Here is a 57671-nt window from a genome sequence, read left to right as displayed (position 1 = left end):
ACCACGGGAGGACGAGGTTTGAGGTCTTCTTCCTTGTCGTTGTACACGACGGCGAATTCCTCTTCAGGAGACACGATGCGCACCTTGCGGCCCATATCGTCGGCGATGAGCTCGATAAGCTCGTCGCTCATGGTCTGGGTGACGGTAAGGGCCTGGCCGAGCAGGAACAGGCGCTTGATCACGTCGCCCGAGGGTACGCCGAGCAAGTCGGCGAATTCGCCCACAGTGGAACCCTGCATGACCTCGACGACATTTTCATCGAGCATCAGGCTGGGATCGATGCCACGCTCCATTGCCTCCTGGGCAATGCGCTCGCGCTGAGCGGCCTCGCGCTTTTCCTTACGCTTCTTACGACGGCCTTCGCCCTCGTTATTCGATGCGGCAGCAACGGCGGCACGCGCCTCGGCGAGCACCTTGTCGCGCTGCATCTTCTCGGCCTGAACGGCCATTTGGGCGTAACGATCTTCGCCATTGTTGGAAAGCTCAGGAACGTCAGGCTCAAAATGGTGGCCTCCACGCTTACCAGCGCCTTTGGCATTTTTCTTATTGCCAGCAGCGGCGTTGCCGTTGCGAGACGGACGAGCTGCCTTCTCGGCGGTGAGGCGGTTCTTCTCGGCCTCAATCTGCGAAAGAAGCGAGTCGAAGGAAGATTTGCGCGGTGCGGCGGTCGGTGCGGGCTTCGGGCGACGCTCGACAGCGGGTTTGGCGGCAGGCTTTTTCGCACCGCGGTTCGCCAAGGCCTCGGCAACAGCCTTTTTCTTGGCGACCTCGGCAGCGAGTTTCGCGGCACGCGCGTCTTGCGCGGCCTTCTTGCGACGATGCTCGGCAGCAGCTTTCTGCTCTTCAATCTGGCGGGCCAAGCTCGAAAGGCCCGAATTCACCGCAGGCGCAGGCGGACGCTTGGTCTGCTTGGCGGAAGCGGCTGCAGCGGAAGCCTCGCCCTTAGCTGCGGAATTATGCTCACGACGAGCGCGTTCCTCGGCACGAAGCTCGCGCTCGCGCTCGACAGCGGCACGACGTGCACGCTCCTCTTCGGCCTTCTTCTCGTCGGCGGCAGCCTTTTCGGCCTGGGCCTTAGCGGCTGCTTCGGCATCCATGCCCGCAGCTGCCTTGGCGCCAAGCTCGGGGGCGAGCGCCTCGCGGATTTTTTCTACGTTGGCCTCGGAAAGGACGCTTGCGTGGCTCTTCGCGGCGATCTTGAGATCTTGAATGCGAGAGAGCAGCACCTTGCTGTCCATGCCGAATTCCTTCGCCAACTCATGAACTCTCATGCTGGCCATATGGTTCTCCTAGTCTCCTCTCCTGCGATGCTATTCGCAGTCGGCATGGACGCCGCAGAAACGGCTTCCAGGACGTGCATGGTTGCGGCAAGGGGTACCGTCTTCAGCGACATATGCGCAGAATTCGCCTTCTTCAACGTCCTCTTCCTCGTCGAGCAAGAGATTCTCTTCATGTACGGGTGCAGAAGCGTTGAAACTTGCCGATTTAATGTCGATGTGCCAGCCAGTCAAGCGTGCAGCGAGGCGGGCGTTTTGGCCTTCCTTGCCAATGGCGAGCGACAACTGATCGTCGGGTACGATAACGGTGGCGTAGTTTTTATCCTCGTCGATGATGACGCGGTTCACGCGAGCGGGGCTCAAAGCCTGAGCGACGTACTTCGCGGGATCTTCATCCCACTGAATGACGTCAACGCGCTCGTTGCGAAGCTCTTCGACAACCATGCGCACGCGAGAGCCCTTGGGGCCAACGCACGCGCCAACCGGATCGAGGTTGGGCTCGCGGCTTGCGACGGCGACCTTAGAGCGGGCGCCGGGCTCGCGGGCGATGGATTTGATTTCGACCATACCGTCATAAATTTCGGGCACTTCGAGTTCGAAAAGACGACGAATGAGGTCGGGGTGAGTACGAGAAACGACGATAGCGGGACGGGCCGCTTCGCCACGAGTGCGCGGCTCAAGCGAGTTGGGGTCGCGCACATCGATGATGAGCACCTTAATGCGCTGGTTGTGGCGATAGTGTTCGCCCATCGGACGCTCGTTGCGCTCGTTGGGGTTGCGCTTCTGGTCGTAATGCGGAAGTTCGGCCTCAACGCCATCGCGAATCTTCACGATGGTGAAGTCGGGCGTCGCCTGAAGCACGGTGGCAGTCACGATGTCGCCCACGCGGTCGCTGAACTCTTCGTAAATGCTCTGACGGCCCGCTTCGCGAACCATGGCGGCGATAACGCCCTTTGCGTTCTGAGCGGCGATGCGGCTCACGCCTTCGGGAGTAACGTCGCGCTCTTCGAACTCGGCGTATTCGCCAGTCTCCTCGTCAGGCTCGCCAACCGGAACGAGCTCGTAGACATAGATCTTGCCCGTGGTGCGGTCGATGGTGACGCGAGCGTCCCACTCAAGGTCAAGAATGTTCTGGTAGCTCTTGGCAAGCGACGCCTCAAGACGCTCGATAAGATAGAACTCGTCGATCTTCTTCTCGTGCGCCAAGGCCTGCAGGGCCTCCATAAGCTGGGATGCCATTGTCTTCCTTCCTCTTCTCAATAAGGCGCATCTGCGCCCTCTCGGTGCAAATTCGTATGGTAGGCAACCTTTCCATTATATAAAGAAAGGTTTGATTAACGGAATTCGACGACGCCTTTCACATGCGCCTTCTTGATGTCGGCAAGCGGAATATCGCAACGCGCGCCATCGACATCGAGCAACACGCATTCGGTTTCGGCGTTAAAGCCCGCGAGCGTGCCCGTAAAACGGCTCCGGCCTTCGATAGGGCCATTCGTGACCACATAGGCTTCATCGCCGGCAAAACGCTCAAAGTGCTCGGGCGTGCGCAGCGGGCGGTCGATGCCGGGTGAGCTGACCTCTAAGGTATATGCACCCGGAAACGGATCGATCTCGTCCATGATCTCGTTCACCCACACTTGGGCGGCCGTGATTTCATCGAACGAAATGCCCTTTGCGGTATCGAGATACACGCGAATCGTGGGGGCTTTGCGGCTGCCGACGATTTCGACGGTCACAACCTCGACGCCTTCAGACGCCGCACGCGGTTCCAAAGCCGCAAGCAGGCTCTTCTCTTTGGCGGTGAGCATCGATGCCTCCTTTCGAACGGTTTCGCGCAAGAGCGAAACTCCCCTATACAAAAAAGAAAGCGGGACCAGGCCCCACTTTCTCACAATGACGAAAAAGTTGTAATGCACAAGGGCTACGCCCGAGTGCGTGGTCTTTTTATATCACAGTCACCTGCGGGTACGCAAGGCTCATTCACGGCAAAATCATGAACGTTCATTCTTCCCATTTAATTGAGCGGGCGCACGCGTATCACGACTTTCGCATCTGTCAAGCAACGAAACTTCCAACTTCGATAAGCTATTACTATCAATTACCCTAGTTCCGCTTATGATTAAAAAAACGTTAACCAACAGTTTCGCTATTCTGTGGGTATTTCTACCTCTCTTTTTCGGATATTTATCCCCTGTTTTAGACGGTATTTCCTTATGCCCACACATAAAAGCACCCACTTTGACACCTATGTATAGGTGAGACTTATGGATTCAAAACAGTTTTGGTATTTCTATTAATTAGATTTTTCCCCACGAGCGGTGCACAATATGAGCACAAGCTGAACGGAGGCGAGAGAGCAAAAGCACTGGAGCCGAAGTTCAAGGTAAGCGCTTAGGTAACCTTAAGGAGGGTTCACATGAGCAAATTGTCCAAGGAACAGTTCGACGCATATCTCGAGCAAATCAAAGAGCTCGCAGAGGGTCCGTTCGAGGAGATGCAGCCCGAGATCGAGGTGACGAACGTCTTCCCCGAGAAGTTCTACGAGCTGGCCAAGGAAAACGACCTGTATCGTTTCGCTCTCCCCGCTGAGTACGGTGGATGGGATCTTTCGGAGCTCGACATCCTGCGCGTTCAGGAGCAGTTCTCCCGTGGTCCTGGCGGCATGCGTATGCACCTGCACTATGCTGCTGACCTGAACTGGCGCATCCTCGACGACTACGGTTCGGACGAGCTCAAGGCCCAGTACATGGACAAGTTCCAGGACAAGACCATCTTCACCTGCTTTGCTCTGACCGAGCAGTCCGGCGGCACCGGTGCTGACATCCACACCACCGCTGAAAAGGACGAGAATGGCGACTACATCCTCAACGGCGAGAAGTGGCTCATCTCTCACACCGACTGCTGCGAATTCGCTTACGTCATCGCTGTGACCGATCCCACCAAGCAGGGCGACGAGCGTCTCTCCGCTTTCTTCGTCCCCGTTGACACCCCGGGCTACGAAGTTACCCCGATGCCCCACATGATGGGCGCTCGCGGTGCTGCTCACACCGGCCTCAAGTTCACCAACATGAAGCTTGACAAGAAGTACCTGCTCGGCAAAGAGGGCCAGGGCATGGAGATTGCTATCCACTCCCTGTCTGTTTCCCGTGCTCACATCGCTGCTTCTAACCTCGGTATGTGCCAGCGTATGCTCGAGATGTCTCTCGCCCGCGCTAACGACCGCATCACCTTCGGCAAGCCGATTGCTTCCCGTCAGATGATCAAGCGCGAGATCGCTGAGATGCAGATGTACACCCATGCTCTGCGTTGCATGGTTTACGACTTCGGCCGCGAGTACGACGCCGATCCTAACGGCAAGTACATCGAGGAGAAGGCCGCTATGTGCAAGCTGTTCTCCATCTACTCCACCCGTATCGTCTCCGACGGCATGCTGGAGATCTTCGGTGGCGACGGCTACTTCGAGGACAGCCCCTACGGCCCGACCGAGCGCCTCTACCGCGACGCTCGCGCCATGTGGCTCGAAGAGGGTGCTCCCAACGTTCAGCGCATCACCATTGCCCGCAACTGCCAGAAGTTCGGCGGCAAGGTCGAGTACCAGCTGTAATCACCCTTTTGAAGGCGTCGATCGCACAAGAACAAATTCACTCATGAAAGGAGGGTCGTCTGCCTTAGGTGGATGGCCCCCTTTTCTTTTTTGCGAAATCGCCACGAAATGCGTCCGGAGCTCCCGGACCATAGAACCGGGAAACCGGATATTGCATATTTCAACAAGGAGGAAAGCATGCAACCACTCAAGGGTCTTAAAGTCGTTGACCTCACCACCTTCCTTGCGACCCCGACCACGGGCCGCATCCTCGGCGAATGGGGTGCCGATGTCATCAAGGTTGAGGCATTCAAGGGCGATCCCTGCCGCGTCAACCAGGCTGTCGTTTTCGGCATGCCTTCCAGCGACGAAGAGAACCTCGCGTTCGACGTGGCCAACTTCCACAAGCGCTTCGTCGCTTTGAACCTCAAGACCGAAAAGGGCCTCGAGGTCATGATGAAGCTCCTCGCGGAAGCTGACGTCTTCATCACCAACACCCGCACCAAGTCTCTGGCCAAGATGGGCCTCGACTGGGAATCCCTGCACGAGAAGTTCCCGCGCCTGATCATGGGCCACGGCCTTGGCTATGGCAAGAAGGGCCCCGAAAAGGACGCTGCCGGCTTTGACGTTACCTGCTACATGGGCCGCGGCGGCGTTTTCGGCACCACGGTTAACAAGGGCGACTCCCCCATGATTCCGACCAACGGCTACGGCGACTACCAGTGCTCCGTGTTCTTGGTTGCTGGCATCCTTGCCGCACTCCAGGGCCGCGAGAAGACCGGCGAAGGCGACTACGTCACCTGCGCTCTGCAGCATGCTGGCATCTACACGCTCGCTACGGGCATGATTTCCGCCCAGTACGGCAACCCGTACCCGAAGAGCCGTCTCGAGGTCAACAACCCGCTGAACAACGTCTTCCGCTCCAAGGATCAGAAGTGGGTTGTTCTGTGCCTGCCCGAGTACGACCGCGACTGGCCGCGCGTCATGCACCTCATCGGTCGCGACGAGCTTGCCGATCACCCCGATTACAAGTGCTGCCAGACCGTCAATGACAAGGGCCTCGCTCCTGAGGTCGTCAAGATTCTTGACGACGGCTTTGCCCAGTTCACTCGTGAAGAGCTGCTGAAGATGTTCTCCGAGAACGACATGCCGTGCGAGCCTGCGCAGACCCCGAACGACATCTACGAGGACCAGAACGCGCTCATCAACGAGTACATCAAGGCTGTTCCCTATCCCGATGGCCCGCGCTGGTGCCCGACTGCCCCTGTTCAGTTCGAGCTCGGCGAGACCGACGACCTTATCCCGGGCGGCAAGCTTGGCTCTGCCACTGCCGACGTCATGAAGGAACTCGGCTACTCCGAGGACGAGATCAAGGCTGCCGAAGAAGAGGGCGCCGTTTCCGGCCCCGTCGATTTGGCAGTCCTGCAGGGCAAGTAAGCCCATCTCGCCAAGGGAGATTAAAGCGCATCGCTTTTTCGAGAAGGGGGCGAGATACGTCTCGCTCCCTTCTTCTTTTTCACATGGAGGGATCAATTCATGATCACCGACGTCAAAATCAACGAAGCCCTGAAAAAACTCTATTACGAGCGTGGCTATTGGGGAGACAAGACTATCGCAGACGTCTGGGATGAGCAGTGCGAGAAATATGGTGACCGCACCTATGTGCAAGACGATCTGGGCACGAAGCTTACGTATAAGCAGGTTGATACCGGCGCACGCAAGCTCGCATCGTGGCTGAAGGAAGTCGGCGTGCAAAATGGCGACGTCGTTTCCTTTCAAGTGCCCAAATGGGCAGATTTCTGCATTATTTACCTGGCCTGCCTTAAGGTGGGTGCCGTTATGCACCCGCTTGCAACGAATTTGAGCGCAAACGACATCGATTACGCCATCAATAAGGTGCAATCGGTCGTATATATATGCCCTACGTTCTTCCACAAAACTGATTACGAGAACCAATACCATGGAATCGAAAGCAAGCTTGGATCGCTTAAGGCTGTGCTGCTGCTTGATAAAGAATTCCCCGCACACGATGAAAATGCCGTCACGCTGAGCAAAGTGCTCAGCGGTTATTCGGAATTCGATGGGCCCTGCCCCGCCCATTCCGACGACGTGTGCTGCATTCTGTCGACCTCAGGCACAACGGGCAAACCGAAGCAGGCCATGTTCACGCATAACAATATCCTATTCTCGGAACGCTCCTACACCGCTGATTTGGACCTTACCCCCGATGACGTGATGTGGATGCCGTCGCCTCTCAACCATGCGACCGGTTTCTACCATGGACTCATCTCGCCTATGCTTACCGGCAGCCGCTGCGTTCTTCAGCTGCATTTCAAAGCAGCCGAGGCCATCGAGCTCATTAATCGCGAGCATGTCACGTGGTCGTGTGGCGCCACGCCGTTCGTGCATGACCTTATTGCCGCAATGGAAGAAAACGGCACGGCAATTCCGAGCCTGCGTTTCTATTTGTGCGGCGGCGCTCCTGTGCCCAGCACGCTCATCGAGCGCGCTGCCGAGCACGGCTTCCTTCTGTGCGAACTCTATGGCTCAACCGAAAGCTGTCCCCACCTGCGCGTTCCGCGCGATAAATGTCTCGAATGGGATGGCCGATTCTCGGGCATTGCCTACCCCGGCATCGAGGTAAAGGTCGTTGACGAATTCCGCAACGAAGTCGCTTGTGGCGTTCAAGGCGAAGAAGCAAGCCGTGGTCCCCACATGTTCTGCGGCCACCTCAACGATTCCGAACGCACCAATGAAGCGCTCGACGATGAAGGCTGGTTCTATTCTGGCGATTTATGCACGATTGACGAAGAAGGGCGCGTGCGTATCAACGGTCGAAAGAAAGAAATCATCATTCGCGGCGGTGAGAACATTTCCGCACGTGAAGTCGACGACAACGTGATGGACTGGGAAGATATCTGCGATCAGGCAACCGTCGGCATGCCCGACGATCGCCTGGGAGAGCGCATTTGCCTTTTCGCCGTGCCCGCCCCCGGCGTTACCGAGGAACTTTGCTTGCACGACCTTACGGAGTATCTTGCAAGTAAGGGCGTGGCTAAGCGTCTGTGGCCCGAACGCATCGAAACTATCGACGCCATTCCACGCACGCCTACGGGCAAAATCAAGCGCTTCGAACTTGCGCGCGAGGTCAAACGCCGTATGGGCATCGACCAATAACGCAAAGCCATGCTTTCCATGCATGGAAACGCACGATAAAATGCCTGCAGCTGACGTCCGCAGCTGCAGGCATTTTCAAAATTGGCCTTCTTGTTTTGCAGGATGAGCATGACCGACGCCCTTCAAAACAAGCAGACCGATCAGCGTATTAAGGGGGAACCATGATTGAACAAAAGTACACCATCACGCGCACAAGGGCCACATGGAAGCCGCGCGTAACCGATGCCGATATGTCTTTCTTCACCGACAAGGACGGCAATACACTCGTTGCCCTTTCGGGCGACGCTGACGCAGTATATACCGGCACGGGTCGCACGCTTGTGGGAGAACCCCCCTACGCGCATCTTAACGATGCCGTAGAATCCAACAACGACCCCATTGATTTCATCGAAGTCGAAGACCTGCCCGAAGGCATTGAACTCGATTATCAGATCAGCGGCGGCTTCAACAACAATGCCGTGTACTTCAAATGGAAGATTGCCGACAAAACGAAATACCAAATCACCTGGGTTGCTCTGAAAACGTTTACGGGCATGCAGCTGAAATACGTGATGCCGAAGAAATTCCCGCCTTTGCTGTTCGCCCTCGCCGATGAAGACGCATTTGCGTATTGCAATAAGATTCCCTGCGAAGAATGCGCGTTCCGCTGCAAGAGCGGGTTCGTGTTCTACGCGAATATCAAGGGCCTTGGAATCGTGCGCATGAGCATGAACCGCATCTCGATGCTCAACATGGACCAGATCAAATAGGACAAAAGAACAATCCCTATCGAAAAAAACAACCGACCACGTGGCCGGTTGTTTTCGTTTTACATAATGATGTCCGATGGAGGAGATGCGGGACCCGAATCTTGATTATCGGTATCAGGAAGCACGCCTTTAGGGCATACGAACCCTCCCGTGAAGTCGATGAAGCTCTCAAGAGCGCGGTTCTTGAATTCTTCCTTCTTGTACACCATATACACGGAATGGAACTCGCGCGGGACCTCGTTTTCGTCAATCGCGATAACGGCAAGGTTGTTGAACGGCTTCAAGCCAATAGTATTCGTGAGCAACGCGCAGTAATTCGGCGGCGCCGTGGAAATCATGCCGCCCATCGTGATTTCGTCATCGTAATCCTGATGAACCTGAAGGCCATAACGGCTCACAAGTTTATCGACCTCATCGCCAATAGGAGTGCCCGTGCGATAGGTATACACTTGCATGCCCTTCAAATCTTCAAGATGCAGCACGCGACGGAATGCAAGCGGGCTTTGCTTGCTTACCGCAACGACGAGCTGATGGGCAACTACGGGTTCGAAACAAAGGCTCGACTCGCCTTCCTTCTTGGCGGCGAAAATGACGTCATATTTGTCGTCTTTCAAGCCTTCAATAAGATCGAGCGAGAAACCTTGCGATACGCGGAACTTTACCGCTTCACCGAAATTGTCGTGGTAGGCACGAATAAGCGCCGGCAGATAATCGCCCGTGATGGTGTACAACGCACCTACGGCCAACTCGCCCGCGAGCTTGCCCGTGTACTCATGCATAATCGCGATGCCCTTATCAAGCTCGCGCAACGCATCGTGCACATAGGCCGAGAACTCTTTGCCATAGCGCGTAAGCTTCACGTTGCGCCCCTCGCGCTGAAACAGCGGAACGCCGAGTTCCTTCTCGAGAGAATGAATAGCGTCGGATAACGCAGGCTGCGTGATATAAAGCTCCTTAGCGGCCTTGGTATAGTGCTGCAATTCGGAAAGCTTGCGGAAATAATACAGCTGCGACAGGTTCACTGTTATCCCTTTCCTCCCAAGAACATCCCCTTTGCGCATAGCGCATCTTGTTCATTATATGAAACAAACAGGCATATCGACGGTTCAATTTCATGGCCGAACAACGACTCAGCACATTGACTTTCATCCTGCTTGATGAGGTCCTTAAAGAACGCTATAACGTATTATTCTATAACGTATTATTTGTTTTTCAAATAATACGTGTTCAAATACACAAAACGAATGAATTGGACTTCCTTTTACCCCGCTCGCATAATACAAGGCATAAGGAGCGATGAGCTCCGGAGGAACACGGATTGTCATGCGACTAGAGGAGGTTTCATGAATCCCAATGCCAAAATTACCGACGAGCAGTTCGAGGCATATCTGAAGCAGATTCGCGAACTGGTCGAAGGCCCCTTCGAAGAGATTCAGAAGGAAGTCGAAGTCACCAACACCTTCCCCGAAGAGTTCTACGAACTCGCGAAGAAGAACGATTTGTATCGTTTCTATCTCCCCTCTGAGTACGGCGGATGGGACCTCGACGAACTCGAGATTCTGCGTGTTCAGGAAGAGTTCTCCCGCGGTCCTGGCGGCATGCGCATGCACCTGCATCACGCTGCCGATATGAACTGGCGCATCCTCGACGACTACGGCACGCCCGAAGTCAAAGCCGAGCTCATGAACAAATTCCAGGACAAGACCGTCTACTGCAACTTCGCCATTACCGAGCAGACCGGCGGCACCGGCGCTGACCTTCACACCACCGCCATCAAAGACGCCGACGGCAACTATGTTCTGAACGGCGAGAAGTGGCTCATCTCCCACACCGACTGCTCCGATTACACCTACGTCATCGCCGTTACCAACCCCGATGACGACAAGGACACTCGCCTTTCAGGCTTCCTGGTTCCCAACAATGCTCCTGGCTTCGAAATTGTCCCCATGCCTCACATGATGGGCTGCCGTGGCGCTGGCCATGCGGGTCTGAAGTTCACCAACCTCGTGCTTGACCCGAAGTACCTGCTTGGCGAAGAGGGCCAGGGCATGGAAATCGCGATTCACTCGCTTTCCGTTTCCCGCGTGCACATCGCTATGTCGAACCTCGGCATGTCCCAGCGCATGCTTGAAATTTCCCTCAAGCGCGCCAACGACCGCGTGACCTTCGGCAAGCCGATTGCTTCCCGCCAGATGATCAAGGCCAAGATCGCCGATATGCAGAAGATGATCCATGTTCTGCGTTGTGCAATCTACGACTTCGCTCGCGACTTCAACAAAGACCCGCACAACGAGTACGTCACCGAGAAGGCTGCTATCTGCAAGCTGTTCTCTATCGACACCGTAAAGCTCGTCTCTGACGAAATGCTCGAGATCTTCGGCGGCGACGGCTACTTCGAGGATTGCCCCTATGGCCCCACCGAGCGTCTCTACCGCGACTGCCGCGCTATGTGGCTCGAGGAAGGCGCTCCCTGCGTACAGCGCATCACCATCGCACGCGAATGCCAGAACCATGGCGGCAAGATCGAATACACCTTCGACTAAACCTTCGTTTCACTCGACTTTGCAGCGCGTGAGCGTATAATTCCTTCGGAAGCCTAGCGCTTACCTTAAAAGCTTGTGCGAGCAGCCGTCCTTCGGGGCGGCTGTTTCGCGTTTTGGGGCATTTTCGCTTCGCTCGGAAAGCCCGAAGATGACCTGGGGTACAATATTCGCAGCTCAAAACCCTGAGAATGGAGCACGATGAACCTTTCGCAGCTGTATTACTTCCGCAAACTCGCTGAAGTGAAGCACTATACCCATGCCGCGGAAGAGCTGTTCATATCGCAACCGACGCTTTCCAACTCCATATCGCAGCTCGAACGCGAATTGGGCATTCCCCTCTTCGAGCGCGAAGGGCGCAAAATCAAGCTCACGAAATATGGAGAAGAGTTCTACCAATACGCCACCGAAGCGGTGAACGCGCTTGAAAAGGGCATCGCGCTGGCTCACGAGCACTCAGGGTCGCCAACAGGAAGCATCGACATTGGAGCGATTTATACCATCCAGAGCGACTACCTCCCATCGCTTATTAAAGGCTATCGCGACCAATACGGAAAAGATGCGCAGGTCAACGTTTTCCAGGGCCTCACGCAACCTCTGCTGGAAGACCTCGAGAGCAACCGCTACGAGCTCGCGTTCACGGCCTACGTCGACAGCAAACCCGATCTCACTTTTGTACCCGTGCTTACCCAGCGGCTCGTGGCAGTCGTGCACCGCTCCGACAAGCTTGCGTGGTCGAAAAATCTCACGCTCGATTCGCTGCGCGGAAGAGACATCATCACCTATCCGCCCACAACGCCGATTGGCGCCGAGGTTTCCGCGCTCATGACAACGCACGGGCTAAGCGCAACGCACACATATGCGAATGATGAGATCACCTTAGGAAGCATGGTGGAAAGCACGCCGGGCACCATCGGCCTCGCGCTCGATACCATTGGGCTCGCCCCTTTCCGCGAGCTCATCACCAAACGGCTGCCGGAAGTCGACGACGACTTCCATACGGTATGCCTCGCCTTTAAAACCGCCGCATATAAAACGCGCGCCGTTGAGAACTTCATCGAGTTCACCCGATCTTTCGAATGGGACAGCAAACGGTAATCGCTGGTTGAAAAATCAACGCCCTCCCTACAACACACGACGCCACGAACGAAATCCCGTAGGGCTACCATCAACAAGAGCCGCAACGCGTCGCCCGCACTCAAGAATTCGAGCCGCCAATCGCAGGCAATGCCAAGGCGCCTGACGGCTCGACTTTTCAATGTTGCAGAAACCCATATTCCTGGCCCTTTCAAGAAACGGGAAATCACGCATCGAATTCATTCGAAAAAAGGGCCGCACCCTTTCGAGCGCGGCCCTTTTCAAGAGCTCTAGATTGGAGCGAATGTTATTCGGTCCAGTCTGCCTGCAGGCCCTTCATCTTGCCGAAGCAGAAGATGCCGAGCAGCAGGACCACAACCATGAGCACGATAGCGACGGTGAACAGGATGCTGTAGCTCATATCGCCGAAGAAGGCCCAGAAGGGAGCGCCCACAGCGCCAACGATGTTCACGAACATGGAGACGCGGGAGTAAATCTGGGGGTACTCACGCTGGCCGAAGAGCTGGCGAACCAAGATGGGAACCAGAACGACGCAGCTGGCGAAGAAGAAGCCGTACACAGCGGAGCCAGCGTACAGGATCATAGCGGAGCCGGTGCCGAACCACACGAGCAGGACGCCGAGGATGCCGCAAGCGCAAGCCGCGAAGAAGCTGAGCTTGGAGTTCTTGTCGGCGCACACGCCCAAGGCGAGCTTGCAGATAGCCTGAGAAGCCATCATGACGGTTGCCATGGTAACGCCAACGGCGATGAAGGTGCCGGTGCCGTCGTCGAGCGACTTGGTGTACTTCGGGAACTGCTGAGCAACGATGGTGAGCAGGTTGATGATGCCGGCGAGCAGGAAGACCGCATAGAAGGCAACAGACTTCATGGCCTTGCTGGCGTCGATGCCAGCGGGCTTGCCAGAAGCGGTCTGAGGCTTGCCATAGGGCAGGCAGCCAGCTTCTTCAGGGGTGGAGCGGATGCACAGCAGCGTGAACGGCAGAGAAGTCACGAGAGCGGCGACGCCCCAAATCATGTAGATGGTCCACACGTCCATACCGGAAGCGATGAGCGCATTGAAGACCTGCAGCCAGATAGCGCCACCAATACCGGTGAATGCCATGCAAGCGCCGATGATGGTGCCGGACTTCTGGTTGAACCACTTGTTGCACAGCGTGGGAACAGCCAGCCAGAGCAGACCAACTTCGCCAAGACCCATCATGAGGCCGGCAACGTAGAAGATCCACATGCTCTTGATGAGCGAAATGAGGATGAAGCCGACGCCGACGAGAAGCGCAGATGCGGAAAGCACGATGCGGATGTCGGTCTTAGCGAGCAAGTTGCCGATGAACGGCGCCGAGAAAGCTTCGGCCAGGTAGAGCACCGTGATGTACAGCGCCCACTGAGTGGTAGGAACGCCCAACAGATCGGGGACGTAGGCCTGGAAAGCACTCCACGTCGAGAAGACGAGAGCCGAGCATCCGAAGGTGATCATGATGCCCGAGATAATGATGAGAATGTGACGCACGCTCATCTTATCGGTGTAGGTTGCAGTTTCGCCCAATTTCTTTCCTCCTTATGGAAGACCAGACGATGTGGCCTGCCTTCTTAAGGGGGCCAGAATTCCCTTAAGAAGGCAGGCGCCTTAGATTCCACCCGAAGGCGCCGATCCAAGAACAAATTCACTAAGTATAATCCTGCAAATCTGCACACCATGTTACGGTCAATATTACATTTCTGACCCTAAAACGATAAGTATCGGCGATAGTTGCCCCACAAATATAAGCAAATTGGATAGTTTTCTATCCCAATTTTTACGTTATGGGCTTGCAATTGATGGACAGTTCTCGAAAAACTGACCCAAAAGAAACGAGGGGAGCTCGCGCTCCCCTCGCAATCGATAAGAATTAGGCGAAAGATGGCTACATCTCAGCTTCCGCATACTTGCGCATCACAAGAGGCGCTGCGATGTAGACCATGATCTGATCGGTACCCTCGGCGATTTGGAAGCCGCGGCAATCTTGCCAAATCGAAGAAATGCGCTCATGCGTCGTATAGCCTCGACCGCCAAGGATCTGCATGGCATCGCTTGCGACCTCGGTTGCAGCACACGGCACGTAACGCTTCATAAGCGCCACAGTCAAGCGTTCATGCACGCCGTGGTCGAATTCCCACGCGGCTTTATAGACCATATGGCGCATATTCGTGAGCTTCACTTCCATGTCTGTCAACATCTCTTGGACCTGCTGGAAATTCGACACAGGCGTGCCGAATGCGGTGCGCTCGCGCGCCCATTCGACCGCATCGTCCATCGCAGCCTGAGCCTCGCCAAGCGCCGTTGCACATGCGAAAACGCGGCCGTATTCAAAGAAGCTGAACAACTGGGGGAAGCCCTTTGCCGGCCCTTGCAGGCGCCACGACTCGTCAAGCTCGACATTGTCGAAACGAATATGGGCGAACGGGAGCATCTCTTGGCCAATCTTGCTCTCGGGAACCGCCTCGACGCCTTTCGCGGTGCGCGGAACCATCCACATGGACAAGGTGGGATGCCCGTTTTCAGCAGGCGCATCCTCGTCGATTGCCGCAACAAGCAGGGCTGGCGCGTATTCGCCGTTATTCACGAACATCTTCTCGCCATTCATGAACAAACGTCCGTCAATGGAGCGAACAGACGTCTTCATGCCCGTTGTATCAGAACCCGAATTCGGCTCGGAAACCGCAAAAGCGAATGCAAGGCGTCCCGTATTCTGATATTCAAGACGAATGGGGTCGGTTTGCGAAGGACTCGCGAAAGCCTCGAGAATCTGAAGCTGAAGGAAATCGTTTTGGAACGGCAGGGTCGCGCCCGAAATGCGCGACAATTCCTCGAGCACGAGAACCTGCGCAAGCAGGTCGTAATGAACATGATTGCGACGATGGATGACGCCAAACCCATTGAAATCGAGATCGACGAACGCTTTCACAACCTCATCGGGCAAACCCATATCGCGGCGCCATTGCGCAACCGACTCTTTATTAAAGTAATTCTTGCCAAATTCGCGCACTTGCGAAATAAGCACGCGATCGGCATCGCTCAACATGAAATCCATTGCCGCGCCTTCCTATTCGCGCAACCGCGACGGATTCTCGTCGCGTCACCCCTTATACATATGTTTCGGAATGCACGCCGCAGCAAGCTCCCCTTGCTTTTCGTTTTGCAAAGCGTGGCGCATTCCATAATGCGATGGCGCGATTATAACCGCCATTTCGCCTTTGCGCATTTTTTGCAGCCAATTTGTACCACAGAAACGCGAAAATGACCTATCTACTATTTTTTTAGCGATGCACTCAATTTACGTTGAAACCTCAATTACACCAACTCAAGCGATACCGAAGCGCCACGGGCGGCCATATTGTAGCAACCACGAGGTGCGAAGCCGACCGAATGGTCGGTTCGGCAGCGGACAGCCAAACCGATCAAATGCGTGAATCGGTCGGCAACGCACCTCGAGTAAAAGCGGGTTTGCCCCGCTTGAAACAACCAGGGGATATGCCACTGGGCGTATATAGGCTTTTAAAAATGAAAGCCGCGACATCAAGGAGGAAACATGGCAGATTACTACGGAACCGACACTGTCGTATCCGAGCTTCGCGAGGACGGATTGCTGATCATCCGTATCAACCGTCCCGAGGTCGCCAATGCGCTGAACGGCGCAACTTCCGATGCTATGGAAAACATCATGAACCACGCCGAGAAGGACAAGGCTGTGCGCGCCATCATCGTGACGGGCACCGGCAAGGTCTTCTGCGCCGGCGAGGACCTCTCCGAGCTCTCTGAGGGCGGCGAGTGCCAGACCGTTACCGAGCACGGCTTCGGCGGCATCACGGCTCGTCTGTGCTCCAAGCCCATCATCGCGGCATGCAACGGCTCCGCTGCTGGCGGCGGCATGGAAATCGCCCTTTCCTGCGACATGGTTGTCGCTGCCGAGAACGCCAAGTTCGGCTGCACCGAGGTCGGCCTGGGCATCATCGCTTCCACGGGCGGCATCGTTCGCCTCGCTCGCGACATCAACCGCAAGGACTGCATGGAACTTCTGCTCACCGGCAAGAAGATCAAGGCTCCTGAGGCAAAGGAGCTCGGCCTGATCAACTACGTCGTTCCGGCCGAAGAGGTCATGGACAAGGCTATCGAGCTGGCCGAGCAAGTTCTGAAGAACGCTCCTCTGGCTCTGAAGTGGACCAAGTACCTGGTTCATGCCGCCGACCAGATGTCTGAGGAAGACGCGATGCGCTACTGCGACGGTGCTTATCGCTTCCTCGAGAAGACCGAAGACGGCATCGAGGGCCCGCTGGCCTTCACCGAGAAGCGCACCCCCAACTGGGTTGGCCGCTAATTCGAGCGAACTTTCAGCTTCTTCCCAGCGCCCGCACGGCTTCCTTAAGCGTGCGGGCGCTCCCCTTCGCTACATTCGGCCACTCCTTGGCGCGAAAGCGTCGGCCGAATCATATTGAGAGCGAGCGCTTACCTTTCGCTTTCAGCTTGTCGAAAAGAGACGCGTTATGCGTCTCTTTTCGTTTATATGGCACGCCTAAAAGAGCTCACGAAACAAAACGCTCCCCTTGGGTACCTGAATCCGCTTCGGTCAAGTCCTGCTCGCTACGAACAGCACATTAAGTGCTGTTCTGCTCGTGCGGAATCTATCGGATTCAGGTGCCCAAGGGGGGCGCTCGAAGAACGTTATTCGCGAGCTTCCAATTCGTCGATAACTTCTTGGAAATCGGGTGGCAGCGTATCTTCAAACTCCATACGCTCGCCCGTAATAGGATGAGTGAACGCAAGGCGGTACGAATGAAGGAACTGTCGGTCGAGGCCGAGATTCTCCTTCTTCTTCCAGCCATACACCGGGTCTCCCACGCACGGATGCTTGATGTATTCCATATGCACGCGAATCTGATGCGTGCGGCCCGTAAAGAGCTTGCAATCGATGAGCGTGAAACCGTCGTCGTTTTTGCCGGGTTCGAAGCGACGCTTGACCGTAAACGTCGTGATGGACGGACGGGCGTCTTCGCGATCGGAAACCTCCATGCGAAGCCGGTCGCGGCCGCTACGCGCGATAGGAGCGTCGACAATGCCGGTATCAAGGGGAATCCACCCCTGCACAAGCGCCAGATAATGGCGATCGACGTCTTTCAGTCGAATATCCTCCATGAGCGCAAGGCCCACTTCGTTCGTTTTCGCACACAGCATAAGGCCGCTCGTGTCACGATCAAGGCGATGTACGATGCCGAGGCGGTCTTGCTCGCCCTGCACGTCGCAGAGGTTTTCCTTGCCGCAGTGCGCGATAAGCGCATTCACGAGCGTGTCGCCGTAATGGCCCTCCGCGGGATGGCACACCAGTCCCGCCTGTTTCGAGATAACGAGCAGGTAGTCATCTTCATAGCGAATGTCGAGCGGAATATCGGCCGCGACGAGCTCGGGCGCATGCGGGTCTTCATACGTCTCGTATTCAAGCACATCGCCCGCGCAAACCGACGCACTCTTGCGCGGCAGCTTGCCGTTGAGCGCGCAATAGCCGTCGGCGATGCATTTCGCGGCGGCGCTGCGCGTGGGATACAGCCCTTGAGAAGCCATGTAAGCATCAAGGCGCATGCCCTCGCACTCTTTGGGCACCACATTGCTCGCATAGCTAGACATGGGCGTCCTCCTTGCGCGTCACGAGCAAATACCCTATAACAAGCAATACGAAACCGCAGGTCACGCCAATATCGGCAACATTGAATACCGGGAAGTCGATGAACGTGAAATCGATGAAGTCGACAACGTAGAGCTGACTGAAGCGGTCGATAGCATTGCCCAAGCCGCCCGAACACACCAAGGCGAGCGCAATCGTTTCAAGGGCGCTTGGCGCATGGCCGGCGAGTTTTTCCCAGAATGCGAACACGAGCACGATGAGCACGCACACGATGCTTGAGGTGATGCCCAGGGCAAACGTCGAATTGCCGAACATGCCCCATGCGGCGCCCGTATTATGCACGAGCGTGAAGCGGAACAGACCGCAGTTGGCTCCCGCCTGTCCAAGCTCATAGGCGCCTTCGAAGTACGCCTTCGTAAGGCGATCGAGCACCAGCCAGACAAGGACAATCACCGCGAAAAGCGCAGCTGCCTTCTTTTTAGAATTCTTCGATGTCACGATATCGGTAGTCACGTGGACCTTTCTTTAAAAAGCGGAGCGGGCCGAAAGGTCACTCCCCCGGCCCGCCTTATAAGTCGCAACGCGCGAGCGCGCCAAACCCCGGGTTAGCTATCCAGCACGCCCAGGGTTCGATGGCTCGCGATTCGCGAAAACGCGAATGCTTACGCGAGTTGGTCGAGAACATCGCCGCAGCGCTTGCACACTTCAGCATGGTTCGCGTTGCCGCCCAGCTCACGATGGTTCCAGCAGCGCGGGCACTTCGGCTCGCTGGTTGCGGAAACCTCGACCTGCGCCTCTTCAGCATCGCCTGCGACAACGTCGACGTGGCTCACAATGAAAAGCTCTTCGAGGTCGGCTGCATCATATGCGCCAAGCACGTCGGCGACAGCCTGGGAAACCGTAATTTTCAGCACGGCTTCCTGGCTCTTGCCAACGGTTTTCGCGTTGCGCGCTTCCTCGATGGCCTTCGTCACGGCGTCGCGAACCTCAAGCAGGCACGCGAAATTCGCCATAACGGCCTCGGCGGCCTCGCCCTGGGGCAGCGCCGGAATGAAATCAGCGGCCTCGGGCCAGCCGGCCAGCTGCACGCTCACGGGACGACCCTCGCGGTTGCGCTCGGTCTCGGGATAATGCTCCCATACCTCGTCGCAGGTGAACGACAGAATCGGGCTCATGACGCGCACGAGCACCTCGAGGATGTTCATGAGCACGGTTTGAGCCGAGCGGCGCGCCACTGAATCAGGTGCCTCGGCGTACAGGCGGTCTTTCACGACGTCCATATACACCGACGACAAATCGCCGACGACGTAGTCGTAGAGCGCACGGAATACCTGGTGGAAGTGGTACTCGTTGTAGCCGCGCTCCACGTCGTCGAGCAGCTGCTTCAGGCGCAGCATCGCCCACACATCAACGGGACGCATCTCGTCGAGCGAAACGGCGTCGCGCTTGAAGTCGAAACCGTCGAGGTTGCCGAGCAAGAAGCGGAACGTATTGCGGAAACGACGGTAGGCATCGGAAGTGCGCTGCAGAATGTTATCGCCGATGGAAACGTCGACCGAGTAGTCGGTGGACGCGACCCACAGGCGCAGCACGTCGGCGCCGTACTTGTCGATGACTTCCTGGGGGGCGATGCCGTTGCCCTTGGACTTCGACATCTTCTCGCCGTTTTCGTCAACGGTGAAGCCGCAGCACATGACGCTCTTGTAGGGCGATTGGCCAAACGCGCCCGTGCCCAATAGAAGCGAGCTCTGGAACCAACCGCGATGCTGGTCGGAGCCTTCGAGGTACATATCGGCAGGCCAACGCAGGTGATCGGCCTCGGCGCGGTGCTTCAGCACGCCCACGTGCGACACGCCCGACTCCCACCATACGTCGAGGATATCTTTCTCGGGCACAACGTCAGTGCAACCGCACTTCGGGCAGCACGTACCCTCGGGCAGGTATTCCTTGGGCTCCTTCGTGAACCATGCGTCGGCGCCTTCGGTGTTGAACAGGTCGATAACCGCGTCGAAGGTCTCTTCGGTCGCAACGGTCTCGCCGCAGCTCGCGCACTTGAACACAGGAATCGGCACGCCCCAGCTGCGCTGACGCGAGATGCACCAGTCGGGACGATCGGCAACCATGGCGCCAATGCGGTTCACGCCCCACTCGGGGATGAACTCCACGTGGTTGTGGATCTGGTCGAGCGCAGCCTCGCGCAGACCCGTATTGTCCATAGAGACGAACCACTGGTCAGTCGCGCGGAAAATAACGGGCTCATGGCAACGCCAGCAATGCGGGTAGCTGTGCACGATGTCGACATGAGCGACGAGCGTGCCCTGCTCGCGCAGCCACTCGATGATCTTCGGGTTGGCCTCGTCGGTGGTAAGGCCCGCCCATTGCGGCACGTAATCGGTGAAGCGGCCGTCGTCGTCAATCGGCATGATGGTGTCGACGCCGAACTTCATGCCAACCTTGTAGTCGTCGACGCCATGGCCGGGAGCCGTGTGAACGGCGCCAGTGCCCGCGTCGAGGGTGACATGCTCGCCCCAGATGATGCGGCCCGTGTTCTCGTGCAGAACGGGGCAGATATACGTGATGTCGCCGAACTGGTCGCCCTTCATGGTGACGGGCTCGCCATTCGCCTCAACGATACGATAGCTCTCCCAGCCAGCGACCTTGGCGACAGCCTCGACCATGTCCTTCGCGAACACCATGAACTTACCGTCGGCCTCGACGAAGCAGTAATCAATGTCGGGACCCAGCGACACAGCGGTGTTCGAAGGCAGCGTCCACGGCGTGGTCGTCCAAATAAGCACGTAGGCGCGCTCGAGGTCGACGCCGGCCTCGGCGAAAACAGCCGGAATGTTGTTGAGCTTGAAATTCACGTAAATCGAAGGCGACGTCTCGTCGGCATATTCGATTTCGGCCTCGGCGAGTGCGGTGTGGCAATGCGAGCACCAATGAATGGGCTTGCGGCCGCGGTACACGGCGCCATTGAGGTAAAGCTTCTTGAACACTTCGACGTTCGCGCTCTCGAAGTTCGGCTGGAACGTGAGGTACGGATGCTCCCAATCGCCATTCACGCCCAGGCGCTTGAAGTCGTTGCGCTGCACGTCGACGAACTTTTCTGCCCACTCGCGGCACAGACGGCGCACCGTCGCCTGAGGCAGCTCGCGCATTTTCTCGGTGCCGAGCTTCTTTTCGACCTCATGCTCAATCGGCTGGCCGTGGCAGTCCCAACCAGGAATATACGGCGTGAAATAGCCGCGCTGCGCGTGCGACTTAATCACGAAGTCTTTCAGAATCTTGTTGAAGGCATGGCCGATGTGGATCGGGCCATTCGCATACGGAGGGCCATCATGCAAGATGAAGGGCTCGCCATCTTTGTTCTTCTCGAGAATGCGATGATAGATGTCCTCTTCGGCCCACTTCTCCAGGCGCTTCGGCTCGTTCTGCGGAAGGTTCGCCCTCATGGAGAAGTCGGTCTTCGGCAGATTCATCGACTGCTTGTAATCGTTTCCCATCGTGTACTCCGATTCCTTTCTTCTGTGCGTGTTCCAAGCGCCGAATCGCGCTTGGGGCAGTACGGTTCACGCGAAGCCACCACGGCCTTCGCGCAAGTTTTCAGAGTATAAAACATCGCAGCGTCAACGCCTACGGCAACGGGCACATTCTATGAGGTTCACACGCCGCGCAGGCATTCGCACGCGTGGCGCACGGGCCGTGCGCACTCCAAACGTCGCGGCGCCCGCCCCGAACCCTATTCTCTCTTCGCAACGAAGCGCATTACTCCCGCGTAAGCTTTTATCGCCACTGGTCGCAGCACGCTCCCGCATGCTGCCCCATGTAGTTTTCCGCGGAAACACGTATTCGAAAACAATAAAAATGGCCTTCGTCAAAACATCTTGACACCTACCGCTATACTTTTTCTATTCCGCGGTTTGAGAGCGGAGCGCCGCGTGCGCGGCCACAACGACGGGAGCACTTATGAGCTATCAAATTGTCACCGACTCAGCATGCAATCTTACCGAAGAGACGATCGACGCATTCGGACTCGAGATTCTACCCCTAACCTTCATGGTCGACGGCGTGCAGCACCGCAGCTACCTCAAGGGCGAGAAAACCGACTTGCGCCAGTTCTACACGATGATGCGCGAAGGGAAGGTCATCACCACCTCCCTTCCCAACATGCAAGAAACCGAAACCACGCTGCGCCGCGTGCTCGATGCTGGCCGCGACGTGCTCTACCTGGGGTTCTCGAGCGCACTTTCAGGCACCTATGAAGCCACGGAGCTGCTGATGAAACAACTTGCCGGGGAATATCCCGAGCGCACGCTCTGCGCAGTCGAAACACTCGCAGCATCGGGCGGCGAAGGCATGCTCGTATATTTGGCCTGCAAGAAAAAGGAAGCAGGCGCATCGCTTGAAGAAGTTGCCGATTTCGTGCGCGAAACGCGCGACCACCTGTGCCACTGGTTTACCGTCGATGATTTGATGTTCCTGTTCCGCGGCGGACGCGTAAGCCGCACGAGCGCATGGGCGGGAACGCTGCTCAACATCAAGCCCGTGATGCATGTCGACAACGAAGGCCGCCTTGTTCCCGTCGAAAAGGCACGCGGACGTCGTAAGGCAATCAAGGCGCTCGTCGACCATATGGAGCAAACGGCGATTGACCCGGCGAACCAAACGATTTTCATCACCCACGGCGACTGTATCGAAGACGTCGTGCTGCTAGAAAGCGAAATCAAAAAACGCCTCGGCTGCACCGAGTTCGTCGTGAACTACGTCGACCCCGTTATCGGCGCACATTCCGGACCGGGAACGCTTGCGCTGTTCTTCGTCGGTGAGCACAAATAGCACCCCAAAGCGCCTTCGGGCGCTTTTTTATTGCCCGTTGGTGGCGTTTCTGCGCCTGCAATGCAAAGCGGCGACCTTCGAGCATATGCCCCAAGGTCGCCGCTTCTCTCTTCCTAAATTCGGTTCGGGGGTCTTCCCTATTTCAGCTCGATAGAGTCGGACCCGTTGATGACGATTTCCGCATCGAAGAACGCCTTCAGCGCGTCGATGGAAAGCTTCACGTCGCACGCGGCGCAGGTCTCATAGCTCGAATGCATCGCGAGTTGCGGCAAGCCCACGTCAACGCCATGCATGCTCACCTGAGTGTTCGACAAGTTGCCCAGAGTGGAGCCGCCCGCCATATCGCTTCGGTTGGCGAACGTTTGCACGGGCACGCCTGCCGCCTCGCATACCGAAAGGAACGCGGCACGCGAAAACGCGTCGGTGCAGTATTTTTGGTTCGCGGCCTCCTTGACCACCATGCCGCCGCCAAGAACGGGACGGTTTTCCGCATCGGCCACTTCGGGTCGATTCGGATGCAAAGCATGAGCGTTATCGCAGCTCACAAGCATCGATTTCGCAACGGCGCAGTGATAATCTTCCCACGAGAAGCCAAGCGCGGCATTCATGCGCTCAAGCGTATCGCGCAGCACCGTGGACATAGCGCCCTGCTTGGTGTTCGATCCAACCTCTTCGTTGTCGAAACAGCAATACACCGATACGTCGCGGTCGTTTTCCACAGCCAAAAACGCCTCAAGCGAAACAAAGGCGCACGCCAAATCGTCGAGTTTGGGCGCTGAAAGGAATTCTTCGGCCGCGCCCCACAGCTGGGGCTTTTGGCGATTCACCAAGAACATATCGCGAGAAATTACCTGGTCGGCAGAAACCCCCAGCTCAGAAGCAACGTATTCATCAAGCGCGCCGCGCGTGAGCGCACCAGCCGAAAACAGCGGCATAAGGTCGGTCTGACGGTTCGGAGAGAACTTCTCGTTCACGGAGCGATCCATATGAATCGCCAAACTAGGAATGAGTGCGACGTCGCAGGCCGAATCGTACAACCTGCTTTCGATGCGCCCGCCTTCGCGCACGAGCACGCGGCCCGCCAAACCAAGCGGCTTATCAAACCACGTGTAGTCGATAGCGCCACCGTACACCTCGGTATTCAGGCGCATGTACTCGCTCGGACCCTCGAGCTCGCTTTGCGCCTTGAGCTTGAACGTCGGCGAGTCGCCATGCGCGGCGGTGATTTGGAAATGGTAATTGTCGAGCTGCTCGCCCACCTTGAACGCGACGACCGTTGAACCATTGCGCGTCGTGAAATACTTCCCGCCGCGCTCAACGCTCCACGCCTCGCCTTCAGGAAGGAACGTGAATCCCGCGCTCTTCAATCGATCGGAAATCTCGGCCGTCGTATGGAACATGCTTGGGCACTTCTCGATAAAAGCGGAGAGCTCCAAAGCTGCTTTGCGCGCCTCGACGGACATAGCACTCTCGTTATTGGTATTCAGCATTGGTTATCCTTCTTCCAAAATCGCTCTGGCTAATCGGCCTTCTCAACGTACGACGAATTGCTGCCCTCGGCGCTCGTCGACGCGCCCGCACTCGTCGTTTCACCCGTAAGCACGCGGCTCGAAACCACGTTGCCGGGAGCAACGAGCAAGGCGCCCACCGAGCCGACCTCGGGTGTATCGACGTACAACGTATGGCTAATCATTTGGCTTTGCGAAAAACGCTCATCGGTTCGCACGGTAATCACCACATCGGCGCCATCGATCGCCGCCATGGGACGAACATCGTGCGTGAGTACGACAACGATATCAACGCCAGCATTGCGGAAATGGTCGATGACGTCACCGACGCGGGCAACCAGCTCTTCGTCAATAGAATCGGCGTCGACATCGGCGAGCAGTTCGGCCACATTCGCGTACGCGCTCTTCGTGGAAACCTTCGCGCTCGAGCCCACTGACGATGTGCGGGACTCGCGCGATGTCGTAATGGTGGTTTTCGTGGTCGTGGCCGCCTTCGGCAAATCAAGCGCGGCAAGCTCGTCATCGGTAATGCTCACGATGCCATAGGTATGGCCGCCCTTCATGACGATACGACCGAATTGGTACTGCTCCAAATCGCTCACATCGAGCCCGAGAACCGTCGCCTTCTTCGCCTCGTAGATTTCCTTCGCTTCGTCCATCGTCATGGGGTCATTCGCATCGTCGGAAGCCGAACCAGACGTCGAGGCCGATGCGCCCGTCGATTCCGAAGCCTTCGCCGAACCCGGAACGCCCGCCTCGGTTTCGGAATCGAGGCCCAAAGCCATTTTCACGAAGCCTTTGACAGACTGCTCGTCCGATTCGCCTTTCGTGCTCGACGCGCCCTCTTTGGCGCCTTCGTCCGATTTGGCGCTTTCGCCAATACGAGCCGATTCGTTGGAGCCCAGCGCATTGTCGCTCGCCAAAGAAGACTCGGCAGAAGCTGAAGACTCAACCGTGCCCTCATACAAAATCACGCCATACCCCGACATATTGCCCGCGATGTCGTCGATGCCCGTAGAGGCATAGTTCAAATTATGTCCAGCGGAAATATACGTTGTAAGCGCTATGAAACCGACGGCAACAAGAAACCCGAACACGGCAAGCGCTATGCCTTCACGCACGCCATGACGCACGGTGTCTTTCGTATTTGACTTCGCGTCAACCAAATGGGCCGCTTCGGGAGAGCAAATCATCTCCTCCAGAGAAAGCTCGCCACTGTTGGCTTTTTCGCGTGCCTTCTGGGAAATGGCAGGGTCCCACAGCACAACAGGTTCGGGAGCGGGAACTTCCTCAAGCGCAGCCTGCGACCCCGGCACAGCCCGCGCCGCACGAATCGCGGCCTCAGCATGGGCGAGCTCAATGGACTCGGGAGTTGGAACCGTATCCTCTTCCCCTGTTTTGCCTGCCAAATCTTCCGCAAGCTTTTGCTCGTCATCGGGTTTCGAACTCACAAGCAGCACCATGGCAACGATGCACGCAAAGCCAACAAGGTCAACGAGCTCGAAACGCGTCCCAAGCAGCGTGACCGTGAAAATAGTAGCAGCTACAGGTTCGACCGCGGCGATCATCGATGCCTTCACCGCGCCGATATCGGCAATGGCTTGCATATAGATCCACGCTGCGATGACCGTGCCAACCACGATAATCGCAGCCATGCCCAAAATCACTTCGGTATTCACGTCGACGGAAACCGTCCAGGGCTGCTCGATAAAGCACATGGAAACGCCCGCCACGAACATCGAGAAACCCATGGTGACCAGGCTGCCATAGCGTCCGATAAGCTTAACGGGGATGATGTTGTACGCAGCAAGGCCCACAGCCGAAAGCAAGCCCCACACAAGGCCGGGCAGCGGCATAGCCAAACTCGAAATGTCGCCATTCGTTGCAATGAGCACGACGCCGACAAGCGTGAGAATGAGGCCGAACACCTCACGTTTTCGTGGCAGGCGATGGCTTGCCCGACAGCTGTAGCCCATGACCAAGGCCAAGCCCACCATCGAAAGCACGGTCGTAGTGCCCGAATCGGTGTAGCTGATGGACGTGAGGTACGTGAACTGGCAAAACACCGTGCCGAAAAGGCCATTGACCGCGAATGCAACCCACGCGCGCTTGTTTTTGGCGGCTTCGAGAAAGCGCTCGCGATCGATGATGGCCGCAAGAATCAGGAACACGACGCCCGAAATCATGCATCGCACCGACGTGACCCACGCCGGCGAGAGATGCTGCGTCTCAAAAAGGAATTCTGCGCATGTGCCAGAAAAAGCCCAGCTCACGCCTCCAATAAGAGCGAAAAGCACGCCGCGTGCGAAATGCGGCCGCGATTTCTGCATGTAACATCCCCCTTTAACGCGCAAGCCGCGCACGGGCGGCTAGACGTTCAAAATATCTCGCAAGAAGCGACCCGTGTGACTTTCGGGGACCTTCGCAACCTGCTCGGGCGTACCCGTGGCCACAATGGTACCACCGCGCGAGCCTCCTTCGGGTCCGAGGTCGATCAATCGGTCGGCGGTCTTAATAACGTCAAGATTATGCTCAATAACGAGCACCGTATTCCCCGCATCGACAAGACGCTGCAAAACATCAAGGAGCTGCCGCACATCTTCCATATGCAGGCCCGTGGTGGGCTCGTCGAGAACGTAGAACGTTTTACCCGTTTGACGACGCTGCAACTCGCTCGCGAGCTTCACGCGCTGAGCCTCGCCGCCCGAAAGCGTGGTGGCAGGTTGGCCCAATCGAATGTAGCCCAAGCCCACATCGTGCAGCGTTTGGAGCTTACGCGCCAAGCCCGGCAAGTTCTTGAAAAACTCGAGCGCCTCGTCGACCGTCATATCGAGCACGTCGTACACGTTTTTGCCGCGGTATGTCACCTGCAAGGTCTCGCGGTTATAGCGCATGCCGCCGCACACCTCGCACGGCACATAAACATCGGGCAAGAAGTGCATCTCGATTTTGATTTGGCCATCACCTTTGCACGCCTCGCAGCGGCCACCGCTCACATTGAAGCTGAAGCGGCCAGGCGCATAGCCGCGTGCCTTCGCCTCCTGCGTGCTCGCAAACAGCGCGCGAATGTCATCCCACAAGCCGATATACGTCGCGGGATTCGAACGCGGCGTGCGACCGATGGGGCTTTGGTCGATATCGACAATCTTATCAAGCGCCTCGTAGCCCGTGAGCTTGCGGTATTCGCCCGTGCGATGGCGCGCGTGATTGATGCGGTTCGCGAGCGCAGGCGCAAGCGTGTCGGTGATAAGCGAGCTTTTGCCCGACCCCGAAACGCCCGTGACCACGGTAAGCGTGCCAAGCTCAACGGAAATGGACACGTTCTTCAGGTTGTTCTCGCAAGCACCGGTGAGTTTGATGGCGCCTCGTTTGGGCTTGCGGCGAACCTCAGGCACCTCGATGCGGCGGCGGCCCGACAGGTAGTCGGCCGTGAAGCTCCCTTCGGCGCTCGCCACTTCATCAGGAGTGCCCGCGGCAACCACATGGCCGCCCTTCTCGCCCGCACCAGGGCCCATATCGATAACATAGTCGGCGTGGCGAATGGTATCTTCGTCATGCTCCACGACGATAACCGTGTTACCCAAATCGCGCAGGCGTTCAAGCGTGGCGATGAGGCGCTCGTTGTCGCGCTGATGCAGGCCGATGGACGGCTCGTCCAGAATGTACAACACGCCCATGAGGCCAGCACCAATCTGCGTGGCCAGGCGAATGCGCTGAGCCTCACCGCCTGAAAGCGACGCCGTGCCACGTTCGAGCGTCAAATAATCAAGACCCACATCGACCAAGAACTGCAGGCGCGCACGCACCTCTTTCACGATAGCCGCGGCGATGAACGCCTGGCGCTCGTCGAGTTGCAGATTGCTGAAGAACTCCAGCGCATCGGCGGCCGACATGTCGCATACTTCGTGGATATTCTTGCCGCCAACAGTCACGGCGAGAATCTCGGGCTTCAGGCGCTTTCCGCCGCATGACGCGCATGGAATGGTAGCGAAATACTTCTCGTATTTTTCGCGCTGGGAATCGCTCGTCGAGTCTTTATAACGGCCCATAACCGCTTCGCAGGCGCCTTCCCAATCGATGCTCCAGCCCGTTTCGCGGCCGTCGACGGTCACGTAGTCGACGAAAACTTTTTCGCTCTTAAGGCCGTACAACAGCACATCGCGCGTTTTCTTCTTCAAATCTTCCCACGGGGTTGCCGGGTCTTCGCCCATATGTTTGCATACCGCGCGAAGAACCTGGGGGTAATAATTGCCCGTTGCGAACGGCGCAATGCAGCCCTCGTTCAGCGACAGCGACGGGTCGGGGATGAGCAGGCTTGGATCGACTTCCTCGCGGCTGCCGAGGCCCGCGCAATCGGGGCAGGCGCCATAGGGGGCATTAAAACTGAAGTCGCGCGGCTGCAGCTCATCCATCGAATGGCCATGCTCGGGACATGCAAGGGCAAGCGAATAGAAATGGTCGCCCGGCCATACCGTCGTGAAGCCCGGAGTCGATTTCTGCCCGTCGGCTTCTTGAACCTCTTCATCGACCAAGTGGCACACTACGCGACCGTCGGAAAGCTTCGTCGCCGTTTCAACCGATTCGGCAATGCGGCTCGTCGCAGACGCCTTCAACACCACGCGGTCGACCACAACGTCGATCGTGTGCTTGAACTTCTTGTCGAGCTTGACGGGCTCGCCTTCCAAACGCTGCACCACGCCGTCGATACGCACGCGCGAGAAGCCTTCTTTTTGCAGGTCAGAAAGAATTTTCGTGTGCTCGCCCTTACGTCCGACCACGACGGGCGCCAAGATGAGCGCTTTTTTACCTTCGCCGAGCGCAAGAATCTCGTCGGTCACTTGGTCGGTGGTGCGAGCCTTGATTTCGCGCCCACATTCAGGACAATGCGGCGTGCCCACGCGCGCGAACAGAAGGCGCAGGTAGTCGTAGATTTCCGTCGTAGTGCCCACCGTTGAACGTGGATTTTTCGACGTGGTTTTCTGGTCAATCGCCACCGCAGGAGAGAGGCCATCAATGGAATCAAGATCGGGCTTGTTCATTTGCCCCAAAAATTGGCGGGCATAGGCGGAAAGGCTTTCCACATAGCGGCGCTGGCCCTCGGCGTAGATGGTGTCAAACGCGAGCGACGACTTGCCCGAGCCCGACAGGCCCGTAATAACCACGAGCTTATCGCGAGGGATGGTAACGTCGACGTTTTTCAGGTTATGCTCACGCGCGCCCTTGATGACGATGGAATCGCTGGCCACGATCTCGACCTTTCTGCCAAGTATTTGCAACCGCGCCATAATAGCAGAAATAGAACATCCATTCGCTCTTCTTCATAAAGCGCCCCACGATTTCGCCATGGATCGCGCGGCAAGAGGAGCGCATTAGCAGCTACCTTTTTCCTTGAGGTACCCTACATGCCCGGTTTCACCAAACCGCTTTCATAGGCGGCAACCACGAGTTGGGCTCGATCGTGAGCGTCGAGCTTCACCATGATGCGGCCCACATGCGTGCGAACCGTTGCGGGAGAAATCACCAATTCGGCAGCGATTTCGTCGTTGGACATGCCCTTGCCGACCATGGTGAGAATCTCGCGCTCTCGATCGGTAAGATCAGAGATGCGCGTGCCATCGAAGCGCGCCTTGCTGCGCGACGCGGCGTAGGTTTCGACCAAGCGGCGCGTAATCGACGGCTGAATAAGCGCATTGCCCTCATGCACAACGCGAATGGCCTGCGCCAAATCGTCGGGATCGACGTCTTTCAGCAAGAAGCCGCTCGCACCTGCCGCAAGCGCATCGTAGACGTATTCGTCGATGTCGAATGTCGTGAGAATAAGCACCGCGACATCGGCCGTATCGGGGTCGCCCACAAGCTCTCGGCAGGCCTCGATGCCATCTTTGCGCGGCATGCGAATGTCCATGAGCAACACGTCGGGACGCATGCGACGCGCCAATGCAACGGCATCGGCGCCATCGACCGCCTCACCCACCACTTCAATGCCGGGAAACGACGAAAGAATGAGCCTGAAGCCCTTACGAACCAGATCTTGGTCATCGGCAATGGCAACCCGAATGGGTGCGCCGCCGCACGTCTCATCGATGCTCGTCATCGTGTACCACCTCCAAGGGTACTTCGGCGCGAATCGTGCATCCGCAACCAGGCTCGCTTTCTATGGTGAATGCGCCATTGAGCGCTTCGATTCTCTCGCCCATGCCCTCAAGGCCATGGCCTTCGGCATGCTCGCGCACCCCACTGCCCATGCCGACGCCATCGTCGGAAAACACGAGCACTGCCTTCAAAGGGGAAGATGCCAACTCAATGCAGATATGTGCGGCATGGGCATGACGCACGGCATTGGTAGCCGACTCGCGCGCGAGCGAGAACAACGCCATATCGACGAATGCGGGCACCTGCGCCTTGTCGTAGTCGCTTTCGTCAAAATCGACCTCGATGCCAGCGCGCTGCAAGAACGACACGACGTCGCCCATGCGCTCGGTGCCTTCGGCAGGGGCATGCTCGGCTGCCTCGTCGCCGCGCAGCACTCCAATAAGTGAGCGAATTTCATCGAGCGACGACTTCGAAACCGAGCGAATATCGGCAATCGCCTCTTTCGCTGCGGCAGGGTTCAAATCGATGAGGCGCTCCGCCGCTGCCGCCTGAATGGTGACCGCAGAAAGGGAATGCGCCGTGATGTCATGCACTTCACGCGCGATGCGCACGCGCTCGTCGGCAACGCGGCGCGCAGCAAGCTCTTCGCGCGTTCGCTCAGCTTCAGCCAAGCGGCGGCGCGTCTCTTCCATATAGGCATGGTACATGCGCACGCCGAAACCGCCCAACGCGGCAACCACCACAAATGCCACGTTTTCGATGCGCATCACAAGCGCCATGGCGACGCTTGAAGCGCCCATGGGAACCACCGCAGCACACACGCCCACCACAGCCGCAGCCGCAAGAGCCTCGCCGCGGGCGCGTTCGCTTGCCACGGTATAAACAGCCACGATGGGACCTATGGGCGAAAGCGAAACCGTTCCGCCCATGGAATTCGACAGGAAGACATAGCATGCAAGCGTGAGCGCGAGCACGAACCACGGTGCCTCACGACGAAGAATCAACGGCGCAGTCGTAAGGGCAACCGCCAAATACGCATAAATATTAGGGACGTAATTAACCCAGCTCGATCCATAGGGACCGGCATCAACGTGCACAACGGAAGAAGCGGTAATCACCATTTGGGCGCAGCCAAACGCAAAGGCGACAAGGGCGACGGCAACATCGATTCCCCAATCGGTCGCGCTGCGATTCTGGGGCGCGGCGCCTTTTCCCGGCACCCCACCGAAAATACCGCCCGACGCGATATTGTGCTTCACGAAACCGGCGAAGTCTTCCTCGCCGGAAGCATCGAGTTGCGAATGGGAAGCGGCCTGTGCACGACCGTCGGTCCGACCTCCGGCACGAACCTCGGCGCGATCGTCGGCCCGGCCTCCAGCGCGAACCTCGGCGCAACCTTCAGAACAACTCTCGGAATGACCTCCGACGCAGTTCCCATCATCCTTTTCGGCCCGATTTTCAGCGCGGTCGTCGGCCCGGCCTCCAAAACGTCGCCCTACTCGATCTCCAGCACGGCCTTCTTCCTGGGCTCCAGCATAGCATCGAGTTTGGCCCTCGACGCAACGAGCAGCTTGACTGTCGCCACAATCGTCAGCATAGCCTGCGACTCGATCGACGGCGCAGCCGCCAGCATGGCCCGCGGCCCGTTCACCGACCCGGTCGCCATGCAACGAGGGCCCCACGGCGCACGGAGGGCATGAATGCTCGTTCGCTTCGGGCTCAAAGTCGGCAACGTCAAAATCGGCAGTATGTTCCTTTATATTTTGCATAGAGCCATCGTAAAACATGGGCAGCGTTTCATCCATACTGCCAGCAGCGTAAACCCGACAATTGTTCAAAAAGGTGCTCGAATGTGGCATATTCTCATGCCAAAGTCTACGCATCGTGCAGCCTTCCATTCGCTGCTTCCCATATCACCAGGTCAGAAAGCTGCTCGTTCGTTCACAGTTTATAGTTTCACTAGCCGGGTGTACTTTTTGCCACATTCGAGCACCTTTTTGATCATTGCCCGAACTCAGCAAAAGACGACCCGCATAGGACCGCGTACACGCTCCCGCATGGGCACCCCCCTGGGCTTCCCGCGTACGCGCTCCCGCATGGGCATCCCGCATAGGCGCCTCGCATGGATTTCCCGCACGCCTCCTCTACCCGCGCGGAAGAGTGCGGCGATGCTCCTCTTTCAAATGCGAGACAGACACATGCGTATAGATTTGCGTGGTCGACAAGCTCGAATGGCCGAGCATCTCTTGAACGCTGCGCAAATCGGCACCGCCTTCTACCAGGTCGGTCGCAAACGTGTGACGCATATCATGCGGCGAGAGCGTTTGGTCGAGCCCCGCGGCAAGCAAACTCTGCTTGAACATTTTGCGAAGCGCATCGGGCGACATTTGGTTGCCACGCGTGCTCACGAAGAAATACGGGCTCTCTTTGTCGGCAAGCAGCGCAGGGCGCGCGTTGAAAAGGTAGTCGCGCATGGAAGCGATGGCTATTTCATGCAACGGCACGATGCGCTCTTTCGAGCCTTTACCGAACACGCGCACCTGCCCAGCATCGAAATCGACGTTCTCAAGCAGCAAACCCGATGTTTCCGAGATACGCGCGCCGCATGCGTACAAGAACTCGAGAATCGCGCGGTTGCGCATGTCGGCGGGCTTATCGCTGCCGCGCCACACCGAAAGCAAACGCGCCATGTCGGCGGGCGGAATAGTTCGCGGAAGGCTGCGAGCGAACTTAGGAGCGCTCACGACATCGGTGGGATTCGACTCGACCAAGCCTTCAGCCACAAGCCACCGAAAAAATGAACGAACGGAAGACAGCCGCCGATTGACCGTGCGGCGCGAATACTGGGCATAGTCCAAATCGCCCAGATAGCTTCTCATATCGCGTCGCGTGGCGCACAGCGGATTGACCGACGTGCGAGCGGCCCACCGGCCATAGTCGAGCAAATCGAGCCGGTAATTGCGCACGGTATGCTGCGATGCATTGCGTTCCACGACGAGCATGTCGCAATAGCTTGCAAGGTAGGCCAGATAAAGCTCGTCAATTGCGGGAAGCTCAGGGTCGCCCGGCTCGCTTTCAGCCTGCGCGCACGCCTTCCCGACTTCCGGTTTCGCCTTCGCCATGCCTTATAGCAAGCCCTTGGCGCGAATATCGGCCACATAGCCCTCCATGGCGCGCGACCCACGCTCGGCATAGGCGGCGTAGCGCATACCCTTATTGCGAATATGCTGGTCAAGCGGCTTTAGAATGCCGAAATTCACATGCATGGGCTGATAGTCTTGCGTTGCGGGGTCGGTGGCGTAATCGAGCAGCGCGCCAAACGCGGTTTCCACAGGCAAAAGCGGGGCCTGAATGCCTTTGAGCTGGGCATACACGAATAGCGTGCACATAAGGCCCGACGCAATAGCTTCACAATAGCCCTCGGTGCCAGAAAGCTGGCCGGCAACATACACGGGGGCGTCGACGCCGCGCAAGCGCAAATCGCGATCGAGCAGACGCGGGGCCTGGATGAACGTGTTGCGATGCATGACGCCATAACGCGCAAACTCAGCGTTTTGCAAACCAGGAATCATGCGGAAGACGCGCTTCTGCTCGCCAAATGTGAGATTGGTCTGAAAGCCCACCAGATTGTAAGCCGTGCCCTGGGCGTTCTCGGCACGAAGCTGCACCGCCGCCCACGGACGACGACCCGTTGCAGGATCGGTGAGCCCCACGGGTTTGCACGTACCAAAACGGGGCGCATCGGCACCCTTGCGGGCGATTTCCTCAATAGGCTGGCACGCCTGGAACAAGTCTTTCGTTTCGAAGTCGCGCTTAATAACGCGATCGGCGGCAACGAGCTGCGCAATGAAGGCGTCGTAGCTCTCTTTGTCGAAAGGCGCGTTCAGGTAATCACCGGGAGCATCTTGCTCATAGCGCGATTGGCGAAACAGCACATCCATATCGAGGGAGTCGGCCATGACCACAGGCGCCGCCGCATCAAAGAATGCGAGGTTATCGGAACCGGTTTTGTCAACGAGCCACTGAGCGAGCGCATCGCTCGTAAGCGGGCCCGTTGCCAAAATGGTAGCGTCCGCAGCGCCCAAGCAGGCATCGAGCGGGTCGGAAACGCACATCACGCGATACTCGATATAAGGGTTTCCCTTCACCATGGAAGTGACGTCGGCAGAGAACTTATCACGATCGACCGCGAGCGCACCGCCCGCATCGACGCGGCTTCGGCCAGCCGCCGCAATAAGCTGAGAACCGAGCGCCGCAAGCTCCGCCTTCAGCATGCCGGCAGCGCTTTCGGGCTTGGTGCTCTTCAAAGAGTTCGAGCACACGAGCTCAGCGCAATCGCCGCCGCGATGCACATCGGTTTCGGTTTCGGGGCGCATCTCGAACAGACGCACATGCACGCCGCGTTGGGCAAGTTGAAGCGCGGCCTCGCTGCCTGCGAGACCCGCGCCGATTATGTTCACAAATTTATCCATGCAGCGAGGATAACACACCCGCATGGCAATTCATAAAAGCCCGCAAGCTATCCAACAGCGCCGAACCGGCCATCAGGAAAACGAGTGAGCGCGCCCGCCCCTTCGAGCAACGACACATGCGCCATAACGCGCGTCGCCGCGGCCATGGGATCGTCGCCATCAGCGAATAGAGCAATAATCTCTTCGAGACGCATAGGGTCTGCCGCAAGGGCCGAGAGAATAGGGTCGTCGACCCCCGCATCGGCCCCATCGCCCGCGAACAACGCCAACTGTTCGGCGCCATACCCGCCTCCCACGATTTCCGGAAACAACGACATAATCGCCGAATCGAACACTTCCTTGCTCACGACGGGCATAGCTCCCTGCGCAAGCAACATATTCGAGCCCGCCGATGTGGCGGAAAAAATCGACCCCGGCACCGCAAGCACGTCTTTATTGGCGGCAAGGGCCTCGTCGGCCGTAGAGAATGTACCGCTGGGAAGCCCCGCCTCCACGATAAGCGTCGCGCGCGCCAGCCCCGCGATAAGGCGATTGCGTTTGCGAAACATGAAAGGCTTCGGCGGATAATGCCACGGAAACTCCGAAGCAACCACTCCGCCGCCCTTGACGATGCGCCGAAACAGATCCACGTTCGATTTCGGATACGGCTCATCGCAACCGCCGCCTAGAAACGCGACGGTTTGCCCACCAGCCGCAAGCGCCGCCTCGTGCGCGGCTGCATCGCAACCGCGCGCACCGCCCGAAATCACCACCACGCCGAGTTCAGCCGCACGGCCTGCCAACATTTTGGTCGCATTCAACCCATAAGGCGTCGCCTTGCGCGCTCCGACGACCGCAAGGCCTTCCTTAAGCGCAGAGGGGTCGCCAATCACATAGAGCCGTTCGGGCGGCTCAGGCACAGCCTCGAAGACATCTGGATAGTCTTTCGTGCCACGTGCGATTTCGAATCGCGGACCATCGATGCGAAAACGTTCTTCCATGGCCGCTATACCCCCTTTCGAAGCTTGAAACTCAGAGCTTCCATGAGGTGCTCTTCTGCTACCGACTTCGATTCGGCGATGTCGGCAATCGTACGCGCCACCATAAGCGCGCGCGTTATTCCACGCCCCGAAAGCAGCTGCGTGCGCGACACCGTTTCCAACAAGTCCCGCGTTCGTTGCGCCATGCGGCAACGAGCAAGCAATGCGCCCACATCAACGGCATCGCCATCGCCAAGCGCTGCCCGCCGCCACGATCGAAACTCACGAGCAGCCAAAACGCCCGCCAGCAAGCGCTCGGAGTCGATCGGGTCGCGACCATCGGCGCGATCAAGCATCTCGCCAGGATCGCAGCGCCACACATCGACGTGCATGTCGATGCGATCGAGCAGCGGACCGCCAATGTTGCCCTGATACCGCTCGATTTTCCATTGTGGACAGGTGCATTGCTTTTGAGGGTCGCCGTAATACCCGCAAGGACAAGGATTCGCCGCCGCGACAAGAGAAAATCGCGCAGGAAGCGCAACGCTGCCATCGGCCCGAGTTATCACGATGCGGCCCATTTCCATGGGCTGGCGAAGCGCTTGAAGCGATCGTGACGAGAACTCCGGCAATTCGTCGAGGAACAGAACGCCGGCATGAGCAAGCGATATCTCGCCTGGATGCACGGGCGTTCCCCCACCCACAAGGCCCGCCACCGTAGCGCTGTGATGCACACGACGAAACGGCCGCGTGCCCGCGAGAATAGAATCGATGGGCTCGCCCGCAACGGAATGGACGATAGCCGCTTCGAGCCTCTCATCTTCGGAAAGCGGCGGCAATATGGAAGGCAGAGCGCGCGCAAGCATGGTTTTGCCCGACCCCGGAGGACCCATAAGCAAAATGCCATGACCGCCCGCAGCCGCAACCTGCATGGCGCGCTTAGCGGCCGCCTGTCCACGAATATCGCCAAAATCAGGCGCTTCAACCGAAGCAGAAGGCGCACAGAAATCGAGCGGCCGCACAGCCATAGAGCGCAAACTGGCAAGCGAGGGCAATGCGAGCTGCTCCATGCGCCCAAGCGGCGCCCCGTCGCGCGCATCGGCGCTCACCAAGAGCTTGCACCCAAGTTCACGCGCGCAAGCGGCGAATGCGAGCGTTCCATGGACCGGCCGCACGGAGCCGTCGAGCCCAAGCTCCCCTACCAGCAAGCATTCGCCAAGCGCCTCTACATCAATTTGTTTCGTTGCCGCCAAAATCGCCGCAGCGATGGGCAAATCGAAACCCGACCCTGCCTTGCGAATGGAGCTTGGCGCCAAATTCACCACCACTTTATCGCCCGGCATGGTAAAACCGCAGGCTTTTATAGCGGCGCGCACGCGCTCGGTCGATTCGCGCACGGCGGCATCGGGCATGCCTACAATGGAAAAGCCCGGCAACCCGTTCGAGACAACTACCTCGACGGCCACAGGAATCGCCCGCACGCCCACAATGGTCGCCGAATATAACGAGCATCGCAGCTGCATAATGTCACGCACCCGCGCCGAAGGCGTTCACGATATGTTTCACGAAGCCCCTCGAGTTAGGCATCGCTTGAATGGCGATCACGTCGAAACGCACACGAGCATCGACCCCATCGTAGGTAGACAAGAAGCTATAGGCAATACGCTCGTAGCGAGCGCGCTTCGTCGGCGTAACCGCTTCCTGAGGAAAGCCTTTATCGCCGCCCGCGCGCGTTTTCACCTCGACAAACACCAAACACCCGTCATCGAGAGCGATGATATCGGCCTCGCCTGCAGCGCACGACCAGTTGCGCTCTAAAATGATGTAGTCGTTTCGTTTCAGCAATTCGCAGGCGAGATCTTCGCCGTAAGCCCCCAGCGTCTTCGGGTCGCAATTCCAGCGCTTGGCGAAAGCGATTTCTTCCTCGTCATCGCCCCAGTAGCCCTCATCGACAGCGGCGCATTCGTCGCCTCCGTGGACAAGGTCGCATGGCTTACGTGGTCCAGCATATTCTTCGGTCATGGCATCCCCTTTCTCGTACGGCGAGTGTAGAGGTGAAACCTTGCCCGATTCTTACCCGAATCACGCGCTTTTCATCGCGATGTCTCGCGATTGCCCCGCGATTCCCTGGCGTTTTCTTTAATTTTCAACGTCGATTCTTCTTCGTCTTCATCGAACTCTCAGGCGTTTTTCCGACGATTCTCCGGCGACTCACGCGCGAATCCCCCACGCTTCCCGCACCGCGCGAGGGAGGTCGGGCCTTCTAAAACAGCGTCTCCTGCGTCCAAGCGCGGCAAAAACTCGCGCGATGCACGGGAGAAAGCCCGTATTGCTTTATTGCCTCGATATGCTCGGCGCTCGCGTAGCCTTTGTTCGACTCGAAGCCGTAATGGGGAAACTGCTCGGCATAGCGGCACATGAGCGCGTCACGGTCGACCTTCGCGATAATGGATGCCGCCGCAATGGACGCGCATTTCCCATCGCCTTTCACAATGTTGACCTCACGTGCGTCGAGGTGCTGCGCGTTGCCATCGAGCAATACCGCATCGAGCGAAGTGCCTTTCGCAGAAAGCTGCTCCTCGATGGCCGCGATGGCACGCAGGTTCGCCGTGCGCAAGGCCCACGTCATGCCATGTTCATCGATTTCCTGAGGCTGAATGTATTCGATATCCCACGCAATAGCCACCTCGCGCACCACGGCGGCGATTTCTTCGCGACGCTCGGCAGAAAGCTGCTTGGAATCGTTCACGCCTTCAACGCGCGGATCGTCGGGCAACACAACGGCGCCAATGGCAAGCGGGCCTGCGACCGGGCCTCGACCCACCTCGTCAAGTCCCACGGCAATGCCGCCTCCTGCAAGTTTCGCCTGGAAGCTGTACATGCCATTCAAACGAGCCGCTTCGGCGTCTTCGGCGGCAAGGCGGCGCGCAGCGCTTTTCAGGGCAGCCTTGACCCCCTTGCGCTCGTCGGCGGCAAGGGCGCGGGCAAGCGCCTCGTATTCCGCGCGATTCGCAACCTTCAGCGCCTCTCGTATTTCTGCAAGCGTTTGAGCCATTCGTTCCCCTCGTTTCTGGGTGACGATTCTTTTTCCATGCGACGAAGCATTTCGCACACGCAAAACCGACAGCGAATGCCGTCGAAACACACGCGCAGAATGCCGCAGCGCATGGAAAATGAAACAAGAAAGGGGCCCCAAAGGACCCCTTCCAAAGCACCAATTCGGTAAAGACTTAGAATGCCTTTTCCTTGATCTTGGCAGCCTTGCCCACCTTGTCGCGCAGGTAGTACAGCTTGGCACGACGGACCTTGCCGTGACGCACGACCTCGATCTTCTCGATCTTGGGGGAGTGCACGGGGAAGGTACGCTCAACGCCAACGCCGAAGCTGATCTTGCGGACGGTGAAGGTCTCGCGGCAGGTGTGGCCGTGACGACGGATAACGTCGCCCTGAAAAACCTGGATGCGCTCGCGGTTACCCTCGGTAATGCGATAGTGCACCTTGACCGTGTCGCCGACGTTGAACGGGGTGACTTCCTTGATCTGCTGTTGCTCGATAGCGCGGATGATATCCATTTCGTTTCCTTCTGCTAGTCTTTTCCTTCGACTGTGCTGCTTAAAACGCCAGTTTCGGGTTCGCCTTCGCGCTTGTGCGCGGGCATCGCATGCAATGCCCAACTAAGCTGAGCCCTTCGAGGTTCTGGACAAAACCTGGCACCGCAGCAGAGGTCGGATGGAAACGAACGCGACCCGAAGGTTGCTCGTTCCGACGTGAAACGGAGCGCTTAAGAAGCCGACGTTGAATTATAGCAGAGACCCACTTGCTCTCCAAGAGCTTTTTGCCCCTTGGGCAAGCAAACACAACTTGTGCAAATTGGCGCGCGAAATGCGGTTATGGAGCGCACAAAAGAACCGCCCGCCACACCATCCGCACGCGGGATGCCACCGCAGTTTCTAGCGAATGTTGGGCAGCCCCACACCGGCGAGCATCTCTCGCTCGCGAGCCTCCATGGCCTCGGCCTCTTCGTCGGAATGCACATGATCCCATCCGCACAAGTGCAGAAGGCCATGCACGAGCAGCACCGCGAGCTCTTCTTGCGGCGTGGTGCCGAACTGGGCCGTTTGGGCACGCGCGTAGTCGGACGCGATGATGATGTCGCCAAGCATGAACGGCTCGTCATCGGGCACGCCCGCGTCGTCGTACGCCGCTCCCCCGTCGAAATCGTCGTCAAGGCCGTCGCACTCGAAGCTGAGCACGTCGGTCGGGCGGTCGATTCCGCGGTATTCCTTGTTCAGACGATGAACTTCCTCGTCGGTCGTGAGCGTGATGGAGACCTCGGTTGTGGCGGGGCATCCTTCCTGCTCGAGCACGTATTGCGTGATACCTTCGATATCGACGCCGCTCGCGATGTCGGCGCCATGCTCGATTTCGATTTCGATGTTCATTTAAAACCCTTTCTTGTCGGCGCCCATGCCTCCGCATGCATACAAAACAAGCGCGGGAGCAACGATTCCGGCGGTTTCGGTACGAAGGATTGACGGGCCGAGCGTCACAGGCCAGGCATTTTCGCTTGCCGTGAGCGCTTCGACTTCATCGGCGGAAAGACCGCCCTCGGGGCCTACCACCACGGCAATGCGCGGTTTGTCGACGGAGGCGTTCCCAAGCGCCTGTTCAAGCGCGGCAGCGATGGTCTTCGTCGAGGAGCACTCTTCCCAGCATACGAGCACGCAGTCGAATTCGCGCAGCAGTTGCACGGCCTGCTTCACCGTATGCGGCTCATGCACGCGCGGTTCGACCATGCGCCCCGATTGCATCGCGGCAGAATGCGCGATGGCCCGCCAGCGAGCAAGCTTGGACTTCGCCTTCTTCGCATCGAGCTTCATGACGCAACGAGAGCTCGAAAGCGGCACGAACTCGTCAATGCCCACCTCGGTCGCATGGCGAATGATGTCGTCCATCTTGTCGCCCTTGGCAAGGCCCTGGAACAGCGCGATGCTCGCAGGCGCCTGCGGCGCATCGAGGTGCTGCGCGATGCGCGCCACCAGGCTACCATGTGCCGATGTGATTTCCAATTCAAAATAATCGCTCGCCGAATCGACGACGCTTATGTGCTCGCCTTCGGACAGGCGCAGCACGCGTGCGTGCTTGGCGTCTTCCGCAGAAAGGCGCACAGGGAATTCCTGCGCCGTCTCTTCGGCAATAATCTGGCCATCGAGAAAAAAATGATGGAATGACATGCGCTTGTCTCCCTATGCTCCAAGCAACGCAAAAAGCGCCGGAACGAATACGATAAGGCCCACAATGACACTTGCGCAGGCAGTGATAAGGGCGGCGCCCGCCGCGCAATCTTTCGCGCGCTTAGCGAGCGGGTGGATTTCAGGCGAGGCCAGATCGACGATCGCCTCTATCGCCGTGTTCACGGTTTCCATGGCGAGTTGCACCCCCACGCACACCGCAACCGCAGCCCATCCCCATGCAGGCACCCGCAAAAGCGCGCACGCGGCAAAAACCACAACCGCCGCCACGACATCGACCTTGAAGTTGCGTTCACTTCCCGCCTGAACCACGCCCGAAGCCGCATAGCCAAACGACTTCACGAGGTTGTTCTTGCGCTTCAGCGTCTCGCCCGTCTCACCCGCATCAACGCCCTGACCTGCAGTCTCGCTGCCGGCCATGAGCTTGTTTCCAGGCGCGTCGGAATTCGAACGTTGTTCCATCATAGTTCGCACTCCACCAAATCGCCTACGGCGCTGCCCGCCGGAGCATCGATTCCGTGATAGCTCTCGGTCGTGGCGTTGCCCTCCGATTCAACCAGTGCCAATTCCCTCGACCCGCAACGACGGCGCATATCATCGGCGCGAAGACGTTCCTCGATTGCTTCGAGCCTTTTGGCGCGCTCTGCCTTCACCTCGGGCGAAACCTGATCGTCGCGCTCGGCCGCAGGCGTTCCCGCGCGCTTCGAATAGCGGAAAATGTGCATCTTCGAAAAACGGCATATCTCAGCCACACGGCATGTCTCAAGGAAGTCTTCTTCAGTTTCGCCAGGGAAACCCACAATAACGTCGGTCGAAAGCGATAGCTGCGGCATGGCCGCATACAGCTTCTCGACCAGGCCCAAAAATCGCTCGGCGCTATAGGGGCGTCGCATTTCGCGCAGCACCTTGCTCGAACCCGATTGCAGCGGCAAATGCAAATGGCGGCAAATGCGGCCATTCGATGCGGCCATAAGCTCAATGAGGTCGTCGTCGACGTCGCGCGGCTCAATCGACGACACGCGGAAGCGAACGCGCGGCACCACCCCAAGGCCCGAATCGGCGGGAAATTCCTCATCGACCGCCTTCATAAGGCAACGCAGCAAATCTGCCAGATGCATGTCGCCCTCGCGATACGAACCCAAATTAATGCCCGTAAGCACGATTTCACGCACGCCCGCGCGCGCGAGCTCACGCACTTCCGCAATAATCTCCTCGGAGGGTCGCGATGTGGCACGCCCACGCGCAACATGCACGATGCAGTACGTGCACGCATTGTTGCAGCCATCTTGCACCTTCACGCCAACGCGCGTGGGAAATTCCTCACCCGCACGAATGGCGGCCAAAGCGGGCGACGTGCTCGCCTGGGAACCAAGCACGTCGGCCATAGCGCCTTTCGGCACCACTTCGACGCGAGGATCCATCTCGGTATAGGTAATGGGATCGATAGCGGCGGCGCAACCGGTCACAACGACGCGAGCAAAATCGTTCGCGCGCAGCGCCTGGCGCACGGCCTTGCGCGTTTTCTTTTCAGCCTCGCCCGTAACAGTACACGTGTTCACCACAATGAAATCGGCTGCTTCAATGGGCACTTCTCGCCCACCGTCCGCAATAAGGGTGGCTGCGAAATCGTCGCTTTCGACACGGTTCACCTTGCAACCAAGGTTCACCACATGGAAAGCGGCTGCATTATTTTTAGTCTGTTCCAACAAAGGCATTCCTTGCATTCGGCAATCGACGGCAATCAGACGGTACTCAATCGTTTTAGGCAACCAGTGTACCCGAAGCGAAAGCGAAAAAGCCGCAACAACAAAAAGGCACCCAGCTCTATGCCGGGTGCCTTCATGCTTGCTAGTTGAACGCGTCGCGCAACTTCTGCAACGGGCTGCGCGGTGCGGCCACGTCTTCACCAAATTCCTCGGCCACCTTTTCGAGTAGCTCGCGCTGCTTCTTGGTAACTTTCTTCGGTATGAGCACGGTAATGTGCACATACATATCGCCGCGCTCGGTGGATTTCAAACGAGGCATGCCCATGCCCTTTACGCGAATGACCTGCTCATTTTGGCAGCCCTCGGGAACGCGAACCATCACCTTTTCATCATGGAAGATGCCATCGATCTCGATTTCGGCACCGAGGGTAGCCTGAATAAAGCTCACATTCGCACGGGCGTGCAGATTATCGCCCTCGCGCTCGAAGAACTCATGCGGCTGAATGCGGCACGTCACAATGAGGTCACCCGGACGAGCGCCGTGCATGCCGGCCTCGCCAAAACCCGTCACGCGCAACTGCTGGCCCTCGCGAATGCCTGCGGGCACTTCGACGGTGACATGCTGGCGATCGGGAATGCGGCCCTGACCCTCGCATTCTTCGCACGGCTTGTCGATGACCTTGCCCGTGCCGCCGCACGTAGAGCACATAGAGGCGGTTTGCATATCGCCCAGGAACGTATGCTGCACGGTGACCACGCGACCACGACCGTGGCAATCGGGGCAATCGATTTCTTTGCCGCCCTCGGCCTTGCCGGAGCCATTGCACACCTCGCACGGCGCCAGGCGGTCGTAGACGATTTCCTTCTTCGCGCCCGCGGCGACCTCTTCAAGCGTCAGACGCAGGCCAACGCCCATATCGCGGCCTTCTTTGCGCACCGTGGCGCGACCGCCCGCAGCGCCGCCGAAGAAGCTCGAGAAAATATCGCCCATGCCGCCGAAACCGCCGCCGAAGATGTCTTCGAAGTCGACGTTGTAGCCTCCGGCGGGGCCGCCCGCCGCTCCAGGAATCGTGCCGAAGCGGTCGTACTGCGCGCGCTTATTGGCATCAGAAAGCACGTCGTAGGCTTCGTTCAATTCCTTGAAACGATCCTCTGCATCGGGCGCTTTGTTCACATCGGGGTGAAGTTCGCGCGCCTTGCGGCGAAACGCCTTCTTGATCTCGGCGTCGGTTGCATCTTTGCTGACGCCCAAAATGGCGTAGAGGTCTTTTGCCATAGTGTGTGTGAGCCTTCCTATTTACAAATCTTTCAGCGCGCTTTTCGCGGAGCGCACCACGCTGATGACTTTCGAATAATCCATGCGCGTAGGGCCGATGACAGCAACCACGCCCTGAGCCGCGCCCGAACCGTATTGGGCAGCAACGACCGAAACCCCCGATAGCTCGCTCGCGGAATTCTCCTTGCCGATGCGAACCTCGAGCGAATCGGAGGCCTTGTCCGCAGAGCCGACGTCGTCGAAAAGGTGCATGAGCACCGTGTCGTCTTCAAGCACTTGAAGCACGGGCAACGCGGCGGACGAGTTGCTGAATTCGGGCTTGCTCAGCAACGCCGACATACCCAAACTATGCGCACGGCCTTCGTCGGCCTTCGCCATGCAAACAACGAGCTCGTCGATTACGATGCGTGCGAGCGGGCTGGAAAGCGCCTCGATACGCACGCCTTCCGCCTTGCGCACCTCAGAAATCGAATGGCCCGAAAGCGCGGCATTCAATGCATTCTGCACATCAGCCAGCTCATCGGCGGAAACGTCTTCCGCAAACTCGACCGACCGGTTGAATACCTGGCCGTCGTCGGTAACGACGACCATGAGCATGCGACGAGACGACATGGACACGAGCGAAATTTGCTTCACCGAAGACGCGAGCAAAGAAGGCGCGACCACAACCGAAAGGCAATCGGTCAAGCGAGACAGGGCGGCCGACGTTTGCTCCATGAGGTCGTCCATCTTCGTTGCCGCATCGCGCACGTTATCGAACATGCCGCCCGTGGCATCTTCGCCGTATTCGCGCGAAAGTAAATCGTCGACGAACGCCCGATAGCCCGCATCGGTCGGAACGCGGCCAGCGGAAGTGTGCGGAGAAGTGAGATAGCCCTCATCTTCAAGCACCGAGAGCTCGTTGCGAACCGTAGCCGAAGAAACGCCGAGCCGGTAACGATCAACCAAGGTGCGCGAGCCCACAGGCTGCGCGTTGGCGATGTACTCCTCGATAAGCGCTTGAAGCACTTTCTGTCGACGATCGGACAGCAACGGTTTTCGGCCCCTTTCATGCGACGCATTCCATGTCTCGCGCGTCAATACGAGGCGAGACAACATAGCTGAATCACGCGCGCGTGCGCGTTAACGTGACAGGATTCTAGCAGCGATGCCGCACGAGTGCTAACAATCCAGAGAATCGATACCGTTCTGTCACGCTGTGGGAAAAAACGCGCTCCGCAGCACCGCGAGAACATGCAGACGGGCACGCAACGCGCATATTCGCAAAGGCGAGATGCGCCAGTTAGCACGCCAAATATCGTTCCTCTTCCGCCTCAATGCGGGCGGCGTCGACAAGTAGCTGCTCAAGCACCCGATCGAAATCGTCAAGCGTCACGCACTGGTTGAGCTCGCCACGCGCCTTCGAGGCTCCTGGAATGCCGCGCAAATACCACATGACGTGCTTACGCATATAAACCAAATTGTTCCCTATGCGCTTCGATAAAATCTCGGCATGGCGATGTGCCATGGCAACGCGCTGTTCAGGCGTAGGCAGCGCAGGCGCGGCTTCGCCGTTTAAGGCGGCGCGCGCCTGCTCGAACACCCACGGGTTTCCCTGCGCGCCGCGACCGATCATCACGGCATCGCAACCCGTTTGCGCCACGAGCGCACACGCCTCTTTCCCGCCAGTCACATCGCCATTGCCGATAACGGGCACCTCGACGGCGGCCTTCACACGCGCAATCACATCCCAATCGGCGCATCCCGAATAGAATTGCGCCGCCGTGCGGCCATGCACCGCAACCGCCGCAGCGCCGGCATCTTCCATACGGCGGGCGAAATCGACCGCGATGTCTTCGCCGGCAGCATACCCCTTGCGGAATTTGACCGTCGTGGGGTGCTCGATGGCAGCCGACACCTTGCGCACAATCTCGGCAGCAAGCTCGGGCGTCGTCATGAGCGCCGAGCCGTCGCCTTTCTTCACGATTTTGCGAGCCGGGCAACCCATGTTGATGTCGATGTAAGCGAGCACATCGCCCATCTCGGATTCGATCCATGCGGCTTCACGCGCCATCGTATCGGGCTCGTGGCCAAACAGCTGCACGGCAACCCTGCGTTCGTTGGGCGCGCGGTCAAGCAAGTGGCGCGTTTTTTCGTTCGCGAACGAGAGCGCTTTGCTGGAGACCATTTCGGTATACGTGATGTCGCAACCCAACTCCAGGCTCAACTGGCGAAAGGCGATATCGTTCACGCCGGCCATGGGAGCAAGGAGTACGGGAATGGAACCGCAGGCTTTTCGAGCGTCCAACCCCTCCGATGGGGATGCTGCATGCTCAAACAGTCCTGAGCTCGCGCGAACAGCACATTCAGTGCTGTTCGGCTCGTGCGGAACTGCGCGTGAAGCACCCCCATCGGAGGAGCTAGACGCGTTCGCCTCTTCTATGTCCCCTGCAGCCTCTGCAGCACGTTCCTCAAAAGCAACCTTACGGAGCCAGTTCATAAATCCTCCCGTAAAGCTCGTTGCCCAAAAGCCAGCCGCCAAATGTCGGCTTCCAGCGACCATCTTCACGTTTCACGAGCTTGTCGCGAACGAGCGAATTAAAGACGTCGAGCGCTCCAGGAATGACCACAGCGGCAGCGAACAGCTCATCATCGGAAACACCGCGCGTCATGCGCATTTTCATCATGAGGTCCTCAGCGCACATCTGCTTGCGATCGAGGTCGTCTTGTACTTCCCCATCTTGCACGCGCATGCGACGGGCGTCGTTTTGCGTCATGGTGACGGCGGAAATGCCCAAACCAAGGTACGGAACGCCCGTCCAATAGGCAATGTTGTGTTTGCATTCGAAACCCTCGCGCGCATAGCTCGCCACCTCATAGCGATGGAAGCCAGCGGGCGTGAGCACGTTAGGCGCCATCGACATCATGAGCGCCTCTTTGTCTTGGTCAACGTCGTCAATCTCGCCCGAGTCGACCATGCGGCGAAACGGGGTATGGTCTTCGATGGTAAGCGGGTACACACTCACATGCGTCACGCCCAAGTCGACCGCGGTTTGCACATCGGCTTCGAACATTTCAGGCGTCTGACCAGGTACGCCGCACATAAGATCGACCGATACGTTTTCAAAGCGCTCACGCGCATCGAGCACCGCTTGCTTGGCGCGCGCCGAATCGTGAATGCGATCGAGCGTTTCCAGCAAACCGTCGTCGAAGCTTTGCACGCCAATGGAAAGGCGATTCACGCCCAGGGCGTAGATATCGCGAATGAGCTCGGGAGTGAGAGAATCGGGGTTCGCCTCCATGGAGCATTCGACCTCAGGCGTCAAATTCATGAAAACTCCCAGTGCATAGAGCAATTTCGAAAGGCGCGCCTGACCAACAAAGCTCGGCGTTCCTCCGCCCAAATACACGGTTTCGATTTCTGCAAGCTCGCCCTCGTTTGCCTTGCGGCGAAGCTCGAGAATCAGATTGTCGATATATTCGTCGATTTCCACTGAATCGGGAGCAATAGCTCGCGTGGTGAAATCGCAATATGCGCAGCGATGCTTGCAGAAAGGCAGATGGATATAAAGCGCCTTATACGGATCGTGCGGCATAGGTGCCTCCTAATTCGTTGCGGCCACGGAAAGAAACGCGCCAAGGGCGTTCATAGATTCAACGCCAAGCAAGACAAGCAAAACCAAGGCCGCGATAATCGCCACGATAATCGCGGCCTTGGTTTTGCCCGACATTTTGCGTCGCACGGGCGCTTGCTCGCTGAACGCATCGTCAAGCCACGTGCCCTCATCGCCCGCATGAACAGGCGTCGAAGCCTTAGGTTCATCGCGAAACGCATCTTCGAGGAAGTCATATTCTTCGTCGTGCTTTCCCATAAACACCACCAAGCAAGCTAAACAGTTAAAACCAAGCCAAAAGAGCGACCCAAGCCCGCAAGAGCCAATAAAAGTCGCAGGTCAAACCAGAAAGCGCCCGATCAGACCAATATCAGCGAACGACGCTCCGAGCGAGCAGATCGCCGCTCAGGCTACGCGCATGAGCCTTACGGCCATGCACGCAGCTTGAACGGAAAGGGGCGGCTCGGAGCACCGCGCAGCGTCAGGGTTGACGCGTGTCAGAGCTATTCGTCAACCTTCAAAATCGCCATGAAGGCCTCCTGCGGCACCTCAACGTTGCCAATCGCCTTCATGCGCTTCTTGCCGGCCTTCTGCTTCTCGAGCAGTTTGCGCTTACGCGAGATGTCGCCGCCGTAGCACTTCGCCAAAACGTCTTTGCGCTTCGCGCGTACCGTTTGACGGGCAAGCACGCGGCCGCCGACAGCAGCCTGGATAGGCACCTCGAACATCTGCTGCGGAATGATGTCTTTCAACTTTTCGCACAGCACGCGTCCGCGGTCGTACGCCTTGTCTTTGTGCACGATGAACGACAGGGCATCGATCGGCTTGCCGGAAAGCAGAATGTCGAGTTTCTGCAAAGAGCCCGGCTTGTATTCGTCGAACTCGTAGTCGAGGCTTGCGTAGCCCTTCGTGCGACTCTTCAGCTGATCGAAATAGTCGAGAATGAGCTCACTCGAGGGAATCTCCCAAATCTGTTCCACCGTCGTGGGCGAAATGTAGTTCATGGTCTTGAACGTGCCGCGGTGCGCCACGGTAAGCTCCATAACCGCGCCCACGTAATCGGGTGGAATCATGATCGTCGCACGCAGATACGGCTCTTCGATGTGGTCGATTTCCGAAGGGTCGGGCATATCTTGCGGCGAATGCACGCTCACCATTTCTTTATTGGTCTTGTACACGTGGTATTCAACGCTCGGCGCGGTAGCGATAAGGTCAAGGCCGAATTCTCGCTCCAGGCGCTCCTTGATGACCTCCATATGCAGAAGGCCCAAGAATCCCACGCGGAAGCCGAAGCCCAGCGCATGGCTGTTCTCCATCTCCCATTCAAGGGCGGGGTCGTTCAGCGACAGCTTCTCGAGGGCCTCTTTGAGCGCCTCGAACTGGTCGCTTTCGATGGGGAACAAGCCCGTGTATACCATGGGCTTCGCCTCGCGATAGCCCGGCAAGGGTTCGGTCACGCCGCCGACCCTCGAGGTGATGGTATCGCCCACGCGAACCTGGGATACGTCTTTCAGGCCCGTGACCAGGTACCCGACTTCGCCCACCGAAAGATTTGGAAGCGCAACCTCTTTTGGATGGCGCGCACCAACTTCTTCCACAAGAATCTCGGTGCCGGCGTTCACGAGGCGCACCTCGTCGCCCTTCTTGATGGAGCCGTCGACCACGCGAACCAGCGCGACCACGCCGCGATACGGATCGAAATACGAGTCGAAAATAAGCGCACGCAGCGGGCCTTCGGCGTTGCCTTCGGGCGACGGTATAAGGTGCACCACGGCCTCGAGCAGGTCTTTCACGCCGACACCCGTTTTGCCGCTCGCCAAAATCGCGTCATCGGCGACGATTGCCAGGCCATCTTCGATCTCGCCCTTCACGCGCTCGGGCTCGGCTGAGGGAAGGTCGATTTTGTTGATGAGTGGAATAATCTCGAGGTCAGCGTTCATGGCCATCATGGCATTGGCGACCGTTTGAGCCTCAACGCCCTGCGTGGCGTCAACCACGAGCACCGCGCCTTCGCACGCCGCAAGGCTTCGGCTCACTTCATAGGTGAAGTCGACGTGGCCCGGGGTGTCGATGAGGTTGAACTGGTACTCCTGGCCATCGTCGGCGGTATAGGCGACGCGCACGGCCTGGCTTTTGATGGTAATGCCACGCTCGCGCTCGATATCCATGGTATCGAGCAGCTGCTCTTCCATGTCGCGCTGGGATACCGTGCCGGTAAGCTCGAGAATGCGGTCGGAAAGCGTCGACTTGCCATGGTCGATATGGGCGATGATGCTGAAATTGCGAATGAACTTGGGATCGGTGCTCATATAGTTGCAGCGCTCCTGGTCTCTATAGCGGAAAGGGCCCACTTCCGCGGGCCCTTTTCAGTAACGTAACGCCGCGCTGTGGCCCGGCGTTGATTGTCGAGGATTTACTCCTCGGTGGCCTCGGCAGCCTCGGCGGCAGCGGCTTCAGCCTCGGCCTTGGCCTTGGCGTCGTGAGCCTTCTTCTCGGCCTTCAGGGTAGCCTCGCGGCGCTTTGCCTTCTCGGCGTCGGCAGCCTTGTAAGCTTCCTTCTTGGCAGCCTTAGCGGCGGCCTTCTTGGTGCCACCCTTGGGGGCAGCAACCTTCTTCTCGCGCTTCGGCGCAGCAGCGATGTCTTCCGCGGTCACCACAGTGTTGGCGAGAGCCATGACGCCAGACTTGCGGTTGGAAGCCTGGTTCTTGTGGATGATGCCCTTGGAAGCAGCCTTGTCGAGCAGACGGCAAGCATGCTGAGCCTTGGTGTAAGCCTCAACGCCGTTGCCGGCAGCGACAGCCTCGCGGACCGCGCGAACGGCGGTCTTCAGCTCGCTTTTGACAGCCTGGTTGCGCTTGCGAGCCTTCTCGGCGGTGATGATGCGCTTCTTCTGAGATTTGATGTTAGCCACTGTTTCCTCCGGTTAATTAGAAATGGTCCCGTACCAGCGAATCGATGCATCTTCAGCACTCAGCTGCTTCGACGTGCGGATTTGCCGCTTCGCTACCCTTTGCATGGCAACCCGCGCCGGTTTCACGTGTGCTGGAAACCTGTAAGCGGCGCTTCGACCGGTGGACTGCGGCCTGGCCCATGCAACAAGGCAATGTGAAACTATAAGCGCTCGTCAAGCCCACGTCAAAGAATTTATGCCGAATGTGGGCGAAAAAGCGCAACCGTGCGAAAAACGCGGCTTCATACGGTAGTATGGGCGGCGTTACCAACAAGGAGATCGCATGTCTAAAACGATGAACTACCACAACGTGAAATTCACCGCAGCCTATGGCACTTCTAAGCAGCTGCCCCCTTCAACGCGCGCCGAAGTTTCTTTCGTCGGCCGCTCAAACGTTGGCAAGTCGTCGCTTATGAACAAACTGTTCAATCGCAAAAAGCTTGCGAAGGTTTCAGCCACGCCGGGCAAAACGTCGACTATCAATTTCTTCGAGGCCGAATGGGCCGACTTCGTCGATCTGCCGGGCTATGGCTTCGCGCAAGTTTCGAAGTCAGAAAAAGCCCGATGGCGCGAAATGATCGAAGGCTATTACAACCAAGACCGCGAATTTTGCTGCGTGGTCTCGCTCATCGACATTCGCCACCCCGCAACTGCGCTCGACGTGAATATGATCGAGTTCTTGATTGCCGCCGAGCTGCCGTTCATGATTGTGTGCACGAAAGCCGACAAACTTTCGAAGAACAAGTGCGCGCAGTCAATTGCCGCGCTGCGCCGCCAGCTGGGCTTCTCGCGCGATGAGGTGGAAATCATCCCCATCTCTTCGGCCAACGGCTCAGGCATTGACGATTTGAAAGCGGCCCTCGAACGCCGCATCAAAGCCTACAACAACGACGAAAGCAGCGAGGAATAGACCTTCGCCGAACCGCATGCCGACGCACCTGTTGAATATGTTGAATGCTCGTAGCGTTTAACAGGTGTCTAGAAGAGGAGCTTGCAGCACGACGAGGCCCTATGTGAAAGCGAAGCCCTTCGACCGGCAAGCGCGGCAATCAAGCCGTTAAACACTACGAGCGTTTGACACGGTTGACGGGCACGCAATCCACCTGCTAAACGCTACGAGCATTTAGCAGGTATCCAAGGCCACAGAGCGAGACGGCCCCTTGATTTCACGCGATGCCGGTCTACTTCTTCGCGCAGGTCGAAATGGCCCAATCGAAGAACACGCCCTCGGCATCGGCGCCGCTTTTCATCGCGCGTTCGCAATCACGGGCACTTGAAAGGGCTGCGCGAAGCTCCGCAGCAGACCATAAACGCGCTGCAGCCGCCACCTTCTTCGCTTTCCAATCGGGCATCTTCAGCTGCTTCGCCAAGGGCCCAGGGCCGCTTTGCCCGCGAGCCGCAAGCGCATGGCACGTGAGCATTTCGCGCAACGAGCTCACGCAAAAGCCGATAAGCGCATACGCCGAGGTATCGCCGAGCTTCGCTCGCACGCGTACGCATTCGGCAACATTTCGCTGTGTGAATGGCGTGGTGAAATCCCATGGCTTCGCCTGCGAAGTGCGCGTGACAAGCGCCGACACCTCTTCGGGCGCAACGGGCTGAGCGCCCGCGTGAGCGAGCGCGATTTTCTTCAACTCGGCATCGAGATGTACCGTGTCTTCGCCCACAAGCTCGACCAAAAGCTTCGCGGCCGAATCAGTCATGGCGATGCCATGCGATGTCGCCATGGCGCGCACCTGAGACGGCAATTCGTACGCCTTGCGCGGTGCGCAATCGATGACCGCCTTAGGGCCAACCGCCGCCGCAGCCTTATAGAGGCGCGTGTTTTTCGCAAGCTTATTCGCAAGCAGCGCCAGCACCGTGAAATCGGCTGGCGATGCGAGATACGCGACAAGCGCTTCAGAATCGGCTTTCTTCAAATCGTCGGCATTTCGCACGATAACGAGGCGCTTGTCGATGCCGAAGGGCATGGTGTTGCACGCAGCCACGATATCGCCGCCCAGTGCATCTTTGCCGTCGAACGTATCGCAGTTGAAATCGAGGTCGCCCATCGCTTCAAGGCGCGAACGCAAGCGCTTGAGCACGGTTTCGCGCTTGAGCTGGTCTTCGCCGTTGATCAAATACGCCGGCAGCAAGTTCACTTCGGCCATAGCCTTCTGACTCCTCGATCTTCCATCTTTTCCGACTGCTTATTCTAAGGCAACCCCGCTCGCATACTGAGGCCGCACCTCAATTCCCTCTCGGGAAAACACGCAGGCGATATCGCCCAGCTCATCGGTTCGAAAGACGCGCGTCCCAGCAGCCTCAAGAGCGTCAATCGTCGCTTGGGCCGGATGCCCGTAACGATTGTTCGCGCCGCAGCTCACAAGGGCGATGCTTGCCGAAAGCCCCTGGGCGAGCTTTGGCGTCATTCCAGCCTTGCTGCCATGGTGGCCCGCCTTCAGCACATTCACGGCCACTGCCCCTGAAGAGCCCGTGCCGCCGCTTTGGGCCATTTTCTCAATCTGATCGGCCTCAGCATCGCCCGTGAGCAGTGCGGTAAGCGGCCCCGCCTCGCTTTCGTAGCTCACAAGCAAACACAGGCTGTCGGCATTGCCACCCGCATCCGAAAAAGCCCGGGGCCACACTACGCGGCATGTAAACCTTCCCACGCGTATCTCATCACCCACGTCAAGCCCCACAGCCTGGCGCCCCGAAACGTTGCGCGCTTGCGCGAGCAAATCGGCGCAACCATCGCATGGACACGCATACGTTTCTCGCGCGACGTACACGCACGACCCGGCAATGGTGGACGCAAGAGAGTCAAGCGAAGCGCAGTGGTCGTCGTCGTGGTGGCTAATCGCGACGCCTGAAAGATGCGGCGTATGCGTTCGAGCGAGCGCCGCCGCGAGCATCGCATCCTGATTGCCCGTGTCAACCAAAAGTGAAGCCCCTTCGCTTTTCACCAGAATCGCATCGCCCTGCCCCACATCGAGCGCGACGATTTCGTCGGGCTCGAGCAATGGAGCCACCACGACGCACGCCACCACCACAAGCGCCGTAGCGGCCGCAACCCCCACTGCACGCGCTCGCGTTGGACGGGGCCATATAGCCCACAGGCCTGCAAACGCCGATGCGGAAAGGGTGACAACAACCCACATGTCGGCCGAACATGGAAGAGACGCGAAGGGAACGCGCGCAAGCGCCGCCAAGAAGACGGATAACGCCTGGGCCAAGGCGATGATCGCCGCAAGAATCGCCTTTCCCACCGGTGCATACAAAGCGGTAAGCCCCAGCCCAACAAGACCACCTGCAATGAAAACCGTGAACAGGGGCGCCGCAATCATATTCGCCAAAGGCGACATGAGCGGCACGCGTGAAAAGACGCATGCCGTAACGGGCGCGATGGGGATATTCGCCGCTGTCGTAAGCGCACACGTCTGGCACAGCGTTTCTGCCCGTCGCCCAAATGCAACTTCAAACCACGCCTGTATGAGGGGCGCAAGCGCCACGATTCCCAAAGTCGATGCAGCTGAAAGGAAAAACGACAACGACAGCGCATTCGCTGGATGCACAGCAAGCAAAACGCATACGCACACCCCAAGCGCCGCAAGCGACGACGAACGGCGAGCGCCCCAAATCGCACTCACCACCACAGCCGCCATGAGTGCCGCGCGAATGACGGGCGCCGAGAATCCCGTAAACGCTGCATAGGCGCAATAGAACAGGCACAACGCAATCGAAAGCGCCACGCGCGGCATACGTGCTCGTGCAAGCAAGGCGCCCGCAAGCGCCGCGACTACCGAAAGATGCGCCCCCGAAACAGCAACCATATGCGCCAAGCCTACCGTTTTCACATCGTCGTACAGGCCGCCCTCTTCGAGCTTGCTTCTATCGCCTATCACAATCGCCCTCACAAGCGCCGCCCCGCGCCCTTCAAACTCGTCAAACACGTCGCGGGCGAAACAGCGCGCCGATACAACAAACGAGATAGGGCCCGCGCCGTCAACAATCGTGGCCTGCGTTAATTTCGCACGCGCACAAAGCCCCTTTGAGGCATATCGAGAAAACGATGCTTCGGAAAATTCCGAAAACGATACGCTCGCCGCAACTCGTTGCCGGGCGAACAGGCGCGCGTCGCCTTCTATATCGGCGTCGCCATATGTCGCCAGCACGTCGCGGGCAACGCCGTTCGCATCAAGCACGCGCGCATGCACGGAATAGCCGTATGAACCGAGTTTGGCGTCTTCCACCACCTCAAGCACATATTCCCCCGACTTAAGGCCCCGTGGCACATCACGCGTTACGTAGCCGCCCGCAATCGCAAGCGCCTGCCACGCCGCAAGCGATACCCAAGCGATAACCGCAACAACAAGCGAAACGGGCAAAGATGGGCGCCGCGGAAATCGAGGAGTCGCTCGATCGGTTGGGCCTTCCACCAAGCCCTCCCCGAGCAAGGCGGCATTGGCGGTATTGCTTGCTCGCCCAACGCGCCCCAAGGCCTTCACGCCATGCAACATAGCCCGTTTCATACGCAAATTGAATCTTTGAGCTTCGCGAACTTCTTCTCGCCGATGCCATCGACGCGCATAAGGTCTTCGATAGTTGAAAACGGACCGTTTTGCTCGCGATCGGAAATAATCGCCTGGGCCGTCGCGGAACCCACGCCGGAAAGCGTTTCGAGCGCCGATGCATCGGCAGTATTGATGTTCACGAGCGATGACGCCGCCGCTCCGACCGTGCCGCCCGCGGACCCCTGCGCCAAAGCCGTTTCAACCTCGGCCTTCGTGGGCAGGGCGATATGCTCGCCGTCGGAAAGCACCCGCGCCAGATTTACCGTTGAGGCGTCGGCATCTTCGGTAAGCCCGCCCGCCGCTTCAACAGCATCACACACGCGCAAACCCTCATCCAGCGAATACACTCCAGGGTTTGCCACCGCGCCCGTCACGTACACATACACCTGGGCCTTTACTTCAACCGCTTCAGGCTCGGACGAGCTCGGCGCGACGGCTTCGTCGGCATACACTTCAAACGCTGAAGCACGCATGCTGGAAAACGCCGCCCATCCAACCCCCGCAACAACAAGAACCACGAGCGCCACGGCGCCGATTTTCGCCGGAGCGCTTGGCATGAGGCGATTGATCGCACGACGCACGCTGCCACCGCCCCGACCGCCCGAAAAAGGTATTTCGCTGCGCATAGCCGCCCCTTATGACGAAGAAGAACCATGCAAACAAGCATGGCATGCAAACCTTGTCGATTCCTTGCCCAACTGCCGTCCGACTCCCGCCGTTTTCCTCCCGCTTCCCTGCGCGAAACACGCGAAACCCCTGTGCATTTCCATGCGAAACCGCGGCATTTTCCGCGCAAACCCCCGCAGTTCCCCTCAAAGCCCATGCCGTTCCCCCGCTTCCGAGCGTTGATTCGCACCGCAACGCCCCGCGAACACGCGCTTGCGCAAGTAGCAATTCGGCAACGGAGCCAGCATTTTCCGCTCACCAGAGAAACGCGCGGGATAATAAGCCAATGCAATTATCGACAACGGCCATACCAGCACACGAAAAAGGGGCGCGCGAACCCCTTACTTTGTATTACCTCGTATTCGTTTTTACAGTGTGCAGCATCTTGGGGCTCATCCTCGAAACTGTCGTGAGCTATTTCGTCGATGGCCGTTGGGAAAGCCGCGTCGGCTTCATTTGGGGGCCGTTCTCGCCAATCTACGGCGTAGGCGGCGTGCTCATCACGCTTGCGCTGCACCGCTTTGAAAACGCCTCGCCGCTTGTCATCTATGCGGTGTCGGCTGCATTCGGCGCGGCGTTCGAATATTTCGCCGCGTGGTTTTGGGAAAGCGCTTTCGGCATTGTGGCCTGGAGCTATATCGACCAACCCTTCAATATAGGCGGAAAAACATGCCTGGGAATCGCGCTCGTATGGGGACTTGCGGGCCTTGCGTGGGTAAAGCTCGCCGCCCCCGTGCTGAAAGAAGCCTCGAAAGCGGTACCGCGCGCCTGGCGCGAACCCCTTGCCTGGGCGCTGCTCATTTTCTTTCTCGCCGACGCTGCCACGACTATGCTCGCCCTCGACTGTTGGATGTATCGCCTGAACGGCCTTGAGCCCGAAGGTGCCCTCCAGCAATTCTTCGCGCAGCATTACGGCGATGGTGCCATGCAAGCGAAGTTCGAGACTATGTCAATATATCCGCAGCTCGCGACCCTTCGTGGCTAAACGCCCCTGATTCATGTCGAAATGCGCGAACGAAAACGGTTGAAGCGTCCACAAGACGCATCGACGCCCGCCCGTGAATCTATCGAGCCTGCCCGCAAGGTCCATCGAACCCGCCTGCAGAACCCATCGCGACACCTACCCGCGCAATTCATCGGTGCCTTTATCCACGTTGGGTAGCACGCTCCGATTTCAGCTCGCGCCCGCCCGCAACGGGCCCCTCCATGCTCAACGCCGCCAGAAGCCTATCGAGCACAACGCCTTGCTCCATTCCCTGCAATGCGCACATGTCTCCAAGCGTTCGCCGGGCATTCCATTTCTGAAACTCCAGCGCCTCTTCCGATGGGAACCCGTCTTCGCTTTGCGCCAACGAGGAATACAGCCCCAAAATGCCATGCGCGTTATAGCGAATAAGCATCTCGACCTGAGGGCTCAGCGCCTCGCCATTGGGACAGAGCACAGCGCGCCAAATATTCCTGAATATGCCGAGCACCACGTTCATTACATGCTCGCCGCCGCCCTGGCGCACAAGCAACACGGTACGTTCAATATGCCTTTGCATGCTATCGAGCGGCATGCGATCGATTTCGCCCGTTGTCATAAGCAGCACTTCATGCACGTGTGTTTCGTCAAGAGGATTTGAGCAAAAAGAGCATCGGAAATTGAGCAGCCTGAGCATCGGAAGTGCGCACGCTTTCTGAGCGGCTAGCCCTCCTGCATGAGGGCATGGCGGACGCGGTAGGACTC

47 protein-coding genes (1 of these 47 running past the window's edge) are annotated in these 57671 nt (G+C 58.1%); 10 read left to right on the top strand and 37 right to left on the bottom strand.

Going from position 1 to position 57671, the window contains the following annotated elements:
- The 3 genes from infB to DMP05_RS04445 form a co-directional block, all read right to left on the bottom strand.
- Positions 1-1280, bottom strand: partial view of a translation initiation factor IF-2 gene (gene infB / locus DMP05_RS04455; RefSeq protein WP_123219351.1) — the 5' portion only. Its footprint begins 1486 nt before the window's first position; 1280 of the gene's 2766 nt are visible here — the first part of the coding sequence; its start codon is at positions 1278-1280; its stop codon lies beyond the left edge, outside the window.
- A 30-nt stretch (positions 1281-1310) separates the two neighbouring features.
- Positions 1311-2516, bottom strand: coding sequence for a transcription termination factor NusA (gene nusA, locus DMP05_RS04450; RefSeq protein ID WP_181861858.1), 1206 nt, complete (start codon positions 2514-2516; stop codon positions 1311-1313).
- Between the two features lie 95 nt (positions 2517-2611).
- Positions 2612-3085 (bottom strand): ribosome maturation factor RimP, encoded by a 474-nt coding sequence (locus DMP05_RS04445; protein WP_114614999.1) that lies wholly within the window; start codon positions 3083-3085, stop codon positions 2612-2614.
- Between the two features lie 608 nt (positions 3086-3693).
- Between DMP05_RS04445 and DMP05_RS04440 the strand changes: the two genes are divergently transcribed.
- From DMP05_RS04440 to DMP05_RS04425, 4 genes are all read left to right on the top strand, one after another.
- Positions 3694-4881, top strand: coding sequence for an acyl-CoA dehydrogenase family protein (locus DMP05_RS04440; RefSeq protein ID WP_114614998.1), 1188 nt, complete (start codon positions 3694-3696; stop codon positions 4879-4881).
- Between the two features lie 177 nt (positions 4882-5058).
- Entirely contained in the window at positions 5059-6297 is a 1239-nt protein-coding gene (locus DMP05_RS04435) for a CaiB/BaiF CoA transferase family protein (protein WP_123219433.1), read from the top strand.
- 99 nt (positions 6298-6396) lie between these two features.
- A complete protein-coding gene (fadK, locus tag DMP05_RS04430; RefSeq protein WP_123219350.1) occupies positions 6397-8037 on the top strand; it encodes a medium-chain fatty-acid--CoA ligase in 1641 nt (546 codons plus the stop codon).
- 161 nt (positions 8038-8198) lie between these two features.
- Positions 8199-8786, top strand: a complete 588-nt coding sequence (locus tag DMP05_RS04425) for a hypothetical protein (RefSeq protein ID WP_123219349.1) — start codon at positions 8199-8201, stop codon at positions 8784-8786.
- 59 nt (positions 8787-8845) lie between these two features.
- On the opposite strand, the gene DMP05_RS04420 is transcribed toward DMP05_RS04425, so the two are convergent.
- Positions 8846-9808 (bottom strand): LysR family transcriptional regulator, encoded by a 963-nt coding sequence (locus tag DMP05_RS04420; protein ID WP_123219348.1) that lies wholly within the window; start codon positions 9806-9808, stop codon positions 8846-8848.
- Positions 9809-10129: 321 nt separating this feature from the next.
- Between DMP05_RS04420 and DMP05_RS04415 the strand changes: the two genes are divergently transcribed.
- Complete coding sequence (locus DMP05_RS04415; protein ID WP_123219347.1) at positions 10130-11329, top strand: acyl-CoA dehydrogenase family protein; 1200 nt, start codon at positions 10130-10132, stop codon at positions 11327-11329.
- 198 nt (positions 11330-11527) lie between these two features.
- The gene (locus DMP05_RS04410) at positions 11528-12424 is read left to right on the top strand and encodes a LysR family transcriptional regulator (protein ID WP_123219346.1); all 897 of its coding nucleotides are present in this window, start codon (positions 11528-11530) and stop codon (positions 12422-12424) included.
- Between the two features lie 286 nt (positions 12425-12710).
- Here DMP05_RS04410 and DMP05_RS04405 read toward each other — a convergent pair whose 3' ends face one another.
- Both DMP05_RS04405 and DMP05_RS04400 read right to left on the bottom strand, forming a co-directional pair.
- The gene (locus DMP05_RS04405; protein ID WP_123219345.1) at positions 12711-13967 is read right to left on the bottom strand and encodes an MFS transporter; all 1257 of its coding nucleotides are present in this window, start codon (positions 13965-13967) and stop codon (positions 12711-12713) included.
- A gap of 358 nt (positions 13968-14325) precedes the next feature.
- Entirely contained in the window at positions 14326-15492 is a 1167-nt protein-coding gene (locus DMP05_RS04400; protein WP_123219344.1) for an acyl-CoA dehydrogenase family protein, read from the bottom strand.
- 498 nt (positions 15493-15990) lie between these two features.
- Here DMP05_RS04400 and DMP05_RS04395 point away from each other — a divergent pair, with 498 nt between their 5' ends.
- Positions 15991-16776, top strand: a complete 786-nt coding sequence (locus tag DMP05_RS04395; protein WP_114614990.1) for an enoyl-CoA hydratase/isomerase family protein — start codon at positions 15991-15993, stop codon at positions 16774-16776.
- Between the two features lie 344 nt (positions 16777-17120).
- Here the strand turns inward: DMP05_RS04395 and DMP05_RS04390 are convergent, their stop codons facing one another.
- From DMP05_RS04390 to ileS, 3 genes are all read right to left on the bottom strand, one after another.
- On the bottom strand, positions 17121-18077 hold the full coding sequence (locus DMP05_RS04390; protein WP_123219343.1) for an RluA family pseudouridine synthase: 957 nt from the start codon (positions 18075-18077) through the stop codon (positions 17121-17123).
- A complete protein-coding gene (gene lspA / locus DMP05_RS04385) occupies positions 18070-18588 on the bottom strand; it encodes a signal peptidase II (RefSeq protein ID WP_244595039.1) in 519 nt (172 codons plus the stop codon). Before lspA ends, DMP05_RS04390 begins: the two co-directional genes overlap by 8 nt.
- 149 nt (positions 18589-18737) lie before the next feature.
- Complete coding sequence (gene ileS / locus DMP05_RS04380) at positions 18738-21581, bottom strand: isoleucine--tRNA ligase (protein ID WP_123219342.1); 2844 nt, start codon at positions 21579-21581, stop codon at positions 18738-18740.
- A 463-nt stretch (positions 21582-22044) separates the two neighbouring features.
- Between ileS and DMP05_RS04375 the strand changes: the two genes are divergently transcribed.
- Positions 22045-22914, top strand: a complete 870-nt coding sequence (locus tag DMP05_RS04375; protein WP_123219341.1) for a DegV family protein — start codon at positions 22045-22047, stop codon at positions 22912-22914.
- Positions 22915-23051: 137 nt separating this feature from the next.
- On the opposite strand, the gene DMP05_RS04370 is transcribed toward DMP05_RS04375, so the two are convergent.
- The 24 genes from DMP05_RS04370 to rpsT form a co-directional block, all read right to left on the bottom strand.
- Complete coding sequence (locus DMP05_RS04370) at positions 23052-24404, bottom strand: M18 family aminopeptidase (RefSeq protein ID WP_211326858.1); 1353 nt, start codon at positions 24402-24404, stop codon at positions 23052-23054.
- Positions 24405-24433: 29 nt separating this feature from the next.
- Entirely contained in the window at positions 24434-26752 is a 2319-nt protein-coding gene (locus DMP05_RS04365) for a DMT family transporter (protein ID WP_123219340.1), read from the bottom strand.
- Between the two features lie 39 nt (positions 26753-26791).
- The gene (gene uvrA / locus DMP05_RS04360; protein ID WP_221182912.1) at positions 26792-29707 is read right to left on the bottom strand and encodes an excinuclease ABC subunit UvrA; all 2916 of its coding nucleotides are present in this window, start codon (positions 29705-29707) and stop codon (positions 26792-26794) included.
- A 113-nt stretch (positions 29708-29820) separates the two neighbouring features.
- The gene (locus DMP05_RS04355; protein ID WP_123219338.1) at positions 29821-30516 is read right to left on the bottom strand and encodes a response regulator transcription factor; all 696 of its coding nucleotides are present in this window, start codon (positions 30514-30516) and stop codon (positions 29821-29823) included.
- Positions 30500-31774: a sensor histidine kinase gene (locus DMP05_RS04350; protein WP_161957467.1), complete on the bottom strand. Its 1275-nt coding sequence runs from the start codon at positions 31772-31774 to the stop codon at positions 30500-30502. Before DMP05_RS04350 ends, DMP05_RS04355 begins: the two co-directional genes overlap by 17 nt.
- Positions 31775-32010: 236 nt before the next feature.
- Positions 32011-32148, bottom strand: coding sequence for a hypothetical protein (locus DMP05_RS09960; RefSeq protein ID WP_183907115.1), 138 nt, complete (start codon positions 32146-32148; stop codon positions 32011-32013).
- A gap of 511 nt (positions 32149-32659) precedes the next feature.
- Complete coding sequence (locus tag DMP05_RS04345) at positions 32660-33637, bottom strand: tyrosine recombinase (RefSeq protein ID WP_123219336.1); 978 nt, start codon at positions 33635-33637, stop codon at positions 32660-32662.
- Positions 33638-33640: 3 nt separating this feature from the next.
- A complete protein-coding gene (gene trmFO / locus DMP05_RS04340; protein ID WP_123219335.1) occupies positions 33641-34987 on the bottom strand; it encodes a methylenetetrahydrofolate--tRNA-(uracil(54)-C(5))-methyltransferase (FADH(2)-oxidizing) TrmFO in 1347 nt (448 codons plus the stop codon).
- A gap of 47 nt (positions 34988-35034) precedes the next feature.
- The gene (gene dprA / locus DMP05_RS04335) at positions 35035-35967 is read right to left on the bottom strand and encodes a DNA-processing protein DprA (RefSeq protein WP_123219334.1); all 933 of its coding nucleotides are present in this window, start codon (positions 35965-35967) and stop codon (positions 35035-35037) included.
- 5 nt (positions 35968-35972) lie between these two features.
- Positions 35973-37481 carry a YifB family Mg chelatase-like AAA ATPase gene (locus tag DMP05_RS04330; protein ID WP_311718657.1) on the bottom strand — a complete coding sequence of 503 codons (1509 nt, stop codon included), beginning with the start codon at positions 37479-37481 and terminating at the stop codon, positions 35973-35975.
- Complete coding sequence (locus DMP05_RS04325) at positions 37474-37968, bottom strand: YraN family protein (protein ID WP_123219333.1); 495 nt, start codon at positions 37966-37968, stop codon at positions 37474-37476. The genes DMP05_RS04330 and DMP05_RS04325 overlap by 8 nt, the downstream gene beginning before the upstream one ends.
- Before the next feature lie 241 nt (positions 37969-38209).
- Entirely contained in the window at positions 38210-39001 is a 792-nt protein-coding gene (locus tag DMP05_RS04320) for a ribonuclease HII (protein ID WP_123219332.1), read from the bottom strand.
- Positions 39002-39176: 175 nt separating this feature from the next.
- Complete coding sequence (rplS, locus tag DMP05_RS04315; protein ID WP_114614976.1) at positions 39177-39518, bottom strand: 50S ribosomal protein L19; 342 nt, start codon at positions 39516-39518, stop codon at positions 39177-39179.
- A gap of 378 nt (positions 39519-39896) precedes the next feature.
- Complete coding sequence (gene ybeY / locus DMP05_RS04310; RefSeq protein ID WP_114614975.1) at positions 39897-40388, bottom strand: rRNA maturation RNase YbeY; 492 nt, start codon at positions 40386-40388, stop codon at positions 39897-39899.
- Positions 40389-41180, bottom strand: a complete 792-nt coding sequence (locus DMP05_RS04305; RefSeq protein WP_123219331.1) for an RsmE family RNA methyltransferase — start codon at positions 41178-41180, stop codon at positions 40389-40391.
- 12 nt (positions 41181-41192) lie between these two features.
- Entirely contained in the window at positions 41193-41663 is a 471-nt protein-coding gene (locus tag DMP05_RS04300; RefSeq protein WP_244595038.1) for a diacylglycerol kinase family protein, read from the bottom strand.
- Positions 41660-42904 carry a tRNA (N(6)-L-threonylcarbamoyladenosine(37)-C(2))-methylthiotransferase MtaB gene (mtaB, locus tag DMP05_RS04295; protein ID WP_244595037.1) on the bottom strand — a complete coding sequence of 415 codons (1245 nt, stop codon included), beginning with the start codon at positions 42902-42904 and terminating at the stop codon, positions 41660-41662. The genes DMP05_RS04300 and mtaB overlap by 4 nt, the downstream gene beginning before the upstream one ends.
- Before the next feature lie 142 nt (positions 42905-43046).
- Entirely contained in the window at positions 43047-44180 is a 1134-nt protein-coding gene (gene dnaJ, locus DMP05_RS04290) for a molecular chaperone DnaJ (protein ID WP_114614972.1), read from the bottom strand.
- Between the two features lie 21 nt (positions 44181-44201).
- The gene (gene hrcA, locus DMP05_RS04285) at positions 44202-45212 is read right to left on the bottom strand and encodes a heat-inducible transcriptional repressor HrcA (protein ID WP_123219329.1); all 1011 of its coding nucleotides are present in this window, start codon (positions 45210-45212) and stop codon (positions 44202-44204) included.
- A gap of 250 nt (positions 45213-45462) precedes the next feature.
- Complete coding sequence (dusB, locus tag DMP05_RS04280; protein ID WP_260162521.1) at positions 45463-46467, bottom strand: tRNA dihydrouridine synthase DusB; 1005 nt, start codon at positions 46465-46467, stop codon at positions 45463-45465.
- 175 nt (positions 46468-46642) lie between these two features.
- A complete protein-coding gene (hemW, locus tag DMP05_RS04275) occupies positions 46643-47755 on the bottom strand; it encodes a radical SAM family heme chaperone HemW (protein ID WP_123219327.1) in 1113 nt (370 codons plus the stop codon).
- Between the two features lie 9 nt (positions 47756-47764).
- Positions 47765-48031 (bottom strand): hypothetical protein, encoded by a 267-nt coding sequence (locus DMP05_RS04270; protein ID WP_123219326.1) that lies wholly within the window; start codon positions 48029-48031, stop codon positions 47765-47767.
- Positions 48032-48276: 245 nt separating this feature from the next.
- Entirely contained in the window at positions 48277-50082 is a 1806-nt protein-coding gene (lepA, locus tag DMP05_RS04265; protein WP_123219428.1) for a translation elongation factor 4, read from the bottom strand.
- Positions 50083-50186: 104 nt separating this feature from the next.
- Positions 50187-50684, bottom strand: coding sequence for a 30S ribosomal protein S20 (rpsT, locus tag DMP05_RS04260; RefSeq protein WP_114614968.1), 498 nt, complete (start codon positions 50682-50684; stop codon positions 50187-50189).
- A 334-nt stretch (positions 50685-51018) separates the two neighbouring features.
- On the opposite strand from rpsT, the gene yihA reads away from it, so the two are divergent.
- Complete coding sequence (gene yihA / locus DMP05_RS04255) at positions 51019-51633, top strand: ribosome biogenesis GTP-binding protein YihA/YsxC (protein ID WP_123219427.1); 615 nt, start codon at positions 51019-51021, stop codon at positions 51631-51633.
- A 271-nt stretch (positions 51634-51904) separates the two neighbouring features.
- On the opposite strand, the gene holA is transcribed toward yihA, so the two are convergent.
- The 3 genes from holA to DMP05_RS04240 form a co-directional block, all read right to left on the bottom strand.
- On the bottom strand, positions 51905-52873 hold the full coding sequence (gene holA / locus DMP05_RS04250; RefSeq protein ID WP_123219325.1) for a DNA polymerase III subunit delta: 969 nt from the start codon (positions 52871-52873) through the stop codon (positions 51905-51907).
- A 39-nt stretch (positions 52874-52912) separates the two neighbouring features.
- Complete coding sequence (locus DMP05_RS04245; RefSeq protein ID WP_161957465.1) at positions 52913-55090, bottom strand: DNA internalization-related competence protein ComEC/Rec2; 2178 nt, start codon at positions 55088-55090, stop codon at positions 52913-52915.
- Between the two features lie 140 nt (positions 55091-55230).
- Positions 55231-55902: a helix-hairpin-helix domain-containing protein gene (locus DMP05_RS04240; protein ID WP_123219323.1), complete on the bottom strand. Its 672-nt coding sequence runs from the start codon at positions 55900-55902 to the stop codon at positions 55231-55233.
- Positions 55903-55913: 11 nt separating this feature from the next.
- Between DMP05_RS04240 and DMP05_RS09810 the strand changes: the two genes are divergently transcribed.
- Complete coding sequence (locus DMP05_RS09810) at positions 55914-56927, top strand: putative ABC transporter permease (protein WP_123219322.1); 1014 nt, start codon at positions 55914-55916, stop codon at positions 56925-56927.
- A 160-nt stretch (positions 56928-57087) separates the two neighbouring features.
- Here the strand turns inward: DMP05_RS09810 and DMP05_RS04230 are convergent, their stop codons facing one another.
- Entirely contained in the window at positions 57088-57525 is a 438-nt protein-coding gene (locus DMP05_RS04230) for a hypothetical protein (protein WP_148039690.1), read from the bottom strand.
- Positions 57526-57671 lie beyond the last annotated feature (146 nt).

It is taken from the genome of Slackia isoflavoniconvertens (assembly GCF_003725955.1).
Taxonomy (GTDB): domain Bacteria; phylum Actinomycetota; class Coriobacteriia; order Coriobacteriales; family Eggerthellaceae; genus Slackia; species Slackia isoflavoniconvertens.
Note: the sequence above shows the minus strand (reverse complement) of the source record. Positions and strands in the feature narration are given on the sequence as shown.

Excerpts from the sequence above, each read along its gene's own strand:
- DMP05_RS04305 (WP_123219331.1), bottom strand. The coding sequence starts at position 41,180 with ATGTCATTCCATCATTTTTTTCTCGATGGCCAGATTATTGCCGAAGAG.
- DMP05_RS04370 (WP_211326858.1), bottom strand. The coding sequence starts at position 24,404 with ATGCTGAATACCAATAACGAGAGTGCTATGTCCGTCGAGGCGCGCAAA.
- DMP05_RS04325 (WP_123219333.1), bottom strand. The coding sequence starts at position 37,968 with ATGACCGAAGAATATGCTGGACCACGTAAGCCATGCGACCTTGTCCAC.
- DMP05_RS04400 (WP_123219344.1), bottom strand. The coding sequence starts at position 15,492 with ATGGATTTCATGTTGAGCGATGCCGATCGCGTGCTTATTTCGCAAGTG.
- DMP05_RS04365 (WP_123219340.1), bottom strand. The coding sequence starts at position 26,752 with ATGCAGAAATCGCGGCCGCATTTCGCACGCGGCGTGCTTTTCGCTCTT.
- yihA (WP_123219427.1), top strand. The coding sequence starts at position 51,019 with ATGAACTACCACAACGTGAAATTCACCGCAGCCTATGGCACTTCTAAG.
- lepA (WP_123219428.1), bottom strand. The coding sequence starts at position 50,082 with ATGAGCACCGATCCCAAGTTCATTCGCAATTTCAGCATCATCGCCCAT.
- uvrA (WP_221182912.1), bottom strand. The coding sequence starts at position 29,707 with ATGGCGCGGTTGCAAATACTTGGCAGAAAGGTCGAGATCGTGGCCAGC.
- DMP05_RS04395 (WP_114614990.1), top strand. The coding sequence starts at position 15,991 with ATGGCAGATTACTACGGAACCGACACTGTCGTATCCGAGCTTCGCGAG.
- DMP05_RS04425 (WP_123219349.1), top strand. The coding sequence starts at position 8,199 with ATGATTGAACAAAAGTACACCATCACGCGCACAAGGGCCACATGGAAG.
- ileS (WP_123219342.1), bottom strand. The coding sequence starts at position 21,581 with ATGGGAAACGATTACAAGCAGTCGATGAATCTGCCGAAGACCGACTTC.
- DMP05_RS09960 (WP_183907115.1), bottom strand. The coding sequence starts at position 32,148 with ATGCTGGCGGCTGCGCCGTCGATCGAGTCGCAGGCTATGCTGACGATT.
- DMP05_RS04390 (WP_123219343.1), bottom strand. The coding sequence starts at position 18,077 with ATGTCTAGCTATGCGAGCAATGTGGTGCCCAAAGAGTGCGAGGGCATG.
- DMP05_RS04375 (WP_123219341.1), top strand. The coding sequence starts at position 22,045 with ATGAGCTATCAAATTGTCACCGACTCAGCATGCAATCTTACCGAAGAG.
- dnaJ (WP_114614972.1), bottom strand. The coding sequence starts at position 44,180 with ATGGCAAAAGACCTCTACGCCATTTTGGGCGTCAGCAAAGATGCAACC.
- DMP05_RS04270 (WP_123219326.1), bottom strand. The coding sequence starts at position 48,031 with ATGGGAAAGCACGACGAAGAATATGACTTCCTCGAAGATGCGTTTCGC.
- DMP05_RS04445 (WP_114614999.1), bottom strand. The coding sequence starts at position 3,085 with ATGCTCACCGCCAAAGAGAAGAGCCTGCTTGCGGCTTTGGAACCGCGT.
- hemW (WP_123219327.1), bottom strand. The coding sequence starts at position 47,755 with ATGCCGCACGATCCGTATAAGGCGCTTTATATCCATCTGCCTTTCTGC.
- DMP05_RS04300 (WP_244595038.1), bottom strand. The coding sequence starts at position 41,663 with ATGATGGAACAACGTTCGAATTCCGACGCGCCTGGAAACAAGCTCATG.
- dprA (WP_123219334.1), bottom strand. The coding sequence starts at position 35,967 with ATGGAAGAACGTTTTCGCATCGATGGTCCGCGATTCGAAATCGCACGT.
- DMP05_RS04440 (WP_114614998.1), top strand. The coding sequence starts at position 3,694 with ATGAGCAAATTGTCCAAGGAACAGTTCGACGCATATCTCGAGCAAATC.
- nusA (WP_181861858.1), bottom strand. The coding sequence starts at position 2,516 with ATGGCATCCCAGCTTATGGAGGCCCTGCAGGCCTTGGCGCACGAGAAG.
- DMP05_RS04320 (WP_123219332.1), bottom strand. The coding sequence starts at position 39,001 with ATGGCTCAAACGCTTGCAGAAATACGAGAGGCGCTGAAGGTTGCGAAT.
- DMP05_RS04345 (WP_123219336.1), bottom strand. The coding sequence starts at position 33,637 with ATGGCGAAGGCGAAACCGGAAGTCGGGAAGGCGTGCGCGCAGGCTGAA.
- DMP05_RS04410 (WP_123219346.1), top strand. The coding sequence starts at position 11,528 with ATGAACCTTTCGCAGCTGTATTACTTCCGCAAACTCGCTGAAGTGAAG.
- fadK (WP_123219350.1), top strand. The coding sequence starts at position 6,397 with ATGATCACCGACGTCAAAATCAACGAAGCCCTGAAAAAACTCTATTAC.
- DMP05_RS09810 (WP_123219322.1), top strand. The coding sequence starts at position 55,914 with ATGACGAAGAAGAACCATGCAAACAAGCATGGCATGCAAACCTTGTCG.
- DMP05_RS04230 (WP_148039690.1), bottom strand. The coding sequence starts at position 57,525 with ATGACAACGGGCGAAATCGATCGCATGCCGCTCGATAGCATGCAAAGG.
- ybeY (WP_114614975.1), bottom strand. The coding sequence starts at position 40,388 with ATGAACATCGAAATCGAAATCGAGCATGGCGCCGACATCGCGAGCGGC.
- DMP05_RS04435 (WP_123219433.1), top strand. The coding sequence starts at position 5,059 with ATGCAACCACTCAAGGGTCTTAAAGTCGTTGACCTCACCACCTTCCTT.
- DMP05_RS04240 (WP_123219323.1), bottom strand. The coding sequence starts at position 55,902 with ATGCGCAGCGAAATACCTTTTTCGGGCGGTCGGGGCGGTGGCAGCGTG.
- DMP05_RS04415 (WP_123219347.1), top strand. The coding sequence starts at position 10,130 with ATGAATCCCAATGCCAAAATTACCGACGAGCAGTTCGAGGCATATCTG.
- holA (WP_123219325.1), bottom strand. The coding sequence starts at position 52,873 with ATGGCCGAAGTGAACTTGCTGCCGGCGTATTTGATCAACGGCGAAGAC.
- rplS (WP_114614976.1), bottom strand. The coding sequence starts at position 39,518 with ATGGATATCATCCGCGCTATCGAGCAACAGCAGATCAAGGAAGTCACC.
- trmFO (WP_123219335.1), bottom strand. The coding sequence starts at position 34,987 with ATGGATAAATTTGTGAACATAATCGGCGCGGGTCTCGCAGGCAGCGAG.
- DMP05_RS04355 (WP_123219338.1), bottom strand. The coding sequence starts at position 30,516 with ATGACGAGCATCGATGAGACGTGCGGCGGCGCACCCATTCGGGTTGCC.